This window comes from Pseudomonas sp. F007, assembly GCF_057814275.1.
This window is the reverse complement of sequence record NZ_JBVATA010000001.1, coordinates 675034-731577: the sequence shown is the minus strand read 5'-3', so window position 1 is coordinate 731577 and position 56544 is coordinate 675034. Positions and strand designations below refer to the sequence as shown.

The 56544-nt window shown below is 61.9% G+C and carries 51 protein-coding genes (2 of these 51 cut by a window edge); 18 read left to right on the top strand and 33 right to left on the bottom strand.

Going from position 1 to position 56544, the window contains the following annotated elements:
- Nucleotides 1-732, top strand: partial view of a heme o synthase gene (gene cyoE / locus ACZYR5_RS03430; RefSeq protein ID WP_027619593.1) — the 3' portion only. 156 nt of this gene lie to the left of the window's left edge; 732 of the gene's 888 nt are visible here — the last part of the coding sequence; the start codon falls outside the window, past its left edge; the stop codon is at nucleotides 730-732.
- Nucleotides 733-909: 177 nt separating this feature from the next.
- Here the strand turns inward: cyoE and ACZYR5_RS03425 are convergent, their stop codons facing one another.
- The 6 genes from ACZYR5_RS03425 to ACZYR5_RS03400 all read right to left on the bottom strand — a co-directional run bounded on the left by ACZYR5_RS03425 (nucleotide 910) and on the right by ACZYR5_RS03400 (nucleotide 7022).
- Nucleotides 910-1614: a hypothetical protein gene (locus tag ACZYR5_RS03425; protein ID WP_489087903.1), complete on the bottom strand. Its 705-nt coding sequence runs from the start codon at nucleotides 1612-1614 to the stop codon at nucleotides 910-912.
- Between the two features lie 347 nt (nucleotides 1615-1961).
- Nucleotides 1962-2789, bottom strand: coding sequence for an ABC transporter permease (locus ACZYR5_RS03420; protein ID WP_489087904.1), 828 nt, complete (start codon nucleotides 2787-2789; stop codon nucleotides 1962-1964).
- A gap of 8 nt (nucleotides 2790-2797) precedes the next feature.
- A complete protein-coding gene (locus tag ACZYR5_RS03415) occupies nucleotides 2798-3664 on the bottom strand; it encodes an ABC transporter permease (protein WP_489087905.1) in 867 nt (288 codons plus the stop codon).
- A gap of 10 nt (nucleotides 3665-3674) precedes the next feature.
- A complete protein-coding gene (locus ACZYR5_RS03410) occupies nucleotides 3675-4787 on the bottom strand; it encodes an ABC transporter substrate-binding protein (protein WP_489087906.1) in 1113 nt (370 codons plus the stop codon).
- 75 nt (nucleotides 4788-4862) lie between these two features.
- Nucleotides 4863-5954: an ABC transporter ATP-binding protein gene (locus tag ACZYR5_RS03405; RefSeq protein ID WP_489087907.1), complete on the bottom strand. Its 1092-nt coding sequence runs from the start codon at nucleotides 5952-5954 to the stop codon at nucleotides 4863-4865.
- Between the two features lie 162 nt (nucleotides 5955-6116).
- Nucleotides 6117-7022, bottom strand: coding sequence for a LysR substrate-binding domain-containing protein (locus ACZYR5_RS03400; protein ID WP_105754780.1), 906 nt, complete (start codon nucleotides 7020-7022; stop codon nucleotides 6117-6119).
- A gap of 223 nt (nucleotides 7023-7245) precedes the next feature.
- Between ACZYR5_RS03400 and ACZYR5_RS03395 the strand changes: the two genes are divergently transcribed.
- From ACZYR5_RS03395 to ACZYR5_RS03385, 3 genes are read left to right on the top strand one after another with little or no spacing between them, the layout of a single operon-like run.
- A complete protein-coding gene (locus ACZYR5_RS03395; RefSeq protein ID WP_489087908.1) occupies nucleotides 7246-8994 on the top strand; it encodes an amidohydrolase in 1749 nt (582 codons plus the stop codon).
- Nucleotides 8991-9929: a CobW family GTP-binding protein gene (locus ACZYR5_RS03390; RefSeq protein ID WP_489087909.1), complete on the top strand. Its 939-nt coding sequence runs from the start codon at nucleotides 8991-8993 to the stop codon at nucleotides 9927-9929. Before ACZYR5_RS03395 ends, ACZYR5_RS03390 begins: the two co-directional genes overlap by 4 nt.
- Nucleotides 9926-10681 carry a class II aldolase/adducin family protein gene (locus ACZYR5_RS03385; protein WP_489087910.1) on the top strand — a complete coding sequence of 252 codons (756 nt, stop codon included), beginning with the start codon at nucleotides 9926-9928 and terminating at the stop codon, nucleotides 10679-10681. Before ACZYR5_RS03390 ends, ACZYR5_RS03385 begins: the two co-directional genes overlap by 4 nt.
- A 139-nt stretch (nucleotides 10682-10820) precedes the next feature.
- Here ACZYR5_RS03385 and ACZYR5_RS03380 read toward each other — a convergent pair whose 3' ends face one another.
- Together ACZYR5_RS03380 and ACZYR5_RS03375 are read right to left on the bottom strand one after the other, a co-directional pair.
- Entirely contained in the window at nucleotides 10821-12338 is a 1518-nt protein-coding gene (locus tag ACZYR5_RS03380) for a sensor histidine kinase (RefSeq protein WP_489087911.1), read from the bottom strand.
- Nucleotides 12335-13051, bottom strand: a complete 717-nt coding sequence (locus ACZYR5_RS03375; protein ID WP_489087912.1) for a response regulator transcription factor — start codon at nucleotides 13049-13051, stop codon at nucleotides 12335-12337. Before ACZYR5_RS03375 ends, ACZYR5_RS03380 begins: the two co-directional genes overlap by 4 nt.
- A 153-nt stretch (nucleotides 13052-13204) precedes the next feature.
- On the opposite strand from ACZYR5_RS03375, the gene msrB reads away from it, so the two are divergent.
- Complete coding sequence (gene msrB, locus ACZYR5_RS03370; protein ID WP_489087913.1) at nucleotides 13205-13714, top strand: peptide-methionine (R)-S-oxide reductase MsrB; 510 nt, start codon at nucleotides 13205-13207, stop codon at nucleotides 13712-13714.
- A gap of 33 nt (nucleotides 13715-13747) precedes the next feature.
- Entirely contained in the window at nucleotides 13748-14455 is a 708-nt protein-coding gene (gene msrA, locus ACZYR5_RS03365) for a peptide-methionine (S)-S-oxide reductase MsrA (protein WP_489087914.1), read from the top strand.
- A 7-nt stretch (nucleotides 14456-14462) separates the two neighbouring features.
- Here the strand turns inward: msrA and ACZYR5_RS03360 are convergent, their stop codons facing one another.
- Entirely contained in the window at nucleotides 14463-15467 is a 1005-nt protein-coding gene (locus tag ACZYR5_RS03360) for a GGDEF domain-containing protein (RefSeq protein WP_489087915.1), read from the bottom strand.
- Nucleotides 15468-15548: 81 nt separating this feature from the next.
- Entirely contained in the window at nucleotides 15549-16460 is a 912-nt protein-coding gene (locus ACZYR5_RS03355; RefSeq protein ID WP_489087916.1) for a LysR family transcriptional regulator, read from the bottom strand.
- A gap of 247 nt (nucleotides 16461-16707) precedes the next feature.
- Between ACZYR5_RS03355 and ACZYR5_RS03350 the strand changes: the two genes are divergently transcribed.
- A complete protein-coding gene (locus ACZYR5_RS03350) occupies nucleotides 16708-17883 on the top strand; it encodes an aspartate aminotransferase family protein (RefSeq protein WP_489087917.1) in 1176 nt (391 codons plus the stop codon).
- A gap of 130 nt (nucleotides 17884-18013) precedes the next feature.
- Here ACZYR5_RS03350 and fnr read toward each other — a convergent pair whose 3' ends face one another.
- The 5 genes from fnr to ACZYR5_RS03325 all read right to left on the bottom strand — a co-directional run bounded on the left by fnr (nucleotide 18014) and on the right by ACZYR5_RS03325 (nucleotide 22325).
- Entirely contained in the window at nucleotides 18014-18736 is a 723-nt protein-coding gene (gene fnr / locus ACZYR5_RS03345) for a fumarate/nitrate reduction transcriptional regulator Fnr (protein ID WP_489087918.1), read from the bottom strand.
- 176 nt (nucleotides 18737-18912) lie between these two features.
- Nucleotides 18913-19338, bottom strand: coding sequence for a bleomycin resistance protein (locus tag ACZYR5_RS03340; protein ID WP_489087919.1), 426 nt, complete (start codon nucleotides 19336-19338; stop codon nucleotides 18913-18915).
- 23 nt (nucleotides 19339-19361) lie between these two features.
- The gene (locus tag ACZYR5_RS03335; protein ID WP_489087920.1) at nucleotides 19362-21275 is read right to left on the bottom strand and encodes an alkaline phosphatase D family protein; all 1914 of its coding nucleotides are present in this window, start codon (nucleotides 21273-21275) and stop codon (nucleotides 19362-19364) included.
- A 338-nt stretch (nucleotides 21276-21613) separates the two neighbouring features.
- Nucleotides 21614-21892 (bottom strand): hypothetical protein, encoded by a 279-nt coding sequence (locus tag ACZYR5_RS03330; protein ID WP_489087921.1) that lies wholly within the window; start codon nucleotides 21890-21892, stop codon nucleotides 21614-21616.
- Nucleotides 21882-22325 (bottom strand): MlaA family lipoprotein, encoded by a 444-nt coding sequence (locus tag ACZYR5_RS03325; RefSeq protein ID WP_489087922.1) that lies wholly within the window; start codon nucleotides 22323-22325, stop codon nucleotides 21882-21884. The genes ACZYR5_RS03330 and ACZYR5_RS03325 overlap by 11 nt, the downstream gene beginning before the upstream one ends.
- Nucleotides 22326-22492: 167 nt before the next feature.
- On the opposite strand from ACZYR5_RS03325, the gene ACZYR5_RS03320 reads away from it, so the two are divergent.
- Both ACZYR5_RS03320 and ACZYR5_RS03315 read left to right on the top strand, forming a co-directional pair.
- Nucleotides 22493-23203 (top strand): response regulator, encoded by a 711-nt coding sequence (locus ACZYR5_RS03320; RefSeq protein WP_489087923.1) that lies wholly within the window; start codon nucleotides 22493-22495, stop codon nucleotides 23201-23203.
- Nucleotides 23200-24537, top strand: coding sequence for an ATP-binding protein (locus ACZYR5_RS03315; RefSeq protein WP_489087924.1), 1338 nt, complete (start codon nucleotides 23200-23202; stop codon nucleotides 24535-24537). Before ACZYR5_RS03320 ends, ACZYR5_RS03315 begins: the two co-directional genes overlap by 4 nt.
- A gap of 48 nt (nucleotides 24538-24585) precedes the next feature.
- Here ACZYR5_RS03315 and ACZYR5_RS03310 read toward each other — a convergent pair whose 3' ends face one another.
- From ACZYR5_RS03310 to ACZYR5_RS03290, 5 genes are all read right to left on the bottom strand, one after another.
- Nucleotides 24586-27027 carry a TonB-dependent siderophore receptor gene (locus tag ACZYR5_RS03310; RefSeq protein WP_489087925.1) on the bottom strand — a complete coding sequence of 814 codons (2442 nt, stop codon included), beginning with the start codon at nucleotides 27025-27027 and terminating at the stop codon, nucleotides 24586-24588.
- A gap of 93 nt (nucleotides 27028-27120) precedes the next feature.
- Complete coding sequence (locus tag ACZYR5_RS03305; RefSeq protein ID WP_489087926.1) at nucleotides 27121-28086, bottom strand: FecR family protein; 966 nt, start codon at nucleotides 28084-28086, stop codon at nucleotides 27121-27123.
- Nucleotides 28079-28612, bottom strand: a complete 534-nt coding sequence (locus ACZYR5_RS03300) for an RNA polymerase sigma factor (protein ID WP_489087927.1) — start codon at nucleotides 28610-28612, stop codon at nucleotides 28079-28081. Before ACZYR5_RS03300 ends, ACZYR5_RS03305 begins: the two co-directional genes overlap by 8 nt.
- Before the next feature lie 82 nt (nucleotides 28613-28694).
- Entirely contained in the window at nucleotides 28695-29561 is an 867-nt protein-coding gene (locus ACZYR5_RS03295; RefSeq protein ID WP_489087928.1) for a serine hydrolase domain-containing protein, read from the bottom strand.
- A gap of 11 nt (nucleotides 29562-29572) precedes the next feature.
- Nucleotides 29573-30361 (bottom strand): AraC family transcriptional regulator, encoded by a 789-nt coding sequence (locus tag ACZYR5_RS03290; RefSeq protein WP_489087929.1) that lies wholly within the window; start codon nucleotides 30359-30361, stop codon nucleotides 29573-29575.
- 93 nt (nucleotides 30362-30454) lie between these two features.
- Between ACZYR5_RS03290 and ACZYR5_RS03285 the strand changes: the two genes are divergently transcribed.
- Nucleotides 30455-31345, top strand: a complete 891-nt coding sequence (locus tag ACZYR5_RS03285; protein ID WP_489087930.1) for an EamA family transporter — start codon at nucleotides 30455-30457, stop codon at nucleotides 31343-31345.
- Here the strand turns inward: ACZYR5_RS03285 and ACZYR5_RS03280 are convergent.
- Nucleotides 31339-31668, bottom strand: coding sequence for a hypothetical protein (locus tag ACZYR5_RS03280; RefSeq protein ID WP_489087931.1), 330 nt, complete (start codon nucleotides 31666-31668; stop codon nucleotides 31339-31341). The two genes, ACZYR5_RS03285 and ACZYR5_RS03280, sit on opposite strands and share 7 nt — an antisense overlap.
- Nucleotides 31669-31827: 159 nt before the next feature.
- Here ACZYR5_RS03280 and ACZYR5_RS03275 point away from each other — a divergent pair, with 159 nt between their 5' ends.
- The gene (locus tag ACZYR5_RS03275) at nucleotides 31828-32169 is read left to right on the top strand and encodes a potassium channel family protein (RefSeq protein WP_489087932.1); all 342 of its coding nucleotides are present in this window, start codon (nucleotides 31828-31830) and stop codon (nucleotides 32167-32169) included.
- Nucleotides 32170-32303: 134 nt separating this feature from the next.
- Here the strand turns inward: ACZYR5_RS03275 and ACZYR5_RS03270 are convergent, their stop codons facing one another.
- From ACZYR5_RS03270 to ACZYR5_RS03225, 10 genes are all read right to left on the bottom strand, one after another.
- Complete coding sequence (locus ACZYR5_RS03270) at nucleotides 32304-32525, bottom strand: formate dehydrogenase subunit delta (protein ID WP_489087933.1); 222 nt, start codon at nucleotides 32523-32525, stop codon at nucleotides 32304-32306.
- Nucleotides 32522-35404: a formate dehydrogenase subunit alpha gene (gene fdhF, locus ACZYR5_RS03265; protein WP_489087934.1), complete on the bottom strand. Its 2883-nt coding sequence runs from the start codon at nucleotides 35402-35404 to the stop codon at nucleotides 32522-32524. Before fdhF ends, ACZYR5_RS03270 begins: the two co-directional genes overlap by 4 nt.
- Nucleotides 35401-36960: a formate dehydrogenase beta subunit gene (locus ACZYR5_RS03260; protein ID WP_489087935.1), complete on the bottom strand. Its 1560-nt coding sequence runs from the start codon at nucleotides 36958-36960 to the stop codon at nucleotides 35401-35403. The genes fdhF and ACZYR5_RS03260 overlap by 4 nt, the downstream gene beginning before the upstream one ends.
- Nucleotides 36960-37436: a formate dehydrogenase subunit gamma gene (locus tag ACZYR5_RS03255; protein WP_027619627.1), complete on the bottom strand. Its 477-nt coding sequence runs from the start codon at nucleotides 37434-37436 to the stop codon at nucleotides 36960-36962. Before ACZYR5_RS03255 ends, ACZYR5_RS03260 begins: the two co-directional genes overlap by 1 nt.
- 343 nt (nucleotides 37437-37779) lie before the next feature.
- Nucleotides 37780-38724 (bottom strand): PDR/VanB family oxidoreductase, encoded by a 945-nt coding sequence (locus tag ACZYR5_RS03250; protein WP_489087936.1) that lies wholly within the window; start codon nucleotides 38722-38724, stop codon nucleotides 37780-37782.
- Nucleotides 38721-40151, bottom strand: coding sequence for an amidohydrolase family protein (locus ACZYR5_RS03245; protein WP_489087937.1), 1431 nt, complete (start codon nucleotides 40149-40151; stop codon nucleotides 38721-38723). The genes ACZYR5_RS03250 and ACZYR5_RS03245 overlap by 4 nt, the downstream gene beginning before the upstream one ends.
- Nucleotides 40152-40191: 40 nt before the next feature.
- Nucleotides 40192-40920, bottom strand: coding sequence for an ABC transporter permease (locus ACZYR5_RS03240; RefSeq protein ID WP_489088471.1), 729 nt, complete (start codon nucleotides 40918-40920; stop codon nucleotides 40192-40194).
- Nucleotides 40921-41016: 96 nt separating this feature from the next.
- Nucleotides 41017-41859, bottom strand: a complete 843-nt coding sequence (locus ACZYR5_RS03235) for an ABC transporter ATP-binding protein (RefSeq protein ID WP_489087938.1) — start codon at nucleotides 41857-41859, stop codon at nucleotides 41017-41019.
- 60 nt (nucleotides 41860-41919) lie between these two features.
- Nucleotides 41920-42945, bottom strand: a complete 1026-nt coding sequence (locus ACZYR5_RS03230; protein ID WP_489087939.1) for an aromatic ring-hydroxylating dioxygenase subunit alpha — start codon at nucleotides 42943-42945, stop codon at nucleotides 41920-41922.
- Between the two features lie 75 nt (nucleotides 42946-43020).
- Nucleotides 43021-44043, bottom strand: a complete 1023-nt coding sequence (locus ACZYR5_RS03225) for an ABC transporter substrate-binding protein (RefSeq protein ID WP_489087940.1) — start codon at nucleotides 44041-44043, stop codon at nucleotides 43021-43023.
- Between the two features lie 664 nt (nucleotides 44044-44707).
- On the opposite strand from ACZYR5_RS03225, the gene ACZYR5_RS03220 reads away from it, so the two are divergent.
- A complete protein-coding gene (locus ACZYR5_RS03220) occupies nucleotides 44708-45523 on the top strand; it encodes an outer membrane protein OmpK (RefSeq protein WP_489087941.1) in 816 nt (271 codons plus the stop codon).
- Nucleotides 45524-45611: 88 nt separating this feature from the next.
- On the opposite strand, the gene ACZYR5_RS03215 is transcribed toward ACZYR5_RS03220, so the two are convergent.
- A complete protein-coding gene (locus tag ACZYR5_RS03215; protein ID WP_489087942.1) occupies nucleotides 45612-45881 on the bottom strand; it encodes a DUF3077 domain-containing protein in 270 nt (89 codons plus the stop codon).
- A 684-nt stretch (nucleotides 45882-46565) separates the two neighbouring features.
- On the opposite strand from ACZYR5_RS03215, the gene ACZYR5_RS03210 reads away from it, so the two are divergent.
- The 4 genes from ACZYR5_RS03210 (at nucleotide 46566) to ACZYR5_RS03195 (ending at nucleotide 50602) form a co-directional block, all read left to right on the top strand.
- Entirely contained in the window at nucleotides 46566-47702 is a 1137-nt protein-coding gene (locus ACZYR5_RS03210) for an ImmA/IrrE family metallo-endopeptidase (RefSeq protein ID WP_489087943.1), read from the top strand.
- Nucleotides 47699-48196 (top strand): DUF4411 family protein, encoded by a 498-nt coding sequence (locus tag ACZYR5_RS03205; protein ID WP_489087944.1) that lies wholly within the window; start codon nucleotides 47699-47701, stop codon nucleotides 48194-48196. Before ACZYR5_RS03210 ends, ACZYR5_RS03205 begins: the two co-directional genes overlap by 4 nt.
- 797 nt (nucleotides 48197-48993) lie before the next feature.
- Complete coding sequence (locus ACZYR5_RS03200) at nucleotides 48994-49755, top strand: PAAR domain-containing protein (RefSeq protein ID WP_489087945.1); 762 nt, start codon at nucleotides 48994-48996, stop codon at nucleotides 49753-49755.
- Nucleotides 49756-50212: 457 nt separating this feature from the next.
- On the top strand, nucleotides 50213-50602 hold the full coding sequence (locus tag ACZYR5_RS03195) for a hypothetical protein (RefSeq protein WP_489087946.1): 390 nt from the start codon (nucleotides 50213-50215) through the stop codon (nucleotides 50600-50602).
- Between the two features lie 998 nt (nucleotides 50603-51600).
- On the opposite strand, the gene ACZYR5_RS03190 is transcribed toward ACZYR5_RS03195, so the two are convergent.
- Complete coding sequence (locus ACZYR5_RS03190; protein ID WP_026067433.1) at nucleotides 51601-51783, bottom strand: hypothetical protein; 183 nt, start codon at nucleotides 51781-51783, stop codon at nucleotides 51601-51603.
- A gap of 561 nt (nucleotides 51784-52344) precedes the next feature.
- Between ACZYR5_RS03190 and ACZYR5_RS03185 the strand changes: the two genes are divergently transcribed.
- Nucleotides 52345-56286, top strand: a complete 3942-nt coding sequence (locus tag ACZYR5_RS03185; RefSeq protein WP_489061241.1) for a response regulator — start codon at nucleotides 52345-52347, stop codon at nucleotides 56284-56286.
- Nucleotides 56279-56544: the beginning of an HD-GYP domain-containing protein gene (locus tag ACZYR5_RS03180; protein ID WP_017530054.1), read on the top strand. 850 nt of this gene lie beyond the right edge of the window; 266 of the gene's 1116 nt are visible here — the first part of the coding sequence; the start codon lies at nucleotides 56279-56281; its stop codon lies beyond the right edge, outside the window. Before ACZYR5_RS03185 ends, ACZYR5_RS03180 begins: the two co-directional genes overlap by 8 nt.

The window sequence follows — 56544 nt, the reverse complement described above, 5'->3', positions numbered from 1 at the left end:
GGTTGCGTGTTCAACAACTGCATCGACCGTGACATCGACCTGAAGATGGAGCGCACCAAGAACCGCGTGCTGGTCCAGGGCCTGATCTCCCTGAAACTGGCACTGGTCTACGCGACCGTCCTGGGCGTTGCCGGGGTTGCCTTGCTGTACAAGGTCGCCAACCCGCTGGCCGCACTGTTCGCAGTAATCGGTTTCATCATCTACGTCGGCTTCTACAGCCTGTACCTCAAGCGCAAGTCGGTTCACGGCACGCTGGTGGGCAGTCTGTCGGGGGCGATGCCGCCGGTGATCGGTTACGTGGCAGTGAGCAACAGCTTCGACATGGCTGCACTGACCCTGCTGGTGATGTTCAGCCTGTGGCAGATGCCGCATTCCTACGCCATCGCGATCTTCCGCTTCAACGACTACCTGGCCGCATCGATCCCGGTGCTGCCAGTCAAGCGCGGAATCCAGGTGGCCAAGAAGCACATCCTGTTCTACATCCTGGCGTTCCTGGTAGCGACCCTGATGCTGACCTTCAGTGGTTACGCAGGCATGAGCTATCTGGCCGTCGCCGCGGCCATGGGCATGTACTGGTTGTACATGGCCTGGACCGGCTACAAGGCAGTGGATGACACAGTCTGGGCACGCAAGCTGTTCGTGTTCTCGATCTTCACCATCACCGCCCTGAGCGTGATGATGTCGCTGGACTTCAAGGTCCCGACCGAGCTGTTGCTGACCTACGCGCCATAAGCTTTGCCGCAATACAAAAGCCCCGCCTTCGAGAGAAGCGCGGGGCTTTTTGTTGGGCTTTGATGCGGTGCTGCTGATGGCCTCATCGCGAGCAGGCTCGCTCCTACAGTGGTTCTTATTGATCAGGGACCCTGTAGGAGCGAGCCTGCTCGCGAAGGCGGTGTGTCAGGCATCTATTTACTGCGCAGTAATGCTGTACCCCTCAAACGCCGTCTGCTGTTGCAGGGCGGTGATGATGGCTTTGCGCGTGGCCGGTTGTTCGTTGCCCTGATTGTCGAGGAAGGTTTCGCTGGTCAGTTCCTGCTCATCGCCTTCGCCGACAAAGCTGAAGCCGAGGAATTCGAAGGCTTCGCGGTCGACGCTCGGTTTCGAGCGCGGGGTGCGCAGGGGCAGGGTGATGCTGACGCCGTCCTTGCTGATGCTGAACACCTCGGCTTCTTTCTTCACCCGGGCGCTCTTGCCTTTGCCGCCACTCGGGTTGCTGATGGCCTGGTGGGTCTGGTTCAGCACTTTCAGGGCCAGGCCGTAAACCAGCTCCTGGAAGCTCGGGTCATCCTTGAAGCTCGACAGGATGCGGCTGATTGGAAACTTGCTGCTGAGGTCTTCGAGGGCGGCGCTGTCGGCGGCCTCGGCGTCCTTGAGTTGCTTGAGCTGGCCCATCAGCTCGTAGGCCTGGTCGTCATCGAAACGGTCGTGGGCTTCGCGAATGGCCGCGCGCAGTTCGCGAATCTGCTCGCTTTCCTTGTTGCTGTGGAAGGCGTCCAGCACCATCTCGCTGATGGTTTTGGCCTGGGGCACGTGTTGTGAAAGATTGATGGAGTTTTCGTATTCCGCTTTGGACGACAGGGTGACTACGGATTCAGCGGTGTTGGAATCTGACATTGAAATTTCACTACTTCTATAACTGGATCGGGGCGAGAAAGCCCTGGGGCTTTTCGGGCCGCCTAATTTATGGGACCGGGGCGGCGTTGTCACGGATGAACGGGTGACTGGTCATGTTTTTGCTCCTGCAATGCATGTGGCTGGTCACGAGATCAGCGTCCACCGCGAACCCTTGCAGGAGCGAGCTTGCTCGCGAAGAACCTGAGAACACCGCGTGCATTCAGGATGTGGCGCGTCATCGTTGACGACCATCGCGAGCAAGCTCGCTCCTACAGGGGCGGCGGGGGATAAACGAAAAAAGCCCCGCGCATGCCAGGCAAGCGCGGGGCTTTTTCGTGGGAAGCGCGTTACGGATGCAGAAGTTTCCGCGCACGCTTGTCGGCCAGGTGTTGGACCACCAGGCGACCGATCAACACCAGCAAAGTCAGGGAAATCAACAACACCGAAATCGCCGCCACACTCGGATCGACGTTGTCGCGCAAGCCGCTCCAGATGCGCTTGGGCAGGGTGTCGACGTTGACGCTGGTGATGAACAGCGTCACCGCCACTTCCTCCCACGACAGGGCAAAGCCCAGCAGCGCGGTGGAGGCCAGGCCCAGCTTGAGGTTCGGCAGGATCACCATGAAGGTGGTCTGCATCAGGCTGGCGCCGAGGTTGCGCGAGGCCAGTTCGATGCGTCGGTCGATCTGGCTGAGGGCGACCAGCATGGTCACCACGCCGTAGGGCACGACCATGATCACGTGGGCAATCACCACCCCGGGCAGGGTGTCATAGCCCATGCCCGGCGCAAAACGCCCGAGTTTGGTTTCCATGAAATACAGCACCAGCGCCGAGATCACCGGCGGAATCGCCATCGGCAGCAGCACCAGGCCAATCAGCGCGGTGGCCAGTTTCGAGCGCATGTACCAGATGCCCAGGCTGAAGCTGGCGGCCAGCAGGGTGGCGATAACGCTGGTGGCCAGGGCGATGGTCAGGCTCTGGCTGATGGCATGGAACCAGTCCGGATTGCTCACCAGCGCCTCGTAGTGACGCATCGACCAGTTGCCTTCTGGCATCGACAGGAAGCGTTTGCTGGTGAAGGACACCGGAATGACCGTCAACAGCGGGAACAGCATGAAGGCCATGGCAATCACGGCCAGCAGCCGGGTACTCAGGCTTGTGCGATGGGTGTTCATAAGTAACCTCAGCCTACCAGGCGGTTCACGCGGGTCATTTTCAGCAGGACCCAGATCAGCGCGCTGACCAGGGCCAGCAACACCACGCTGAGTGCAGCCCCCAGGCCCCAGTTACTGGTCTGGAACATTTGCAGGAACACGTACTCGGCGATCATCACGGTCTGTCCGCCACCCAGCAGCACCGGGGTGATGAAGAAGCCCAGGCAGAACACGAAGACCATGATGAAGGCGCCCAGTACCCCCGGTAGCGTCTGTGGCAGCAACACCTGCCAGAAGGTACGCAACGCTCCGGCGCCCAGGCCACGGGAGGCCATCAGGATGCGTTGATCGAGCTGACGCATGCTCGACAGCAGCGGGAACACCGCATACGGAATCATCACGTGGAGCATGCCGATCACCACGCCGATTTCGTTGCGACTCAGCTGTAGCGGTTGATCGATCAGGCCCATGCCCATCAGCCCGTTGTTCAGCACCCCGTTGCTGCGCAGCGCGATCAACCAGCCGAAGGCTCGCACCAGCACCGAGATCCAGAACGGAATGAAGATGCAGATTTCCACCACGCGCTGCCAGAACGGCGGGCTGAACACCCAGCAGTAGGCCAGCAGGTAGCCGATCAACAGCGCCAGGCAACTGACCGTCAGGCACAGGCGCAAGGTGCGCCAGAGCATTTCGTGGATCGCCGGGTCCGTGGCGATGCGTTCATATTGCTCGATGCCCGGGGTCGGCAGCGAAAAGCTCCAGCCGACCACGCCAAGAAACGGCAGCACGTAGAAGATCAGCAGCAACACCGGCAGCGGCAACAGCAGCACGCTGCGCTCAAGCGCAGGCGAACTGAACCGGGGCTTGGGTTTGCTCAGGGTCAAGGTCATGGTCATGATCGCGGGCTCACTTGGACAGTCGCGTCAGGTACTGTTCCAGGGCGGCTGAGTAGTTGTCGGCGTACCACTGGGCATTGAGCGCGATCTGTTTTTTCAGGTTCGCTTCGGACGCGCAGTTGGCCTCCAGTTGCTCGGCCGACATCAGTTTCTCGGTGGCGCTGTTGGACGGACCGTTGCCCAGCAGTTCGAACAGCTTGAGCTGGCCTTCAGGCTGCAGCGCGTGCTGGATGAACTGCATCGCCGCTGGCGTGCCGGCCGGGTTGCCGTTCAACACTGCCCAACTGCTCGAGTTGATAAAACCGTTGTCGAAGCTCCAGCGCACTCGACCCTCGGTGTCCTCGCTGAGCAGCTTGGCGCGGGTGTGCCAGATCGCACCCACCGAAACTTCGCCGTCGACCATCAACTGCTGGCTCTCGGCGCCCGAACTCCAGAACGACAGCACGTGCGGCTTGATCTCGTCGATCTTGTTCAGGGCGCGCACCACGTCCAGCGGATACAGCTGATCAGCCGGAACACCGTCAGCCAGCAAGGCCGCTTCGAGCATGCCGTTCATCCACTTGTACAGGGTGCGTTTGCCGGGGAATTTCTTCACGTCCCAGAAATCCGCCCAGGTCTTCGGCCCGTTGTCGCCGAACTTCTCGCTGTCCCAGGCCATCACGTAGCTGAACTGGTAGCTGGCGATACCGTGGTCCGAAGCCAGTGCCGGGGCCACCTGGTCACGCTTGATCACGCTGTAGTCCAGCGGCTGCAGGATCTTCTCCTTGCCGAGGACGATCGCGCTGTAGCTCTCGACGTCGACCACGTCCCAGCTCGGCTGACCGCTGGCCAGTTGCGAGCGGATCGCGCCCTCGGTGGGGCCGGCGCCGTCGATGCGCACCTGGATTCCGGTGTTCTTGGTGAAGGTGTCGGTCCAGGCCGAACGGAAGGCGGTCAGGGCGTCGCCACCCCAGTTGACCACCACCAGCGGCTTGTCCGCCGACCAGCTGATGCCGCTGCGCAACGCCAACGGCACCGCCGCCAACAGGCCCATGGCCTGGATGAAGGTGCGTCGGTTGATCTCGCCGCCACGGGCCTTTTCGATAAGCACTTCAATACAGTCGCGTTGATGATCCTGGCGCATGGCAAGTCCTCGGAGGGCGGTGGTCCGCTGTTGTTATTGGTTGAAAGAGAGCTTCGTGACGTAATGTTCGGGACATCAGGCCTGCAGCAGGAAACTCTGCTGCACCGGCCAGCTCAGCCACACCGGGGCACCGCTGGGCATCTGTGCGCCAGGGTGATTGCCGGGGACCGAGAGATTGACCGGCAAGCTGTCGCCGCCGACCTTGAGTGCCAGGTGGGTGCTGGAACCCTGGTAGACCTTGTCGGTGAGCTGCGCCGGGATCACGTTGTAGCCCTCGCGGTTCGGCCGTTCGCTGTGCAGGTCCATATGTTCCGGACGCACCGCCAGCACGATCGGCTGCTTGCTCAAGGGCGAGGGCGCCAGCGCATGCAGCAGGCTGTCGCCGCAGCGACCGCTGGCGGTCGGACCGTTGCGCGTGGTGTCTTGCAACGGGAACAGATTCATCTTGCCGAGGAATTCGGCGACGAAGCGGCTCTCCGGGCGGTTGTAGATGTTCTCCGGGGTGTCGACCTGGGTCAGCTTGCCGTGATTGAAAATCGCAATGCGCGACGACAGGGCCAAGGCTTCGTTCTGGTCGTGGGTCACGAACACGAAGCTAGTGCCGACCTGCCGATGAATACGCTGCAGTTCGGTCTGCAGTTGTTCGCGCAGGTTTTTGTCGAGGGCCGACAGCGGCTCATCGAGCAACAACAGTTCCGGCTCGAACACCAGCGCCCGGGCAATCGCCACCCGTTGCTGCTGGCCGCCGGACATCTCGGCCGGCTTCTTGTGCATCTGCGCACCAAGGCCGACCACTTCCAGAATGTGCTTGACCCGACGCTGGCGCTCCTCGGCGCCGACCTTGCGGATGCGCAGCGGGTAGGCGACGTTTTCGGCCACGGTCATGTGCGGGAACAGCGCATAGCCCTGGAACACCATGCCGTAGTTACGTTTCTCGGCGGAGCGCTTGATGATGTCGACGCCCTGTTCCATCAACTTGCCGGAGGTCGGACTGAGAAAACCGGCGAGGATCATCAGCAAGGTGGTCTTGCCCGAACCGGACGGGCCGAGCAGGGTCAGGAACTCGCCCTGGCGGACGTCGAGATCGACATTATCCAGCGCGGCGAAACGACCGTAATACTGGCTGATACCTTGTGCGCTGAGCTGGATGGCTGAACCGCTGGACACGATGGAGTTCCTCTTTTTATTGCCGCTGCGACAGGCGAGGCGGGGATTAATCCGACAGGGGCTTGGCCTCATTATTGTTAAAAGCATCGCTACATCAATGGAATTATTTTGCGGGTATTGGTCAATAAAATTACTCAATTGCCCGCTGATTCCAGCTCCGTCCTACAGCGTGTCCTGCCAGGTCTGGTGCGAGGACTGCAATTGCGTCTTGACCCAACTGCTGAAGGCCCGCACCACCCGGCGCTCGGCCTTTTGCGGGTCGGTGGCGAGGTAGTAGCCGCGGTGCAGATCGATGGTGATGTCGAACGGGCGCACCAATAGGCCCTTGGACAATGCGTCGCCGCTGATCAGGTTGTCGCCAATGGCGATCCCTTGCCCCGCGATGCAGGCGGACTGCGCGCAGTGCGCATCGGAGAACAGAATGCCGCTCATGGCATTGACCCCCGTGGCCCCGGCGGCGGTCAGCCAGATCCGCCAGTCCGAATAATCGGTCATGTGCAGCAGCGGGTAGTCGCTCAGCTCCTGCGGGCTCTTCAAGCCGCCCAAGGCGTTGATCAGGCGCGGGCTGCACACCGGGAAGAAGCGCAATGCGACGATTTCCTCGACCTCCATTTCCGGCCAGTCGCCAATGCCGTAAGCGATGAACAGATCGACGTTGCTGTTGTGGGTGTCGTCCGGCGACTTCGGCGAAATCAGCTGCAACTGCACCTGCGGGTACTGGCGCAGGAACGCGCCGATGTGGTGACACAGCCAGTAGGTGGCGAAGCCCGGTGCGCAACTGACGCACAGGCGCCCGGAGACTTCCTGGTCGTTCACCGGCTGGCCGGCGTCCAGCAGGTTCAGGAGGATGCCGTGGACCTCGCGGGCGTAGCGTTCGCCCTGATAGGTCAGGCCAATGCCGCGACCAATGCGCTCGGTCAGGGCAAAGCCCACGCATTCCTCGAGCTTGCTGATCTGATGGCTGATGGCGCTGCGCGTCAGGTTCAGTTCGCGGGCGGCCACCGACACGCTGCCCAACCGGGCGACCGCGTCCAGAGCCCGAAGGGCTGTCATCGAAGGAAAGCGCATAGAAAGTCCTGCCAGGGTTGAGGGTGAGGGCGGCGGGCTATTTTGCTGATTGCCGACCGGGAGCCAAGTGCCATTTATGGTGACTTAATTTGAACGATCAGGCCAAAAAAAATCGATTGTTGTATTGGTTGATTCAACAATACTAGCGCCATTCGTCTGGGTCCATGCCGCCATTTTGAGCGCGGCGGACCTTTCACTGGCATTGAACACATAGGTGGCTTGCATGGCTGAGTCCGACAACTTTTCCTCTACCCATTCCGCGCGGGGCGTTTACGCCGACCTGATCCTCGGGAACGGCCGTATCTACACCCAGGATCCGTCGCGGCCATGGGCCGAAGCCGTGGCTATTCGCGACGGCAAGTTGATCGGTGTCGCCAGCCTCGACGAGTTGCAACAGTTCAAGGGCCCGAACACCCGCGTGCACGACCTCGACGGCGCGTTCTGCATGCCCGGCCTGCACGACATGCACACCCACCCCGACCTGGCCCTGGCGCCGCGCTACAGCGACGACCTGGACGTCGGCATCGAAGACCCGACCCCGGAGCAACTGCGCGAAAGCATCCTCGCCTACGCCGACAGCCACCCCGGCGACGGCTGGATCTACGGTCAGTACTGGGTGCGCTACACCTTCCGCGAAGCCGGCCTGACCCCGGGCCGCGCCTGGCTCGACAGCGTCATGCCGGACCGTCCGGTGGCGCTGCTCGACCGCATGTGGGGAACCATGATGGTCAACTCCAAGGCCCTGGAGCTGGCCGGCATCGACCGCCACACCTCGGACCCGCGCAACGGCTATTTCGAGCGTGACGAACTGACCGGCGAGCCCAACGGCCTGATGATCGACGGCGCCTACGCGATGATCCACGCCGCCATGCCGCCCACTCCGGTCAGCGTGCTGCGCCGTGCCTACCGCGACGGTGTGCATTTCCAGAGTTCCCGCGGGGTCACCGCGAGCAAATACGTGCACGTCTGCGAGCAACGTCTGCAGGCGCTCAAGGAACTGGACGACAGCGGCGAACTGACCGTGCGCATCGAAGCAGCGATCAGTTGGCAGGACGATATTTTCCCGGTGCGTCGGCGTTGGGAGCTGCTGGCCGGTGAGCGGCACTACTACCGCAGCGCGCGCTTGAGCGCCAACGCGGTGAAGTTCCATTTCGACGGCACGGTCGAGCCGAAATCCTCGTACCTGCTGACCCCATGGCCGGAAGAGGCGAACTGGCGTGGCAAGCTCAACCTGACCCCGGAACACATCACCGACATGGTGGTGGACATGGACCGCAAGGGCGTCCGCGTGATTGCCCACTGCACCGGTGACGGCGCCTCCGACGTGTTCCTCGACGCCGTGGCCGAAGCCCGTCGGCGCAACGGTTTCAGCGGTGTGCGTCACCAGTGCGCCCACAGCACCCTGCTGCATCCGGGCAACTTGCCGCGCTTCAAGGAACTCAACGTGATCGCCGAGTTCTCCCCGGCCGCCTGGTACCCGACGCCGTTCGCCAGTGGCGCACGATCTGGCTACGGCCAGGAACGCCTGAAGCGCATCTACGACTTCAAAGGCGTGCTCGAAGCCGGCGGCACCGCAGTGATGGGCACCGACTGGCCGGTGGCGTCGATCGACCCGTGGCTGGCGCTGGAAACCATGGTCACCCGGCAGAACCCGTGGAACGACGACCCGGCCTGCTTCGGCGATCCGATCAGCCTTGAACAGGCGCTCAACGTGATCACGATCAACGGTGCCGTGGCCATGGGCCTGGAGCATTCGACCGGCAGCCTGGAAGTCGGCAAGTCGGCGGACCTGATCGTCATCGACCGCGACCTGTTCGCCCAACCGGCGCGCAATTACATTCACCAGACCCAGGTGCTGCTGACCTTCGTCGAAGGACAACTGGTCTACGACCGCCATGGCGCCCTCGGCGATATCGGCCTCAAGGCCGTGTGGCAGGGCGAACCACCGGTGCTGGAGGGCAAGGCAGAATGACTTCTCCACGCATCGCCGTGACCGTCGTCTCGGGATTCCTCGGCGCCGGCAAAACCACCTTGCTCAACCGCATGGTGCGCCGTGCCGAGGGCAGCCGCCTGGCAGTCATCGTCAACGATTTTGGTGAGCTGAACATCGATGCGGCGATCGTTTCCGAGGTCACCGATGCGGTGTACAGCCTGCAGAACGGTTGCATCTGCTGCACCGTGCAGGAAGACCTGCTGGCGCAACTGACCAGCCTGGCGCAATTGCAGCCACGGCTGGAACGCATCGTTATCGAGTGCAGCGGCGTCTCCGACCCGCAACGCATCGTGCAGACCCTGGCCTACCCGCAACTGCGCAGCCAGATGCAATTGGACATGGTGATCACTGTGGTCGACGCCACCCGCCATTTGCAGCTCGAAGGCGAGTATGCGCGGCTGGCCCGGGCCCAGGTCGGGGCGGCTGACTTGCTGCTGTTGAACAAGACCGACCTGGTCGACGAAGTGCAGTTGCAGGCGCTGCGTCAGGCTTTGGGATTGCGCACACGGATTCACGAAAGCGTGCAGGCGCAGTTGCCGGATGCATTGTGGCTGGATTCTGATCTGGACCTGGAACCGCGCGCACTCAAGCCGCTGGTACGGGTGGCCAGCGACGACCACAGCGAGATGTTCAGCAGTCATCTGTGGCAGGGCAGCCTGCCGCTCAACGTCGAACGCCTGCGCGCCTGGTTGCAGGCGTTGCCCAACGACATATTCCGGGTCAAAGGCCTGGTGGTGCTGGATCAGGGTGCCAAGGCGCACTGGTTGCAACACGTCGGCAGCCGCAGTCAGTTCCTCCCGGCCATCGATGAAGCATCGGCCAGCGGCACGCGTCTGGTGTTTATCGGCCGTCGTGGCTTTGATAATTGGGAGGCCTTGATCGAAGGTCTGGAGCAGTGCCAGGTGCGCCCATGAATCCGACCGAACAGCAATTGCGCGAAGAGCTGGCCGCCTGTTACCGGCTGATCGCGCACTTTCGCATGACCGACCTGATCTTCACCCACATCTCGGTACGTCTGCCGGGGCCGGAGCATCATTTCCTGATCAACCCCTATGGGCTGATGTTCGATGAAATCACCGCCTCGAGCCTGGTGAAGATCGGTCTTGATGGTCGCGCGGTGGAGGACAGTCCGTACCCGGTCAACCCGGCCGGTTTTGTTATCCACAGCGCTTTGCATGCAGCCCGCGCAGACGCCCAATGCGTGCTGCACACCCACACCCGTGCCGGCTGTGCGGTGGCGGCGCTGGCCTGCGGCTTGCTGCCGGTGAATCAGATTTCCATGGAGTTCTACGGACGGGTCGCCTACCACGATTACGAAGGCATCGCCCTCGATCTGGCGGAGCAGAAGCGGTTGGTGGCGGACATGGGCGACAAGAGCGTGCTGATGCTGCGCAACCACGGCCTGTTGACCGTCGGCGCCAGCGTGGCCCAGGCTTTCCTGCGCATGTACTACCTGGAAAAAGCCTGCGACATCCAGCTCGCGGCCCAGGCCTGCGGCGAACTGGTACTGCCCGCGCCCGAGGTCTGCGCCCACACCGAGCGCCAGTTCAACCAGCCTGACCGGCCGTTGGGTGAGGGCGAATTGAGTGATCCGGATGCACTGGATCTGGCGTGGAAGGCGTTGTTGCGGTTGCTGGATCGGGTGGCGCCGGATTACCGCGATTGAGTGATTCACACATACCTTGTAGGAGCTGGCTCGCCAGCGAAGACGGCGGCACAGTCGACATCGATGCTGGCTGACAATCCGCCTTCGCTGGCAAGCCAGCTCCTACGGGGATTTGATTTACAGGGAGATTGCCAGCGACTCAGTGACTCCCCGGTGTATTCAGATTCATCGACCGCACCGCCAACCCACTCGCCGTCTCTTCATCCACCGGCAGGGAAAAGCTGAAGGTCGCGCCTTGTCCCGGCACATCCAGCAGACGAATCTGCCGCCCATGCAGTTGCAGGATCCGCTGCACGATGCGCAAGCCAAGGCCGCCATCGCGACGGGCGCCGCCGATGTTGAACGGGCGCAGGAACAAGCCTTCGCGCAGCTCGGCAGCGATTCCCGGGCCGCTGTCGCTGACGGTGATCTCGACGAACTTGCCCTGGGGCACCAGGCGAATATCAATCGAACCGCCCGCCGGTGTATAGCGCAAGGCGTTGTCGAACAGATTGGTCAGCACCCGCTCGATCAGCCCCAGGTCAGCACACACCGCCGCCACCGTCGGCGCGAAGCTGGCGTTGAGTTGCACCTGCCGGGCTTCGGCGGTCAGCTCGAACTTCTGAAAAATATCCTGCACCAGGTCCGTCACCGGGAAGCGCTCCAGCACCGGCTGGACGAAGCCGTGTTCCAGGCGCACCAACTCCAGCAGCGACTGCGCCAGCCCGCCGACCTTGCGGCTTTGATCGAGGGCGATGCCCAGGTAGCGCCGGCGTTCCTCCGGGCTCAGGCTGGCGTCCTTGAGCGACAGGGTTTCCAGGTAACCATGCAACGACGCCAGTGGCGTGCGCAGGTCATGGGAAATGTTCGCCACCAGTTCGCGGCGTTCCTGGTCCTGGCGGGTCAGGGAGCGCCATTGTTCGCCGAGACGGTTTTGCATCTGCCGGAAAGCCGCGTCGAGAATGGCGATTTCATCCTGGCTGGCCGACGGCTCGGGCATAGGCGCGACAGGCGCAGCGGGCACACCATCGATATCAAAATGCGCCACGCTGTCGGTCAGGCGTCGCAGCGGCCGAGTGATCAGGGTGAACGCGGTGAGACCGGCAATCAGGCACAGCAACGCCACCAGGCCGATCGACCAGAGCGCGGTGTTGAGGGCAACGCTGTTGGCATCGCGCTCGGCAAGGCGGTCCCGCTCTTCGCTGAGCAGCACCACATACAGATAACCGGCCTGCTTGCCGGCGACCTTGAGCGGGGCGGCGCTGAACACCTTGCGCCCGTCGACGCTTCGCGGGTCGTCGCCGAGGATCGGCAGGCTCTCGTCATTGAACAGACGCTGCACCGGCGCCAGGTCAATCTGCTCACGGCGCAAATGACCTTCCGGCGCGGCGTCGCCGATGATCCTCCCCTGGTTGTCGAGCAGGTACACCTCGACGCTCGGATTGACCAGCATCAACTGGCTGAACAGGCCGCGCAGGGCCTCGGGTTTCAGGCCATTGGCGTCCATCAACTGGGTATCGCGGGCGATGTGCTGGGCCAGGTCGCGGGACAGCCCTTGCACCACTTCCAGTTCGTGCATCTTGTTGGCGCGCACCTGCATCCAGACCGACGTGCCACTGCACACCAGCAGCAACAGGGCGAACACCAGGGATAGGCGTTGCGACAGGGTCAGTCTCATGCCGGCTCCTGCGCCGCGGCGAATTTATAGCCGCGACCCCAGACGGTGAGGATGCGCACCGGTTGTGCCGGGTCGCTTTCGATCTTCGCCCGCAGGCGGTTGATGTGGGTGTTGACCGTGTGCTCGTAGCCTTCGTGGCTGTAGCCCCAGACGGCGTTGAGCAAGTCCATGCGCGAAAACACCTTGCCCGGCTGGCGAGCGAAGAAATACAGCAGGTCGAACTCGCGCGGGGTCAGGTCGAGGCGCTTGTCGTGCAGCGCCACTTCACGGGTAATCGGGTCGATGAACAGGCCATCGCTGTCGAGACTGCCGGCATCCATCTTCAGGTTGCGCGCCATGGCGTCGACCCGGCGCAGCAGGGCCTTGACCCGCGCCACCAATTCCAGCATCGAGAACGGCTTGGCCAGGTAGTCGTCGGCACCCAGTTCGAGGCCGAGGATGCGGTGCATTTCGCTGGAGCGCGCGCTGGTGATGATGATCGGCGTGTAGCGCGCCATGGCCCGTGCGCGGCGGCAGATTTCCAGGCCGTCGACCCCGGGCAGCATCAGGTCGAGGACCAGCGCGTCCCAGTTGCCTTGTTCGAGCAGGCGCAGGCCCTGGTTGCCGTCGGCGCTGTGCACCACCTCGAAATGTTCGTCTCGCAGGTGCAGGCAGATCAGGTCGGCGATGTGCGTGTCGTCCTCGACCACCAGGACACGTTTGGGCTGATCCATAGGGCTTCGATCCCGTTGCGTAATGACACCCATTGTGCGGGTTTTCCCGGCGCCGAGTTATCACGAATTGTTTAACTGCCCGTGAGGATTTGGCGATCAGCACAAGCCTAGGCTGTGTTGCATACCCCTCACAGTGATTTTTCGGAGACAGCCATGTACTCACGGCGACACGTTCTTCTGGCAGGCGGCGGGCTGGGCATTGCGGCGCTGCTGGCGAGTGCCTGGCCACGGCGGGTGACGTTGATCGAATCGGCGCAGGCCGCCGAGACCTTCGAGGTCAATTTCAGCGATGAGCAGTGGCGCCAGCGCTTGAGCGCCGAGCAGTTCCACATCCTGCGTGAAGAAGGCACCGAGCGCGCCTACAGCAGCCCGCTGAACAATGAACACCGGCCTGGCACTTTCGCCTGCGCTGGCTGCGAACTGGCGCTGTTTTCTTCCAGCAGCAAGTTCGACAGCCACACCGGCTGGCCGAGTTTCTGGGCGCCATTGGCGAATGCCGTCGGTACGCGCCAGGACCGCTCCTTCGGCATGCTCCGTGAATCCGTGCATTGCCGCCGTTGCGGCGGACACCTGGGCCATGTCTTCGACGACGGCCCGCAACCCACTGGCCTGCGCTACTGCATGAACGGCCTGGCGATGACTTTCACCGCACAAGCGGCCTGAACCCTTACCTGGGCATGACTGAGGTAAATGATGATGAAAATGCAATGGACCTGGCGTCGCAGCCTGCTCGGTTTGGCGCTGGCCGGCGTGGTTGGCCAATGCCTGGCTATGTCCTTCGGCAGCGCCGAGGAGGCGGTTCTCCTGGCCCCGCCGGTGCTCGATGAAACGCCCAAGACCGGCAGTGAAACCGCAGTGTTCGCCGGCGGTTGCTTCTGGGGCGTGCAGGGCGTGTTCCAGCACGTCAAAGGGGTGAAAAACGCGGTGTCCGGCTATGCCGGTGGCAGCGCCGATACCGCGCAATACGAGCGGGTCGGCGAAGGGGATACCGGTCACGCCGAAGCAGTGCAAGTGACCTACGACCCGGCCCAGGTCAGCTATGGCAGCCTGCTGCAGATCTACTTTTCAGTGGCCCATAACCCCACCGAACTGAACCGCCAGGGACCTGACCGTGGGCCTCAGTATCGGTCGGCGCTGTTCGTCGAAAATCCCGAGCAGCAGCGCGTCGCCCAGGCCTATATCCAACAACTGGATGCCGCCCAGGCCTTCAACAAACCCATCGTGACCACGCTGGAAACCTACAACGGCTTCTACCCGGCCGAGGACTACCATCAGAACTTCCTCACCGAGCACCCGAGCCATCCTTACATCGTGATCAATGACCTGCCGAAAGTCGCGCAGCTCAAGCAGCTTTATCCCCAGCGCTACACGGATAAACCGGTACTGGTGAAGGCCGGGCAATAAGCTTGGTTCACTCGCTGATCATGTTCTTGCCCACGGTCTTGGATCGATACAGCGCCTGATCCGCCCGAGCCAGCAGGCCGGTTTTCTCTTCACTGTCAAAACGCTGCACCACGCCAAAGCTCAGGGTCACCTGGTACTCGCCCACCGGCGCCAGGCTTTCCAGTTCGAAGCGGATGGTTTCGGCGATGACCCGGGCGGTGGTCAGCGGTGTGTCGGGCAGGAGCATGATGAATTCGTCGCCACCCCAGCGCGCCAGCAGGTCGCCTTCGCGCACGCAGCGTTTCAGGGTCTCGACCACCTGCACCAGCGCGGCGTCACCGAGGGCATGGCCGTAGTGGTCGTTGATGCATTTGAAATCGTCGATGTCCATCGCGATCAGAGCCAGCGGCTGGCGAAAACGCTGGGCCCGCTCGCATTCCAGGGGGAGGGCGGTTTCCAGCCGATAGCGATTGGCGATGCCGGTGAGGCTGTCGCTTTCCGCCAGTTTGCGGTTCTCCGCCAACTGCACCTGGAGCTGCTGATTGACCCGCGACAGCTCGCGTGTGCGCTCGTCGATAATCGCCGCCAGCGACTTGTTCTGCTGTTCGAGTTGCTCGACCAGGCGTTGTTGATGTTCGGTGCTGCGATGGGCACCGATCATCCGCGCCACCGAACCGTCGGCATTGCGCGCGACCACGTAGCCGTTGTCTTCGATGCGGGTGTAGGAGCCATCCTGCATGCGGCAGCGATACTGCGCCCGATACTGCGGGGTGCGCTGCTGCAGGTGGTCATCGAATTTTTGCATGACCAGGGGATAGTCATCGGGGTGGATCAGGTTCTCCCAGGTCAGCACGTTATTGTCCAGGCCGTGGGGTGTGTAGCCGAGCATTTCGTACCAGCCGCGATTGCGGTAGACGAACCCGGTGTTGGCGTTCCAGTCCCAGATACCGTCGCTGGTCAGGTCGAGAATCGCCTGGAGCACATCTTCATTCAGGTCAACCGGAGTGACCTCCAACGTCACAGCTTCCCCCATTTCGCTCTCCCTGCAGTGCTGATGTCGAGGTGTCGCTGAGACTAGCTGATGGCGGGGGAGTGCTCCAGTACCGGAAGTCGCTCAAATCCCCGGTTTGCCCCACATCTGCAGGGCAAACTCGACAAAGCAGCGCAGTTTCGGCAGGCGATAGCGGTCGGGGGCGTACACCAGGTTCATCGCCCGGCGCGGCAGTTGGTAGTCCTGCAGCAAGGCTACCAGTCGCCCTTCGCGCAAATCCTGTTGCACCAACACGTCAGGCAACATCACCACGCCCATGCCGACCCGGGCAGCCTGTAGCAAACCAGGGACGCTGTTGATCACCATCGGCCCGCTGACCGGCACCAGTACTTCGCCCTCCGGCCCGCTCAGCGGCCATTGCTTCCCCACCGAACTCCACTCGTCACCGGCCGGATAGGCGTAGGTAAGGCAAGCGTGCTGGCTCAGTTCGGCCGGCGTAGTCGGCACGCCGTGCTGCTCCAGGTACGCGGGAGCGGCGCAGATGCTCAGGGTGTAGTCGACCAAAGGCCGGGCAATCAGGCCTGACGGCTCGGGGTTGCCGAGGCGAAACGCGACGTGGACGCTGTTGTCGATCAGGTCCATCACCTGGTTGTTGAGCAGGATATCGACGCGGATGTCCGGGTATTGCTGGGTAAACAGGTGCATGGCCGGCGCCAGGCATTCGGAGCCGAAGCTCGGCGGCGCGGTGATGCACAGGGTGCCCTTGGGCTCGCCCTGGACCGTCTCGGCGAGCCGCTCGGATTCGTTGACCAACCCCAGCACCTCCAGGCAGCGCTCGTAGTAGGCGCTGCCGAATTCGGTCAGACGCTGGCGCCGCGTGGTGCGGTTGATCAGGCTCACGCCCAGGCGCTGCTCCAGCGCCCGCAGGTGATTGCCGACCATGGTGGTCGACAGGCTGCAGTGGCGGGCGGCGGCGGTCATGCTGCCGGTCTCGACCACTTTGACGTACACCGACATTGCCAGGAACAGATCCATTATCAAGCTCAGCTTTAAGATGATTGAAGTTTTAAGGCGTTTATCCAGCTCAGGTGGTTAACGATACTGCAAAAACACTGAACTGCTCACTGTACGCAACCCCTGTAGGAGCGAGCTTGCTCGCGAAAAACGTCAACGATAACGCGCCCTGTCTGAATGATTGCGGTGCCCTTGCGTTCTTCGCGAGCAAGCTCGCTCCTACAGGGGATCGCAGTGACTACATTCCTGCTAATGGAGCCTGACCCCCATGACCGCCACCCACCTGATGAGCACCTACCAACCCCTGGCCCTGAGTTTTACCCGCGGCCTGGGCACGCGCCTGTGGGATCAGGCCGGGCGTGAATACCTGGACGCGGTGGCGGGCGTGGCGGTGACCAATGTTGGTCACTCGCACCCGCGGGTGGTCAGTGCCATCACCGAACAGGCTGGCCTATTGCTGCACACCTCCAACCTGTACAGCATCGACTGGCAGCAGCGGTTGGCGCAGAAGCTGACGCAATTGTCGGGAATGGACCGGGCGTTTTTCAGCAACTCCGGCGCCGAGGCCAACGAAACCGCGCTGAAACTGGCGCGGCTGTACGGTTGGCAAAAAGGTATCGAGCAGCCGTTGGTGGTGGTCATGGAAAATGCCTTTCACGGCCGCACCCTCGGCACCCTGTCGGCCAGCGACGGCCCGGCGGTGCGTCTGGGTTTTGCACAGTTGCCGGGGGACTATCTCAAGGTGCCGTTCGGCGACCTCGCCGCACTGGAGCAGGCTCAGGCCAAATATGGGCAGCGCATCGTCGCCGTACTGATGGAACCGGTGCAGGGTGAAAGTGGCGTGCAGCCGGCACCCGTCGGCTATCTGCGGGCGCTGCGTACGCTATGTGATCGGCATAATTGGTTGTTGATGCTCGACGAGATCCAGACCGGCATCGGCCGCACCGGGCAGTGGTTTGCCTTTCAGCACGAAGGCATCGTGCCTGACGTGATGACCCTGGCCAAGGGCCTGGGCAACGGCGTGCCGATCGGCGCCTGCCTGGCCCGGGGCAAGGCCGCCGAGCTGTTCACCCCCGGCAGCCACGGCAGCACCTTTGGCGGCAATCCGCTGGCCTGCCGGGTCGGTTGCACGGTGCTGGAAATAATCGAGGAACAAGGTCTGCTGGATAACGCCCGGCGCCAGGGCGAGCGGTTGTTGGCCCGGTTGCGCGCCGAACTCGAGGGCCTGCCGAACGTGGCGGCGATCCGTGGTGTGGGCCTGATGATCGGCATCGAGCTGAAACAGTCGATACGCAACCTGAGCCTGACCGCCGCCCGCGATCACGGGCTGCTGATCAACGTCACCCGGGGCAACGTCATCCGCCTGCTGCCGCCGTTGACCCTGGATGAGCGGGAGGTGGAGATGATTGTGCGTGGGGTGTACGGCGTTCTGAAAGCTGAATGACCACCCTCCACTGTAGGAGCGAGCTTGCTCGCGAAAAACGTCAACGATGACGCGGGATACCTGATGCCGCGCAGCGCCCTCAGGTTTTTCGCGAGCAAGCTCGCTCCTACAGTGTGGGCTTCAGCCGGGTCTAACGCTCGGAGAGCTGCGACAACGACGGCGAATCGAGAATCTGGATCGATTTACCCTGGGCCACAATCAGCCCTTGCTGTTGCAGCAAGGTAAAGCTGCGGCAGGTGGTTTCGGTGGCGATGCCCAGGTAGTTGGCGATTTCGTCGCGGGTCATGTTCAGGCGAAATTGCCGGGCCGAATAGCCATTGGCGTGGAAGCGTCCGGACAGATCCAGCAGGAAAGTCGCCAGGCGCTCATGGGCATTTTTCTGCGCGAGCATGCGCATCATTTTGTGATCGTCGCGAATTTCCCGGCTCATCAGGTTGATCAGTTGCCGCCGCAGCTGGGGGATTTTCTCCAGCAGGGCCTCGAGTTGATCGAAGGGGATTTCGCAGACAGTCGTGGTTTCCTGAGCCTGGGCGGTGCAGGCGTAGGTGTTGATATCCATCCCCGACAACCCGATCAGCTCGCCGGGCAGATGAAACCCGATGATGTGCTCTTCGCCATTGAGGTTGACGCTGGAGGTTTTCAAGGCGCCGGAACGGATCACGTAAATCGACGTAAAGGCCTCGCCCTGGCGAAACAGGCTGTCGCCTTTGCGCAGTGGGCGCTCGCGTTTGACGATGGCGTTCAGTGCGCTGACATCGTCACTGCCCAGCGCCAGTGGCAGGCATAACGAGGCCAGCTTGCAGTTTTTGCAATGGGGCGATTCAGAGTGCTTGGGGGACGCTGGGGTGTGCATGTCATGACCTTGGGCAAATCGTCTGGACCTCTATCAGGCCGCGACGATGGAAGGTCATTAGCGCCGGGCGGCAGGGCGGGCGTCAAACCGCGCGGCGAGGAAATAAACATTATTGATAAGTGCCCGAGCCAGCGTTTTTGGGGGGGCAGCGAGATAGAGCGCTGCCGGGTCCCAGGTCAAAGAATCGGCCGTTCACCCAGCGCCTGCACCAGGCGCAACAGGTAGCCGTCAGGGTCCTGGACGATCAGTTCAAGCTGACCGACTTCGGTCTTGCCGGAGCGATACCAGTTTTCGCCAAACGGACGAAACAGCGGCCATTGGGCAGCCGTCAGCCGAGCCAGGATCGGTTCGACCTGCTGCACCTCCATCTGAAAATTGATCCCGCGGCCAAAGGGCACCTGCAATGGCCCGGTGTGCCACTGGCCGTCGTCGGGAACATACTGTTCGAGCATCACCTGTACGCCGTCGAAATCGAGGTAGGCGAAGCCTTCCTCGGGACGGTCGTAAGCGACCTGGAAACCGATCAGGCGAGTCCAGAAGTCCAGGCTTGTGGCGATGTCGCTGACCGTCAGTTCGGGCACCATCTTGTTGCGCTTGAGCATACGTATCCTTCGTTTCTCAGAGGTCAATCGGTGGTGGGTGGCACCATCCGGGTTTTCGCTGCGCCGTTCGAGTTGTGCTGGTAGATCGTCTGGGGCTGGCCCTGTTGATTGAAAAACACCTGGCCAATCCCCGCCGAGTTCCACAACCGCTCGCCGGCCTCGGCGTGCTCCGGCACGTGGGGCACGACCTGCATGCGCCGGCGCTTGGTCAGCCAGTTCAGTGGCGAGCGTGGCGAGTATAGCCAGCGATTGAGACGATCGAACCACTCCAACAGGGTCGGCGGGAATTCATTCTTGATGCCGCTGCTGGTGATCTGCCAGATCCGTGGCCCGGCACTGCGGTGGCGAATCAGCACTTCGTAGACGAACGAGTAATGCACGTCACCGGAGAGGATCACGTAATTGCCTGGCGTGCGCGAGTGACGAAAGATGTTGAGGATCACCTGCGCCGCGCCGCGATGGGCCATCCAGTTTTCCGCGTCCACCAGCAGCGGGTAGCCGCACCAACTGAAGACTTTCTGCACGGTCTCGATCAGCTTGACGCCGAACACCGGCGCCGGTGAAACGATGATCGCCGAGGGGTGATCGAGCAATTCTTGCTGCAACTCACAGAGGGCTTCCCAATCCAGCAGACCCGAGGGTTGCTTGAGATTGGACTCGCTGCGCCAGCGCCGGGTGCGGGTGTCGAGCACCACCAGCGCCGGGGTGGTCGGCAGCACGTAATGCCAGTGCTGGAATTTCAGCAGCTCGTCGATCAGTGCGTCTTGCGCAGGGCTGTCGAGGTAACCCTGCTGCGGGTCGAGGGCGCGGGTTTTATCCACAAGGCCGGTGAATGCATCGGGGTTGTTGCCCCAGCCCTGGCACAGCAGGTAGGCAATCAGCGCGTTGCCGATGATGCGCTTGGAGAACGGGTGGCCATAGGCGGTCTGTTCCCATTGGGCGCTGAGGTTCCAGTCGTCGGTGATGTCGTGGTCATCGAAAATCATCAGGCACGGCAAATGGGCGAACACTCGCGCCACCTGACCGAGGCCGAGCTTGAAGGCGTCGATGCGGGTCTGTTCCAGGGCGTAGCGCTCGCGGCGCTCGGGCGTCAGTGCCGGCGGCTGCGGGTCGATCAGGGTCCAGGCGGTGGGCGACCAGACCAGCAGGTACATGGCCATGACTTCGGCGAAGGTCACCAGGTGATTGTCGGCGCTGCTGCTGGTAAAAATCGGTTTGCGCGCACCGCCGAAAAAGCGTTCGCGCAGGGTTTCGTTGCTCTCCAGCGCCGGCAGCAGATCGGCGCGATGGTAGTAACTGGCCGGGTGCTGGTAGAGCGCGGCGCTGTCCTCGACCACCGCGCCGTCGAGGTGCTCGCCGAACAGGCCCAGGCGTTCGATCAGCGCGTGGATCGCCCGTAGCATCGGGCCGGCGACATCGTCGGCGTAGACCTGGTCGCCGCTCATCATCAACAGCGCCGGGCGTTGTTCGGGGGCTGGGTTGTCGGCCAGCAGTTGGTCGACGCACAGCAAACCATCACGGGCCGGAAAATGCGGTTTGCGGCAGGAACCGTGGAGCAGTTGGTCGATGCGACTGCGCAAGACGAAATTCGCCGATTGCGCCGCGCCGTACAGCAGGTGCGGCGCCCATTCGGCGATACCGGTCTGCTGGCCATCGTCGCCGCTGACCAGCAGGTCGTAGTCGATGCTCACGTCCTGGGGCAGGGCCTGGTCAAGCTGCACGTCGATCAGGTGGACAAAAGCCTGACGGCCGACCGCGATGACCTGGGGCTCCAGCGCAATGTCGCCGACGCCGGCCAGGCGCAGGGTCAGCGCCAGTTCCCGCGAACCCACCAGCCACAGCACCAGGCGCGTCGGTTCCAGACGCCGCAACAGCGGGCCGACCAGTACGGCGGGCAGGGGCGATTGATCAGCGAGGTGCGGCGCAGGCGTGGACATCCGAGGGGTGGGCTCCAGGTAAAAACAGGCCGGCGATGATAACGCAGCCGATCTTCGCTGTGGCGGCTCGCTCCCACAGACCCGGTGACCGCCGATCTCGCGATCGATCACAAAACCTGTAGGAGCGAGCCTGCTCGCGATGAGGCCATCAGCTACACCGCATCAATTTCATCGCGAGCAGGCTCGCTCCCACAGAGGGCTGCTGCGACCGCCGATCTTGTGACCGATCACAAACCCCGTAGGAGCTGGCTTGCCAGCGAAGGGGCCATCAGCCACACCGCACCAATTTCATCGCGAGCAGGCATAGGGGATTAGGCAGATTCAGGCTATCGGCCAGATCAATTCATCACCCCCCGCCCCGGCAGGTCGCTGCCTTGCTCCACCGCCTGCGCCTCGCCGTTGGCGATGATCCAGCGCAGCAGGGCGTTGACCGAGATGCGGTGGCTGCGCTCGACCCATTCCACGCCTTCGGGGCGGTACAGTTCGATGTAGCGGCTGAGCACCAGTTCGCGCTCGTCGTCGGTCAGGCGAAGGCTGGTTTCGCTGCAGTGCAGGCCGCTGTTGGCGCGGCGGTTCAGGCGCTGTTCGAGCACCAGCGGCGGGCTGTTACGTGGCATCGGTTGCCACGAGCGGCCCGCTGATAACGCCCCAGATACCGAAGGTCTGGCCGAAGGCGGAACGACGAAGGGCGATGCCCGGTGCGTCGATGCCCTCAAAGGACGGCTTGCCGTTGACGTGGGGCAGGCTGTCGAGGAACACCGTGGGTTGGTTGAAGTGGGTGGTGAAATTATCCAGGCCCAGTTGGTAGAAATCCGGCGTGTAGCCATAACCCCGGGCAACCGGCTCGATGGCGTCTTCGTCAATCACCTGGTTGAAGGCGAAATTGCCGCGGTTGACCTGTTCCGCCGGGTCCTGCAACGGGTAGCCGGCCTGGGCGCAGGTGGTCGGGGTGTCGGCCGAAGTGCGGCTGGCGCAGCCGTACAGGTAGGTCAAGGTCAGCAGCAATGCAGCATTGCGGAACAGTGCATGGGAGCGCTTGAACAAAGGCATGGCAAACAGTCTTCGGGATAAGGGAACTGGATCCTGACATCTGCGCCTTGCGTAAAAATGTCTGGTTTTTTACCGGCTTGATGCTTTGTGACCGAGTTGAAATATATGACGAACCTCGCCGAATGGTTTTAGATATCCGCACTATCCATCGCTGAGTGTGCCCGCCGGTGAGCCATTTGTTGATCGTGGACGACGACCTTGAGGTCCTCGATCTGCTGCGTAAATTCTTTGTCCAGCAAGGCTATGTCGTCGACGTCGCCACCGACGGCGTGGCGCTGTGGGCCGCCCTTGAGCGACAAATGCCCGACCTGATCATCCTCGACCTGATGATGCCCGGCGAAAATGGCCTGACCCTGTGCCAGCGCCTGCGTCAGCAACACAGCACGCCGGTGATCATGCTCACCGCCATGGGCGAACTGAGCGACCGCGTGGTGGGCCTGGAAATGGGCGCCGACGATTACGTCAGCAAGCCGTTCGATGCCCGCGAGCTGTTGGCGCGGGTGCGCGCGGTGTTGCGTCGGGTCGGCGAAGTACGACCGTTGACCGGCCAGGTGCCCCACCCGCTGATCAAGTTCTGCGACTGGCAACTGGACCTGACGCGCCGCGAACTGCGCTCGCCGGACCAGGTGATGATCCCACTGTCGGCCGGCGAATTCGACCTGCTGCTGGTGTTCGTCGAGCACCCGCAACGCATCCTCACCCGCGAGCTGCTGCTGGACCTGGCGCGCGGACGTACCCACGAAGCCTTCGACCGCAGCATCGACGTGCAGGTCAGCCGTTTGCGGCGCAAGCTGGAAATCGACAGCAAGCGCCCGGAAATGATTCGCACCGTGCGTAACGGCGGCTATCTGTTCACCCCCAGCGTGACTCGCCAGTGAAAGGTTGGCGGGCGGCCTGGTGCCTGCGCAAACGCGACACCGTGTCGCGCTGGATCGCCCTGACCACCATCCTCGCGATGCTGACCTCCCTGGGCTTCTACGCGCTGTTCACTCAGGTCGCCGGCGTCTGGGCCTATCCGCCGTTGACCGAGACCGGGCTGCTGGAAAAACTCTCGTCCCTCAGTCGGGTGATCGCCGCCTCCGAACCGGCGCAACGGCAACGTCTGGCCGACGCCGCCAGCGACAGCAGCCTGACGATCCGCTGGAGCACCAGCCACGAAGCGCTGGAGCTGCCCGCCACACCTGAAGCCGCCAGCCGCGCCGACAAACCAAACGCCCGCAAACTGTTCAACAGTGAGCGCCTGGAAGCCTACCAACCCTCGGACTGGCCGCAGCACAACGGCCAATACGCGATGGCCATGCAACTGGCGGACGGCTCCTGGCTGATGTTCAGCATGCCGTCGCGCAGCTGGGGCCTGGAGCACTGGGCGCGCAATCTGATTGTGGTGGTGCTGATTTTGCTCTCCACCGGGCTGGTCGCGCTGATCGCCACCCGTCGCCTGGCGCGTCCGCTGCAAACCTTTGCCGAGGGCGCCCGGCGCTTTGGCGTGGACTTTCGCGCACCGCCGATCGAACCGGTCGGCCCCCACGAAATCCGCCAGGCAATCCTCGCCTTCAATGCCATGCAGGCGCAGTTGCAGCACTTCATCAAAGACCGCACGCAAATGCTCGCGGCCATCTCCCACGACCTGCGCGCGCCGCTGACGCGTATGCGCTTGCGCGGTGAATTCATTGACGACCCGCAGTTGCAGAAAAAGCTCTTCAGCGACGTCGACGAAATGCACGCCATGATCAATTCCAGCCTGGAGTTCTTCCGCGACAACGCGCGCCTTGAACAAGCCACTCCGTTTGACCTCGCCGAACTTCTGCAAACCCTGATCGACGACTACCGCGACCAGTCCATCGAAATCCCGTTCAGCGGTCCGCAGCGCCTGGCGTATGTCGGGCGTCCGCTGGGGCTGAAACGGGTGATCACCAACCTGCTGGAAAACGCCCTCAAGTACGCCAGCGAACCGGCCATCGAACTGCGCAGCGATGCCGAACACGTGACCATTCGCGTGCTCGATCGCGGGCCGGGCATTCCCAGCGACAGTTATGAACAGGTGTTCGTGCCGTTCCATCGCCTGGAAGGCTCGCGCAATAAAAGCACCGGCGGCGTCGGCCTGGGATTGTCGGCAGCGCGGGCCATCGTGCTGGAACACGGTGGCGAGCTGACCGTGAGAAACCGCAGCATTGGCGGGCTGGAAGCGCGGGTGGTGTTGCCGGTGTTGTAGTGGCCGCCTGCGCAGGGGTATGCACGCCCTGCGCAGACAGCTACCGACTCAGAAGTCCCAGCGCGTGTTGAGCATGAAGTTGCGCGGTTCGCCGTAGGCCGCCGAGTTGTAGAAGCCGATGTTGGTGTAGTACGACTTGTCGAAGATATTGTTGACGTTGAGGGTCGTCGAAAGGTTTTTAGTGATCTGATAGCGGGTCATCAGGTCCACCAGCCAGTAGGCATCCTGGGCGATATCCTCGTAGTGACCCAGCGGCGCGTTGTAGATCGATTGCCAACCGACGCTCTGCCAGCGCAGACCGCCACCGACGGTCAGCTTGTCGAGGTCACCGCGCAATTTGTAGCGGGTGTACAGGCTGACCTGGTCTTCGGGTTCGAAGGTCGAGATCTTCTGGTCGTTTTCGTCACGCACGATCTTGTGGGTGTAGCCGGCCTGCACCTGCCAACCGGGGGCCAGTTCGCCGGAGATTTCCAGCTCATACCCCTTGGTGGTGGCCTTGGTGCCCTTGAACGCGTAGTTCGGTGGCGTTGGTTGCTGGTTGTTGTAGTCGTCGTCCGGCATGTAACGGTTGTTTTCATGCACCTCGAAGTAGGCCAGGCTGCTGTTCAGGCGGCCATCGAAGAATTCCCCCTTCAGCCCCAGCTCATAGTTCTGGCCTTCGTCCGGCTCGAGGATGGTGTTGTTGCGGTCTTTGTTCCAGCTGTCCTGGGGCATGAAGATGTCGGTGTAGCTGGCGTACACCGAGTACTGCTCGTCGAGGTCGTAGACCGCGCCGACGTAGGGTACGAAGCGCCCGGTCTCGCGGTAGGACGGGGTCAGGCCGGTCAGGTGATAGTTGACCACGCGGCCGCCGAGAAACACTTTCAGGTCGTCGGCGACATTCAGGCGAGTGGTCATGTAGGTGCCGGTCTGCCGCACGGTGTCATCGGTGCGTTGCGACACCGGGCCCCAGTTCGGTTCCGGGAAGTTGCCGTTCCAGTTATTGAAATCGACCACGTTTGGCGCGTTCTGGGTCACGTCCCAGTAGCCCTTGCCGGTCCAGTGCGAGTTGCCCGCCGAGCCGCCGATCACCAGTTCATGCTCACGACCCATGAAGGTAAACGGCCCACTGAGGTAGAAGTCCGCCGAGTCGCTGGTGGTTTCGCCGGTGTACTTCTGCGTGTTGATTGTCGCCGTGCCGTCGGGCTGCGGCTGGTCGAACTGGATCGAGCCGAGCGGGGCGTGGTAGCCGTTGATCTTGTGGTCCAGTTGCAACTTGGTCACCCAGCCGTTGCCCAGTTCATGCTCGAGGGTGGCGAACACGGTGCGGGTGTACTGCTCCCAGCCGCTCCAGTCGGTGCCGTTGTTGAACGAGCGCGAGACGCTGTTATGCCCGCCTTCGGAGTTGATCAGCGGGAAGCTGCCGGACCAGCTGGAGCCTTTGGGATTGTTGTCCTGGTAGTCGCCGCCGAGGGTCAGCAGGGTCTCCGGGGTCAGGTCGAATTCGACGATGCCGTAGTACACCGAGCTGTCGCGCGAGTAGTGGTCCATGAACGAATTCTTGTCCTGGTAAGCCGCCACGGCGCGACCACGGACGTTGCCGGTTTCGGTCAGCGGGCCGCTGACGTCCAGTTCGCTGCGGTAGTTGTCCCAGGAACCGACGCCGAGGCTGGCGTGGCCCTGGAAATCGGCGGTAGGTTTCTTGCGCACCAGGTTGATGGTGGCGCCCAGCGAGCCGGCGCCGGTCAGCAGGCCGGTGGCGCCCTTGAGCACTTCAACGCGGTCGTAGATGGCCATGTCGCTGAGGGTGTTGCCCGCCGAGTAGGCGACGTTGCGCACGGTGGAGGGCACGCCGTCGTACTGGAAATTGTTGATGGAAAAACCGCGGGCGTAGTAGTTGGTGCGGTCACTGTCGAAGGCCGAGACGGTGATGCCCGGGGTGTGGCGCATCACGTCGTCGACGTTGTTCAGGCCGAAATCGTCCATGTGTTGGCGGGTGATCACGGTGATCGACTGCGGGGTTTCCCGGGGCGTCAGCACCAGGCGCGTGGCGGTGGCGATGGTGCCGGGGGTGTAGGAGCCGCTGCCTTCGGTGACCGTACCCAACTGGTTGCTGATGATGCTGGTGGCGCCCAGTTCGAGCGCGTCACCGGTGCTGGCGCGCGGCACCAGGATGATCGCGTTGGGACCGTTTTGCTGGAAGTCCAGCGCGCTGCCGGCCAGCAGTTGGCTCAACGCCTGCTGGATACTCATCTGGCCGTTGACGCCGGGAGACTCGATGCCCTGGGCCATGTCCGAGGTGTAGGCAATCTGCAGGCCGCTCTGCACGCTCAATTGATCCAGCGCGTTAGCCAGTGGCTGGCGAGCAATGGCAAAGCGATGGGTGCTTTGCATTTCGTGGCCGGTCGTCTCGGCGACGGGCTCGACGGCGGCGGCGTGGCTGCAGGCCAGGCAGATGGCGAGTGCCAGCAGGCTGCGGGCAGGGGTCGGATTGAGCGTAGGAAAGTGCATGCGAGTCCCGTACTGAATAGGAATTATTTGCAAAAGCAATTCCTTGACGGGTTGGCCGCGCAAAAACCGTAAAACTTTTTTCGCTTTGGCGCTTCAGCGGATCAGAAGGGCGCCGCCGGGCAGTTGGGTCAGTTGGCTGGCGGTCACCTTAGCCAGCGCCCGGACCACGGCCTGCGGGTCATCCAGCTGGTAGCTGCCACTGACGTTCTGCTGCGCGGCGCGCTCGTTGAGCAGCACGATGGGGGCCGGGTAGTAGCGTTGCAACTCATCCAGCACCTGCGCCAGCGGTCGGTCCTGGAAGGACAGGCGGCCATTCAGCCAGGCCAGTTGCCGTTCGCTGCCTTCCGTGTGCAGGGCTTGCAAGTGACCCTGCTTGAGTTGCTGCCAGTTGCCGGCTTGCAACAGGCTGTCCGCACCGTCGCGGTTGGCCAGGCGCACCCGACCTTCGCGGACCGCCACCGTTACTTCGTTGGCGTTTTTGCTGACGCTGAAGCGGGTGCCGACTACCGTGACCTGCGCCTCGCCGGTGTCGATCACCATGGGCCGCGCGCTGTCATGTGCGGCCTCGACGTAGAGTTCGCCGCGCAACAGGCGAATGCGCCGCTGGGTGGCGTCGAACTCGTTGCGGATGGCGCTGTGGCTGCCGAGCACGATCTGTGAACCGTCTGGAAGTTGCAGGTGCTGGACCTCAGCGGTTGCGGTCAGGTGGTCGGCTTGCAGGCGCATGGGTATATCGCCGATCCAGCCGACGCCAAGCATCAGCAGCAGGGCGGCAGCCGTGGCCAGCCAGCGGCGCTGGGCCGGGCGTTTTTTCAGCGGGGCGGGCGGCAATTCGAGGTCGACTGCCAGTGCTTGCAGGGCCTGTTCAAATGCCTGGGATTGCCAGAGGTTTTCCAGCTCGGCGTAGGCGTCGGCATGTTGCGGATCGGACGCGCGCCACTGCGCGAAACGCTGGCGCAGCAGCGGGTTGTCGGCGATGGCCTGACGCTGGGCGAACCAGTCGCTCGCCTGTTCCCGGGCGGTGGCGCCAGGCGGGAGTCGGGTGGGCTGATCAGTCATGGCGGTCCTGCAAGTCGGTGGCTTTGAGGCAGGCATTGAGGGCATTTCGCAGATCTTTTTCCACCGTACTCAAGGACACCTGCAGGCGCTGGGCAATCTCGCCCTGGGACAAGCCCTGCAGTTTATGCAAAACCAGGATTTGTTGCTGGCGCCTGGGCAGGCTGCCGAGGACTTTCTGGAACTGCTGCAACTGTTGCTGGCCCTGCACCTGGATGTCCGGACCGGGGACGCTGGTGGGCACTTCCACCACCACGCTGTCGTCGACCCACTGGCATTCGAAGCGGCGTTTGCTGCGCTGGCTGCGCAGGTGATCGAAGGCCAGGTATTGGGCGGTCTGGTAGAGGAAGGGGTGCAAGTGCTCGATGGGCCGGGTCTTCAGGGCGTTGGCGACCTTGACGTAGGTTTCCTGGGCCAGGTCCTCGGCCAGGTTGGCGCAGCCGACCACCCGCGAGAGCATGCGGATCAACGCCCCGCGCTGGCCGATGAACAGCGCACTGAGTTTGTGCTGGTTGTCTCCCGAGTCCATGCCCACCGTCCCTGCCACGCCGATAGCGGCTCCACGCGAATCGGCGTACTTTAATGAGAATCAGTGTCATTACCAAGCACTTTCAATCCAGGGCAGATAACAGCGCCTCGACAACCGCTGTCTCGACCTGTCCTTCGCTGCCGCCTTCGACGAACACCGCAGCGGTCGCCGAGTCGTCGCCCCGGCTCGCCCGATACACCGCGACCACGCTGCCCGGACCGCCACCGGTATGACCACACAGCTGCAGCCCCTCCGCCGTCGGACCTTGCATTACGCCCAGGCCGTAGCCGGGTGACAGCCAGGGGCGACCGGGGATCGGTCCGCCGAGGTGATGGACCGTCTGCATGGCGTTGAGCAGGTTGGCTGGCAGCAGGTCCCCGGCCAACAGTCGATCGAGGAACATCGCGGCCTGTGGCAGCGGCCCGATCAGCAGGCCGTGATAGACCCAGGCCGGATCGTAGCGCGCAGCCGCGCCCGGCAGATCGCCGCGCTGGCGAGCCAAACGTACCTCGGAAATACCCAATGGCAGCAGGGCACGCTGCAGCAAGGCCTGCTCCAGCGACAAACCGCTGATGCGCTCGATCAATCGTGCGACGTACAGATAACCCACATTCGAATAGCGCCAACCGCTGCCCGGTGCGTAGCGCAAGCGGTTTGCGTCGAGCCGCTGCAGCAGGTCATCCACCGACCACGCCGACTCGTGGCGGGCCACCGCCGCGTGGTACTCCGGCAGCTCGCCATAGTCCGCCAAGCCGGCTTGATGCTGGAGCAATTGACGCAAAGTGAAGGGGCCTTCCGGCAGCGGCTGGTCGAGATCGACCAGGCCATCGCGCACCAGGGTCAGGGCGGTGGCGGCGAGCACGGTTTTGCCGAAGCTCCACCAGGGCACGCTGACCGTCGAGAGTTCGGTGCTTGGCAACTGACCGTTAGTGACCGTGCAAGATATCATCAAGGTTCCATTCATTCCTTCACTCCCTGTTGTGCAAAATAGCGACTCGGTACTTCCCCCAACAAACGGCGGAAACTGCTACTGAATGCGCTCGGGCTGCTGTAGCCCAGGTCCATCGCCACCCGCGTCACTGCCTCGCCATTGCCCAGCCTCACCACGGCACTCAACAGGCACGCCTGCTGGCGCCACTCGACAAAGCTGATCCCGGTTTCCTGGCGAAACAGGCGGGTAAAGGTCCGCCGACTCATGCTCACCTGCCGACACATCGCATCGATCCCCACCTCCAGCGACGGCTGCTCCAACAGCTTGCGACAGGCCAGCGCCAGCCTTGGCTCACGGGGCAGCGGGGCATTGAGCGAGAGGGGCGGCATGGCGGCGATTTCGTGCAGCAGCAGGTTCATCAAGTGACCTTCGCGCTGATCTTTGGCGTACAGCGGCGCGACGTCGATGGCGCCCATCAGCAATTGCTGGAGCAAAGGTGAAACGCCGAACACCTGGCAGTGCGCCGGCAGGCCGAGGCGGGTGGCGGCGAGGGGGCGGATGTAGGTGTTGAGCATGGTCACCGGCCCATTCATGGACATGGCGTGGGGCACGCCGGCCGGAACCCAAATGGCCCGCTGCGGCGGTACGACCCAGTCGCCCTGGTCGCTGAACACGGTGATCACCCCGCAGGCAGCGTAGGCGAATTGTCCGCGCTGATGGCTGTGCCGCGCAAAGTGCAGGCCGTCGTGATAGTCGCTGACGGTGACCACGGCATCGCGGGGGATAGTTTCGCAGGGATCGATCTGGGTTGTGTGCATGGCCCAAATCTACTGATCAAAGACCCGATAGCGCAAGCGGGCCGAAGCCCGTATTGCCCATAGTGCGCACCCTGACTTGAGGAGCCTCGCGCAATGCACAGCAAACACTTGATCCTCGCCGTATTGGTTACGGCGGTCTGGGGCCTGAATTTCCCGGTCACCCAATTGGGCCTGGCGAGTATCGATCCGCTGTTGTTAACGGCGCTGCGCTTTGCCTTGGCCGCATTGCCCTGGGTGTTTTTCATCCGCCGGCCACCGATTGCCTTGGGCTGGCTGGCAGCTTACGGACTGATTTTCGGGGTGGCGATGTGGGCGCTGATCAACCTCGGTATCGAGATGGGCGTGCCTGCCGGAACTGCTGCGTTGTTGATTCAGTTCAGTGCCTTTTTCACCCTCGGCTGGGGCGTGCTGCTGTTTCGCGAACGCCTGCGTTTCGGCCAGGTAGTGGGTATTGGCCTGGCGGCTGTGGGGCTGGTCAATATCATTGCCAGCAGTCCCGGTCAGGCCACCACGCTGGGCTATGGCCTGTTACTGGTGAGCGCGTTCAGTTGGAGCGTCGGCAACGTGATCATCAAGCAATCGAACGTGCGCGAGATGTTCGCCTTTGTCGTGTGGGCCAGCCTGTTCCCGCCGATCCCCTTGCTGTTGCTGACCTGGCTCGCCCATGGCTCGGCGCCGTTTACCGGGCTGGTCACGGACTTCCACTGGCTGGCGTTGTTCTCGTTGCTGTTCCAGGTCTACGCGGCGACGCACTTTTGCTATTGGGGCTGGAACCTGTTGCTCCGCGAGTACCCGGTCTCGCGGGTGGCGCCGCTGTCGTTGCTGATTCCGCTGTTCGGCATCGGCGGCTCGATGCTGATCCTCGGCCATCGGGTGGATGGCCGCGAAGGGCTGTCGATCGTGCTGATTCTGGCGGCGTTGCTGGTGGGACTGATCAAGCGCCGGGCGATGCCGGCATCAGTCAGGTCCTCAACGGGTCACTGAATGTCTTTCAGATAATCCCGCAGCGCCAGCAACGGCGCCTGCAACTGCTCGAGGGTCGGCGCCTGGGCCACGTCAGCGGCCAGGCGTTGCAGCTCCCGTCCCAGTGGTTTCTCGACACCGCCCACTGCGTCCAGCGCCAACGCCACGCAAGCTGCGATCTTGAGCTGGATCGCCGCCAGATCCTCGCGGCGCAGCAGCAATTCGAAGACTTCCCGGGTGTAGTCGTCCATCACCGGATCATCGCGCAACACCGGGCTGCCGCCGTCCGTCTCGTGAACGAGCTTGAGCGCGAAAAGGGCGACCGATTCCAGCGGCAATTGCATGGTGTGAATCCTGTGGGGGGCGAGGAGGTCGGCGATGATCGCGGTTTCGCGGCGGAAAAAAAAGACCTGGGTGCCTGCCCGGGGCTCGGTGGTCGTTCAAGTTTTCCAGGCTGTGCCAAGCTGATCCAGTGCCCCGGCCACTCCCAGGAAAGTCCCGCCATGAACAACGCCCCCGTGTCGAACATCCGTCGCGAGTTCTACAAAGCTGTCGGTTATTACCTGAAACTGGCCTGGCCGATATTCTCGACCATGCTCGTCGTGATAGTTACCGTCGGCCTGATCATTGCCTATGTGGAAGGCTGGCAACCGTTCGATGGCATCTACTTCGGCTTCGTGACCGGCCTGACCATCGGTTACGGCGAGCTGGTGCCGAAACAGCCGCTGTCGCGGGTGTTGGCGATATTGCTGGGGTTCAATGGGGTGCTGCTGACGGCGATTTTTGCGGCGATCAGCGTGCGGGCGATTGAAGTGGCGGTGCGCAAGACGGGGGGCGATAACTGATAATCCACACCCATTCCCCCTGTAGGAGCGAGCCTGCTCGCGATGGCGGTCCAGCAGTCGACAATAAGCTGAATGTAAGGCCGCTATCGCGAGCAGGCTCGCTCCTACAGGGGTGGTGTTTTGGTTTTAGGTTTTCAGGCCTCCCACCCCGCCCCAATCACCGCCGCCTGCACCAGCGGATGCAGCTCCGCGCCCTTATGCTCGGTCTGCCACTCCAGCAACTCCTTGCGCATGCTCGGTGCCCAGAACAGCTGCAGATGATTACGCACACTGAGCACCGCCTGTTCCTGGTCCGGTTGGCTGGCGAAGTACTGGGCGATCTGGTTGGCCATCTTGATCAAATTGGCAGTGCTCATCGGCGCACCTCCGCTTTATCGCCCCGTGCCTGGCGGCGGTCCTTGAGCAGGCGATCCTGTTCGTCGCTGAAGGCCTGGTAGCGTTTTTGCCATTCGGAAGGGTGGTAGACGCGGCTGACTTCGACGGCCGTGACCTTGTATTCCGGACAGTTGGTGGCCCAGTCGGAGTTGTCGGTGGTGATCACGTTGGCCCCCGATTCCGGGAAGTGGAAGGTGGTGTACACCACTCCGGGCGCCACCCGCTCGGTGACCCGCGCTCGCAGCACGGTCTGTCCGGCGCGGCTGCCGATGCCGACCCAATCGCCTTCGTTGATGCCCCGGCTTTCGGCGTCGGTTGGGTGGATTTCCAGGCGGTCCTCGTCGTGCCAGGCGACGTTGTCGGTGCGCCGGGTCTGGGCGCCGACGTTGTATTGGCTGAGGATGCGTCCGGTGGTCAGCAGCAGTGGATAGCGGCTGTTGACCTTTTCCTCGGTCGGCACGTAGCCGGTGAGCATGAAACGCCCCTTACCGCGCACGAATTCTTCGATGTGCATGGTTGGCGTGCCGTCCGGGGCCTCGGCGTTGCACGGCCATTGCAGGCTGCCGTGGCGCTCCAGTTCGGCGTAACTGACGTGAGTGAAGGTCGGCGTCAGGCGAGCGATTTCATCCATGATTTCTGATGGGTGTTTGTAGTCCATCCGATAGCCGAGGGCGTTGGCCAGGGCCACGGTGCCTTCCCAGTCGGCCTTGCCGCCTAGCGGTTCCATCACTTTGCGCACCCGCGAGATACGCCGTTCGGCGTTGGTAAAGGTGCCGTCTTTTTCCAGGAACGAGCTGCCCGGCAAAAACACGTGGGCGAACTTCGCGGTTTCGTTGAGGAAAATATCCTGCACCACCACGCATTCCATGGCCGACAGGGCGGCGGTGACATGCTGGGTATTCGGGTCGCTTTGGGCGATGTCCTCGCCCTGGCAGTACAGGCCCTTGAAGCTGCCGGCCAGCGCCGACTCGAACATGTTGGGGATGCGCAGGCCCGGCTCGGGTTGCAGGGTGACGTTCCACGCCTGTTCGAACTCGGTGCGCACCGCGACGTTGGAGATGTGCCGGTAGCCCGGCAATTCGTGGGGGAACGAGCCCATGTCGCACGAACCCTGCACGTTGTTCTGCCCACGCAACGGGTTCACGCCCACACCTTCGCGACCGATGTTGCCGGTGGCCATGGCCAGGTTGGCGATGCCCATCACCGAGGTGCTGCCCTGGCTGTGTTCGGTGACGCCCAGGCCGTAGTAGATCGCCGCATTGCCGCCGGTGGCGTACAGCCGGGCAGCGGCGCGGATATCGGCAGCGGGCACGCCGCAAATCGGGCCGATCGCTTCCGGGGAGTTTTCCGCACGGCTGACAAACTCGCTCCAGCGCGCGAAGTCATCGCCTTCGCAACGGGCGTCGATAAAGGCCTGGTCCTGCAGGCCTTCGGTGATGATGGTGTGGGCCAGGGCGTTGAGCATGGCGACGTTGGTCCCGGGACGCAGGGCCAGGTGCAGCTCGGCGCGGGCGTGCACACCGTCCACCAGATCGATGCGCCGTGGGTCGATGACGATCAGCCGCGCGCCTTCACGCAGGCGGCGTTTGAGTTGCGAGGCGAACACCGGGTGCGCGTCGCTGGGGTTGGCGCCCATCACCAGCACCACGTCGGCCTGCATCACCGAGTCGAAGCTCTGGGTCCCGGCGGATTCGCCGAGGGTCTGTTTCAGGCCATAGCCGGTGGGCGAGTGGCAGACCCGCGCACAGGTGTCGACGTTGTTATTGCCGAAGGCGGCGCGCACCAGTTTTTGCACCAGGTAGGTTTCTTCGTTGGTGCAGCGGCTGGAGGTGATGCCGCCGATGGAGTCGCGACCATATTTCTGCTGCAAACGGCGCATTTCGCTGGCGGCGTAGGTTACCGCTTCGTCCCAGCTGACTTCCTGCCACGGGTCGCTGATGTGCTTGCGGATCATCGGCTTGGTGATGCGATCCGGGTGCGTCGCGTAGCCCCAGGCAAAACGCCCTTTGACGCAGGAGTGACCGTGGTTGGCCTGGCCGTTCTTGTCCGGGACCATGCGCACCAGTTGATCGCCCTTCATCTCGGCGCGGAACGAGCAGCCGACGCCGCAGTAGGCACAGGTGGTGATCACCGCACGCTCGGGCTGACCGAGTTCGACCACGCTTTTTTCCATCAGCGTCGCGGTCGGGCAGGCCTGCACACAGGCGCCGCAGGACACGCACTCGGAGTCGAGGAAATCCTCGCCACCGGCCGCCGAAATCCGCGATTCAAACCCGCGTCCGGTGACGGTCAGGGCGAAGGTGCCCTGGGTTTCTTCGCAGGCGCGCACGCAGCGGTTGCAGACGATGCACTTGCTCGGGTCGTAATCGAAATAGGGGTTGGAGGTGTCTTTCACGTCCTGCAGATGGTTGTCGCCTTCGTAGCCGTAACGCACCTCGCGCAGACCGACCTGGCCGGCCACGGTTTGCAGCTCACAGTTGCCGTTGGCCGAGCAGGTCAGGCAGTCCAGCGGGTGATCGGAGATGTACAACTCCATCACGTTGCGGCGCAGGGTCGCCAGCTTCGGCGTCTGCGTGTGCACGGTCATGCCTTCGCTGACCGGCGTCGTGCAGGACGCCGGATAACCGCGCATGCCGTCGATTTCCACCAGGCACATGCGGCACGAGCCGAAGGCTTCCAGGCTGTCGGTGGCGCAGAGCTTGGGAATGGTGGTGCCCATTAGCGCCGCAGCGCGCATCACCGAGGTGCCTTCGGGCACGCTGATGCTGCGACCGTCGATGTTCAGGGTGACCTGCACCTGGCTGTCGCGAGCGGGCGTGCCCAGGTCCATGTCGGTTTTCGGATCGAATACAGTGATCATTGCTCGGCCTCCGAGGCGTGCACACCGAAGTCGGCGGGGAAGTGCTTGAGGGCGCTGGCCACCGGGAAGGAAACCATGCCGCCCAGCGCACAAAGCGAACCGTATTGCAGGGTGTCGCAGAGGTCCTTGAGGATGACCACCTGCTGCTCGCGAGCGCCTTGCTCAGGCGCGGCCAGCAGCCGGTCGATGACCTCGACGCCACGGGTCGAGCCGATCCGGCACGGCGTGCATTTGCCGCAGGATTCCTCGGCGCAGAACTGCAGGGCAAAGCGCGCCATCTGTGCCATGTCGAGGCTGTCGTCGGCCACCACCACACCGCCGTGGCCGAGCATCGCGCCAATGGCGGCGAAGGCCTCGTAATCCAGCGGCGTGTCGAACTGCGACGGCGGCACCCAGGCGCCCAACGGACCGCCCACTTGCGCGGCCTTCAGCGGCCGACCACTGGCGGTGCCGCCGCCGTAGTCTTCCACCAGTTCGCGCAGGGTCAGGCCAAACGCACGCTCCACCAGACCGCCCTGGCGCACATTGCCCGCCAGTTGAAACGGCATGGTGCCCAGGGAACGGCCCATGCCGTAGTCGCGATAAAACTGCGCGCCCTTGGCCAGAATCAGCGGCACCGAGGCCAGGGTCAGCACGTTGTGCACCAGGGTCGGCAAACCGAACAGGCCTTTGAGCGCCGGAATCGGCGGCTTGGCGCGCACGTAGCCGCGCTTGCCCTCCAGCGAATCCAGCAGCGCGGTTTCTTCGCCGCAAATATAAGCCCCGGCCCCAACCCGCACTTCCAGATCGAACGCCTGGCCGCTGCCGCCGACATTGGCGCCCAGGTACCCGGCCGCACGCGCCAGGGTTAGCGCCTGGCGCAAGGTGGCCACCGCATCCGGGTATTCCGAACGCACATAGATGTAGCCGAAGCTGGCGCCGGTGCAGAGACCGGCAATGGCCATGCCTTCGATAAGCAGAAAGGGGTCGCCCTCCATCAACATGCGGTCGGCGAAGGTACCGGAGTCGCCCTCGTCGGCGTTGCAGACGATGTATTTCTGTTCGGCCTGGGCCGCGCGCACCGTGCGCCACTTGATCCCGGCGGGGAAGGCTGCACCGCCACGGCCACGCAGGCCGGAGTCGAACACCTCGGTTGCAGTCTGTTCACCGCCAATGCTGACCGCCCGGGTCAAACCTTCGAAACCGCCGTGGGCCCGGTAATCGTCCAGCGACAACGGGCGGGTGATACCGGCGCGGGCGAACAGCAGGCGTTGTTGAGTCTTCAGATAGGGCAGTTCTTCCACCGCGCCCAAGGCCAATGGATGCTGGGAAGAGGGATCTTGCAGCGCATCGAGTACCGACGGCACATCGGCCTCGGTCAGCGGGCCAAAGCCGATTCGACCTTGAGCGCTGTCCACTTCCAACAAGGGTTCCAGCCAATACAGGCCACGGGAACTGGTGCGCTGCAGTTCCAGCGGCAAATTGCGTTCCCTGGCCTGAGTGATCAGCGCCACAGCCACCTCATCGGCACCCACGGCACGGGCCAGGGAATCAGTCGGCAGATACAAAGTCGGCATCACGCGTCCTCCCGGCAAGCATCAAGCAGGGCATCCAGGCGCTCGGCACTCAGCCGCGCATGCACCCGACCATCCAGCTCCAACGCCGGTGAACAGGCGCAGGCCCCCAGGCAATACACCGGGCGCAGACTGATGCTGCCATCGGCGCTGCTGCCGTGGTCATCCAGTTGCAGACGCTCGCGCAACTGCGCCGCCAACTGCTCGGCGCCACGGCTTTTGCACGACTCGGCGCGGCACAAACGCAAGATATGCCGGGCGGGCGGTGCGGTACGGAAGTCATGATAAAAACTGATCACCCCGCGCACCTCGGCCTGACTCTGGTTCAGCGCATGGGCAATCTCGGGGACGGCGGCATCGGGGATATAGCCAATGCGTTCTTGAATGTCATGAAGCAGTGGCAACAACGCCCCCGGAGTGCCCGCATGGCGCTCCAGCAGACTGTTGACCACGGGCAGGTGCAAACTCTCATCAGGCATTGCGCAATCCTCACGGTCACGGACACACCAGAAGGTCGTCGGTCGTCCGAAAGTGTCGGCTGCGGCACTCACGCCACGTCACGGCATCGTGGCAATTTCAGGCCGTTGGCCAGGGCACCCTGAGCGGGCGTCTTGTTGTGCCCGGCACGGTCTTCGCCGCACCTCTGTTGGGCATAAAAGGCAGCTTGCCACGGGGCTTTTAATTCATCGGCATGAAAGCGACGTGTTTGGTTCTGCCTGCGACCACCTGTTAAGTCTAGAAGAGTGCGACACAAGTGTGGGCTGGGGCATTTATGGGCGGCCCGACCAGGCCCGCTCCCACAGGGGCCGCCTGCCATACCGCTCAGGCATCCAGCACCAGGCGTGTGCTGCGACTGCCGGAAACGCAGGGCGCGATCCATTCACCGCTTTGCCGCTGGGCGTCACTCAGGCATTCGTCGCGGTGCTCCGGCTCGCCTTCGAGGACCCGGCAGACACAGGCGCCGCACATGCCCATGCCACAGGAAAATTCCAGACTGACCCCGGCCCGCGACGCCGCCTGGATCAGGCTTTCTCCGGCTTGCACCTGGACTTCACAGCCACTGCGACGCAGCTCCAGGGAAAAGCTGTGCGCCTCAGAGTTCATGGGCTGTGGGGCCTGGAAGTGCTCGCGATACAGGGCGGTGGTCGGCCAGTTCGCCTTGAGCGCGGCCTGTTCGACGCTGTCCATGAAACCGCTCGGGCCGCAGCAGTACAAGCCGGCGGCGCTCTGCCAGGCGGGAAGCTGACGGGCCAGCAGCTCGGTGATCTGCCCGGCGCGCAAGCCGCCGTACCACTGCACGTCAGCCCCCAGGCGCTGGATGAAAGGCGCCTGGCGTGTCTCCCGGGTGAAGTAGAGCAAGCGCACGGGACGGCCTTCGGCCAGGCATTGGCGATACATCGGCAGCAACGGCGTAATGCCGATACCCGCCGCCACCAGCGTCACCGGCCCGCTGCCCGGTTGCAGGGCGAACAGATTGCGTGGCGCACTGACGTCGATCTGCGTGCCCAGGCGCAGTTGTTCGTGCAGCCAGCGCGAGCCACCGCGGGAGCTCGGTTCGCGCTTGACGCCCAGGTACAGGTGACCGTCTTCCGGCAGGCTCAGCACCGAGTACTGGCGCACCGCGCCGTTGCCCAGGCGCACGTCGACATGGGCGCCTGGGGCCCAGGTAAAAGGCAGGGGCGCGGCGTCGACGGGCGCCAGTTCAATGCCCAGCACATCATGGGCTTCCAGGCGCAGGCTGCGCACGTGCAGGGCCGACCAGCTCATGCGCGGACTCCTGCGGCTTGTTGCAAGCGGCGCACCGCGTCCCGGGCCTGGGCGCCGAGTTCGGCCAGGTCGAGGTCGGGCAACTGGTCGTTGTCGACGGTCAGCCGCCCGCCCACCAGCAAGGCGCGCAAGGTCGGGCGACCGCCTCCCGCCACCGGGCCGATCGCCGGGTCGTGCAGGCCGAAGTAGCGCGGCTGGTCCAGGCGGTAGATCGCCAGGTCGGCGGCCATGCCTACCTGCAGGCTGCCGATGGCGTCCAGGCCCAGCACCCTGGCCCCCCCGGCTGTGCCCCAGCGCACCACGTCTTCTACGCTGGCCGCGTGGGCACCGCCTTCTTCGTCGCCGCCGACATAACGCGGCCGGCTCCGTTCGCCAGCCTTGGCCCGCTGCATCAGCCAGGCGGCGTGGGTTTCGCTGATCATGTCGCAGGCCTCGTTGGAGGCGGCGCCGTCCACGCCGATCGACACCTGCATGCCGGCGGCTTCCATCGCGACCACATCGGCAATGCCACTGCCCAGGCGGCCATTGCTTTGCGGGCAATGGGCGATGCCCGTGCCGCTGGCCCCGAGCATCTGGATTTCTTCGGCGTCGAGTTTCACCAGATGGGCGAACCACACGTCCGGCCCCAGCCATTCCTGCTCGGCGCAGAACGCCACCGGCGACATGCCATGGCGTTGCTGCACTTCGTTCTGGTATTCGACGGTTTCGCTCAAGTGGCTGTGCAGGCGAATGCCCAATCGCCGGGCGACCCGGGCGGTTTCCCGCAGGTGCTCCGCCGGCATCGAGTAGGGCGGGCTGGTGGGCGCCATCACCACCCGGCGCCAGGCGTCGGCGGCCGGGTCGTGGTAACGCCGGACCAGGCGTTCAACGTCGTCCAGGTAGTGCTCCAGGGTCTCCGGCCCGGCCACCGCCTTGCCTTCGGCTTGTCGCGCCTGGGTGGCACCGCCTCGGCACAGGACAAAACGCAGCCCCAGGCGTTCGGCTTCGTCGAACAGCACCTCGGCACTGTCGAAGGCCATGCCCGGTAGATACAGGTAATGGTGATCGGCGACGGTGGCGCAGCCGGAGCGCGCCAATTCAACCAGGCCAATGCGCGCGGCGAGGCGGAAACTCTGCTCGTCAAACAGGCTGCGATAGCGATAGGGCACCGCGCCCAGCCAGGCCCCCAGGCTCTGGTCGATACCGGCGGGAATGCCCTTGAGCAGCGACTGGAACAGGTGATGGTGGGTATTGACCCACGCCGGGTACACCACACAATCGGTGGCATCCAGCACCCGCTCGCCGGGCAGGGGTTGCAGGGTGCCGAGGGCGGCGATGCGCCCGTCGATGATGCGAATATCGGGCCCGGCATGGCGCGCCGCCGCGTCGGACAACCCGCTGAGAATGGCGCTGGCATTGCGCACCAGCCAGCTGTTTTGAAAGGTCATGTGAGGCTCCATACGCCGCGCCTGCGGCGGACTCAAAGGGTTAGCCGAGTTCGCTTTCGTGCCAGTTGCGCAGGCTCAACCGGGCCAGCAGGGCCATCAGGCTGAACAGCGCGACGCCGGTCAGGGCGATCAGCAGCAGGGCGGCGAACAGCCTTGGAATATTCAATTGGAAGCCGGCCTGGAGAATCTGGTACGCCAGCCCGGCGCCGGTGCCCCCGGTGCCCGCGACGAACTCCGCCACCACCGCGCCGATCAAGGCCAGCCCGCTGGCAATCCGCAGCCCGGCAAAAAAACACGGCAGGGCGCTGGGAATGCGCAGGCGCAGCAGCACCTGCCAGCGGCTGGCGCGGTTCAGGCGGAACAGGTTGAGCAGGCCGGGGTTGACGCTGCGCAGGCCGAGCACGGTGTTGGCGATGATCGGGAAAATCGCCACCAGGGTTGCGCAGATCACCAGCGCCAGCGTGGTGTTGCTGCACCAGATGATGATCAGCGGCGCCACCGCCACCACTGGCGTGACCTGCAACAGGATCGCGTAGGGGAACAGGCTGGCTTCCAGCACCCGGCTCTGCACGAAGACAAAGGCCGCCAAGGTGCCGATCAGGACTGCCAGGGCAAACGAGAAGAAGGTGATCTTCAAGGTCATCCACAACGCACCGAGCAGCATCGGGCCATCGCTGATCAGGGTGCGGCCGATGTCGGCCGGGGAGGGCACCAGGTACACCGGCACCTGCCAGGCCACGCAGGCCAGCTGCCACAGGCTCAGCAACACGGCGCCGAGCAGCAGCGGCGAGACGATGCGCACCACCGTGGGGTGACGCAACCAGGGAGTAAAGGATGGGCTCATGATCGGGCTCTCAAAGGGAAATCAGCAAGGGTCGCCATTGGCCTGGGCCAGCAGTCGGGACAGGCGTGCGCACTGCTCGATAAAGGCCGGGGAGGTGCGGTAGGCGTCGTCCCGCTCCACGGGGCCGTCGATCTCGATGTCGGCGATCACCCGGCCCGGGCGTGCGCCCATCACCACCACCCGCGACGACAGGTACACCGCCTCGAAGATGCTGTGGGTGACGAACACCACGGTCAGGTCGCGGCTGGCCCACAGTTGGCGCAGGTCGCTGTCGAGCTTGTTGCGGGTGAACTCGTCGAGGGCGCCGAAGGGTTCATCCATCAGCAGCAGATTCGGCTCGGTGGCCAGGGCTCGGGCGATGGAGGCGCGCATTTGCATGCCGCCGGACAGCTCCCGCGGGTACACCTGGCTGAAGCGGTCGAGGCCGACCAGGGCCAGGGCCGCGTCGACCTTGGGCTGGCTCTGTGCCTTGGGCACGCCGGCGAGGTCCAGGGGCAGACGCACGTTATCGCTGACCCGGGCCCAGGGCATCAGCGTCGCCTCCTGAAACACCATGGCCAGGCTTTGCCCTTGCGTCGGGCTGGCCGGGCTGTCCTTGCCCCACCAGCGCACATGGCCGGCGGAGGGTTGTTCGAGGCCGGCGAACATTTTCAGCAAGGTGCTCTTGCCGCAGCCCGAAGGGCCGAGCAACGACACGAACTCGCCGCGCTGAATTGCCAGCTTCACTCGGCTCAAGGCCTGGGTGCCGTTGCTGTAGGTTTTTTCCACCTGATTGGCGAACAGCGGCGTTTGCACACCCACGCTGTCGGTGTCGGGCAATGCCTGAGGCCGGGCGGTGGCCGCCGTTATGGTTTGCATCAACATAGCGCTCTCCCCTGGGGTCATGAGCGACCGGATAAGCCCCGGCGCACCGGGGCGCTGAATTCAGTGGCTGAGGAACACTTCGCTTTCGCCATGGGCTTCGAGCAGGCCCAGCAGTTGCCGGCGAATCACCAGGCCAGGCTTGTCCGACGGCATGTGCAGTTCCACTCGGCGACGGGTGTCGACACAGGCGTCGTAATCGGTGGCTTCGAGGATGTCGCGATCTTCGGCGGTGATTGCCGCATCCCAGTCAATCAGTTCCTGAGTCGAGCACTGCTCCTCGCTGTCGTTGCGATACAGCCACTGGACCAGCATCAGGCGCCCGTCTTCCATGGGCGTCGCGCAGTTGTAGATGATGTGGTGGATGCCGCTGTCCGGGTACATGCAGCCGAAGCGCCGGGAGAACGGCAGGTAATAACGGTTGATCAGGTGGCGCTGGGTGATCGGCTCGCGGGTGCCGGTGATGCGATAGCTTTCCTCGGGGTTGCGGATCGGCACTCGGGTTTCGGCCTCGAAGCCGTAATCGGTTTCGCGGAACTCGTAGCCGGCCGGCGCCGGCTGGTCGAACAGGCCGAAGTTGGCTTTGTGGACGAAGGAAAAGTGCGAATTGTCGAAGGAGTTTTCCATGACCCGCAGCGGGCTGGTTTTCCACTCCTCATAAAACTGGAAAATGCGCCGGTAGCCCGGGGCGCCGTCTTCGGGAAACTCGGGGATCGGTTGCAGCGGATCCTCGAGGGCGACCCAGGCGTAGCCGTATTTTTCCTGGCAGTGAAAGGCCTCGACCGAGGCGCCCGGTGGGATCATGCCCGCGGGGTTCTGCGGGATCTTCACGCAGGTGCCGGTGCAGTCGTATTCCCAGCCGTGATAGCCGCAGGCAATGTTGCCGTCCTCGCTGATAAAGCCCTTGGACAGTTTGGCGGTGCGGTGGCAGCAACGGTCGCGCATCGCCACCGGGGTGCCGTCGGGGCGCTTCCACAACACCAGGGCTTCACCCAGCAGCGTGAAGGGTTGCGGGCCGCCATCCAGGGCGCTCATGGGCAACAGGGCGTACCAGAAACGGCGCAATACAGGTTGTTTGGTGACCAACATAACAAGTGTCCTCACGGTATTCGTTCAGCCGGCTCTTGGGCCCGGGCTTTGGGTTCAGCGTTGCTGCAATCGGGCTTAGCGGCTGGCGGCCTGCTCAGAGGTCGGCAGCACCTTCAAGTTCTCGACGAAGCGTGTGGTATAGGCCTTCTGCCAGGGCGCATCGGCACCGAGCAGGCCGGCCTCGACCATGAAATTGCGGGTGGCCTGCCAGCGCGCATCGCTCATCACACCGATGCCCTGGGTGGCGGCATCACCACCGGTGACCAGGCGGTATTGCTTGAGGGTCGACAAGCCCCAGGCCAGCAGCTCATCGCTCATGTTCGGGTTGTCGGCCTTGATCAGCGGGTTGGCGCTCGGGTTGTCCAGGTAGCGTTTCCAGCCCTCCATCGAGGCGCGGACAAAACGCTGGACCCGGTCCGGGTGCTGATCGATTACGTCCTGGCGGGTGACCAGGGTCGAGCCGTAAGGCGGGTAGCCGGCATCGGCAAACAGGAAAAAATTGGGCTTCTCGCCGGTCTTCATCGCCTGGAACAACTCGGAGCTGGCGTAGGCCTGCTGCGTGGTGTTGGCGTCGGCGAGAAAGGGTTGCAGGTTGAAGGTGTAGGGCCGCGCCTGGCTGTCCGAGAGCTGGTACTTGCCCTTGAGCCATGGCCACCAGGTTTGCTGGCCCGAGGTAGACACCAGCACCTGCTTGTTCTGCAGGGCGTCGAGGCCGCTGACGTCGGCATGGGTCATCAAGCCTTGCGGGTCACCCTGGAAGGGCGCGGCCACGGCCACCACCGGCAGGCCTTGCTCCACGCTCTTGAGGATCTGCAAGTCGTAATTGACGATGAAGTCGGCCTGCTTGTTGACCAGCAACTGCATGCCATTGACCTGCGGCCCGCCCATGCGAATGGTCACGTCCAGGCCTTCTTTCTCGTACAAACCATCGGCCAGGGCCTGGTAGAAACCACCCTGTTCGGCCTGGGCATACCAGGAAGTGAGCAGCACCACCTTGTCATTGGCCAGGGCCAGCGGAGATGCCACCAGGGCAGCGGGCACCAGGGCCATGGCCAGCAGCGAGCGAAGCGGTTGACCCAAGGCAAAGCGAATTTTCATGATGTGTTCTCCACAACGATTCGAAAACCGCCGCGCGCCAATCGGCACGCCAGCGAGGGACCGATTGGAGAGAACGTGGGAAGAGAGGGCGCAAGGCGTAGTACTCGCGGCTGACACGTCTCTCTTGCCCGGGGCGCTGGCGCCGCGTTCAAGCATCCAATCGGACGTACGCCCCCAAGGGAGGGCGCAAGAGCAATGCCCGGTGCCATGGCTGGCACTGACCGCTTCTACTCGACAGGAGTCATAGCCAGAAGTGTGCCAAGTCGTTTCTGTCGCGCCGTCAGGGGATTCGGCGTGTCAGACGCTTAGTGAGCGGTGGGTAGGACGATTCGCGACGGTGCGAGTTTTTGCCGGCGGGCTTCAAGTTGGTGCGTAGCCCATTCGTGGATCGGGTGTGCAGTTTTGGGTGAGGATTGTGTTGAATGAGGTTTGCAGATTGTATTCGATCACTTGGCACAACCCGTGCTAAGTCCTAGGTCGAGTAGAAGCGGTCAGCACTGAGTGGCTCCAACAGGACCCAGGGTGCCGGGCATTGCTCTGGCGGCATCACGCCGCGTACCCGGCAAGGGGCGCCCCTCGGTATCGAGGGCCAGAACAGTGGCTAACCCGCAGCTCGGGCATGCCTTGCCGGTGATTAACGCCAATCACCTACCAGGGACAGCCCATGAAAACATCTCCATTACCTTCAGCTTCTCTTTTACGCCGCAGCCTGCTGCCGCTGTTCGCCCTGGCCAGCGCCAGCGCCGAAGCCGGCCCGCTGCTGTGGAACGACAACAGCCTGAGCTACCTCTACGGCCAGCACTTCAAAGTCGACGGCACCGGCGACGACACCCAGCAAACCGTGACCTTCGAACACGCCAGCGGCTGGACCTGGGGCGACATCTTCATGTTCGTCGACAACAAATGGTCCAACGGCCTCTCGGGTAACGACGGTCATTCCTACTACGGCGAATTTTCCCCACGGCTGTCCCTGGGCAAAATCAGCGACCGCTCATTCAGCTTCGGCATCGTCAAGGACGTGCTCATCGCCGCCACCTACGAGCGCGGCGAAAGCCGCAACCGCAAATACCTCCTCGGCCCCGCGGTCGACCTCGCCCTGCCGGGTTTCGATCGCTTCTCCCTGAACACCTACTACCGCAAACCCGACGGCATCACCGGCAAGGCCTCCGGCCAATGGCAGATCAACCCCACTTGGTCCATGACCCTTCCTGTCGGCCGCTCCGACATCCTCTTCGACGGCTACCTGGAGTGGTACGTCAACGACGTCGGCAACAAAGGCACCGCCAACTACGTGGCCAAAAGCCTGCACTTCAACCCGCAGCTCAAATACGACGTCGGCAAAGCGCTGGGGCAACAGCCGAAGCGTTTTTATGCGGGGCTTGAGTGGGACTACTGGTCGAACAAATACGGAATTGAAGACACCTCCGGATTCCCAACGGACCAGAACGCGCTGAGTCTTTTGCTGAAGGTGCATTTCTGACGGGAAAAGCGTGACGGGTAGGACGTTTGACCGGGGCGCGTGGTGCCCCGGTCCTCACTGGCCATAATGTCCGGGCTTGTAGGATCCCCTACCCCCGATCCCGCCCCAACACCTTCACCGCATCATCCACCAACGCCTTCCCCATCCCCATCAAATAATGCGCGGCCCAGGCATGCCGATCCGTATCCCGGGCATACGCCTCATCCTCCGAAAGCAACTTCGCCAGATGCAGAAAATCCGAGCCCATGGACAGCGCATCACCCAATGGCACATCGCGAGCGACGTGAAACAGTGCTTGGTCTGCGCAGTGGAGCGCCGGGGTCAGGCCGATGGTTTTGAGTTCGGATTGTTCAGTCATTGGCCACCTCCGAGGAAGGGGAGGCGATGGGGGAGGGGGTTATGCGATTGGGTCTGCGAAGAGAGGAAGCCAAATTTCAAACGGATTTGTCTTGGTCATGGTCAACATCCTTGATTTGAGGAGCTGCCACGAGCCTTCTCACGGGCTTGGGTGACAGCCGTGCGCGGGGTGAGAAACCGGCAATCAAGGCAACCGGTAGACCCGAAGGTCTCCCACGCACAGCCGCCATAAAGCCATACCGCAGACGAAAAAAAACGCCGCGACAGGTTTTGGGGCGCTTTGCGCCTTGATTATTTCGGGCTCTCACACCCGGTCGCTGAATTTGCAGCGACCGGGTGTGAGAGCCCAGACTCTTTTCCTGCAACCCTCGAGCGTGCAGGGTGATTATGTGGACAGCCCTGGGATATCTGCGTTCTGAGGGGACGGCGGAGCTCTGGAAAAAAGGCATGCCATCTGTCCGCGGGTTACATATTTGCGCTTCGGGTCGTTGCGGATTTACCTCATAATCGCGCGCTCCTACCGTTGGCAGCTCTGCTTATCGACTAAGCTGTAGTCGCTGCCACCAGACCTCAAACAGCCAAGGAGAAAGGCAATGCCAGACAGCTGGAATCAGCGCCAATCGAGTGCATCCATCACGCATCCCCTCGAACGTCTGCTGACCACATCGGGTTTGCCTACGCCCCTATGAGCCAAGCTGCCTACGTAAATCCAAGCCTGCTCATCTGGTCTCGGGAGCGCGCGGGTCTCTCCACTGAGCAGGTTGCTAAAAAGCTGCCAGTGAAGCCTGATCGAGTGCAGGAGTGGGAGACTGGCCAGACCAAACCAACATTTCTACAGGCTCAAAAGTGGGCGAGCGTCGCTCACATCCCGTTTGGTTTCTTGTTTCTCCAGCACCCGCCAGTCGAACAATTGCCTTTACCTGATCTGCGGACGGTGGGAGGGATTGCTCCTCAACGTCCCACTTTAGAGCTGTTGGACACCGTAAGAGATGCAATACGTAAGCAGGACTGGTATCTCGAGTACCTTCAACGTCAGGAGCATCAACCGCTGGCATTTGTGGGTCGCTTCAGTAGTCGATCTCAAGTCCGAGAGGTGGTCGACGATATCCGCCGGGTCTTAGGCGTGAACCCCGACATTGCTCGATTAGATTACGAAAAATATAGCCGCGTCCTGATCGAGGCTGCGGAAACGGCTGGCATTCTGGTTATGCGCAGTGGGATCGCTTTGGGGAATACTCACCGCAAACTTGAAGTGAGCGAGTTTCGGGGTTTTGCTATCAGCAATTCCTACGCCCCTGTCGTATTTATCAATAGTTCCGACGCCCCCACTGCCAGGTTGTTCACGTTGCTTCACGAACTGGCCCATATCTGGATCGGAAGCAGTGGAGTGTCTGACGGGAACTCCGCAAATGGTCGGGATGAGGAGCGTTTCTGCAATGCAGTTGCAGGTGAATTTTTGGCTCCCGAAGTCCAATTCCGCGCGCTGTGGAACGCAGATATTGATTGGCAAGACAATTTAGCTCCCCTGGCCACTCGGTTTCATATCAGTAAATTAGCGATCGGCCGCCGCGCATTAGATCTTGGCTATATAGGTCGGGCGCAATACAGCGCTTACTATCGAATGATCCTCAAGGCTTTCCAGGATGAAAAAGGTGGAGCGGGTGACTATTACCGTAACGCTACAGCGAAAAACAGCCCTCGCCTGAGCAAGGCAGTGTTGACTGAAGCAATGTGTGGTCGGATGCTGCTGCGCGAGGCGGGACACTTGCTCGGCGTGCAACCTGCCAAATTAAGGACTCTCGCTAGCAAGATTACGGAATGAATCATTTACTCGACGCTAACACACTGATCGAAGCGAAGAACCGTTACTACGGGATGGCTATATGTCCTGGATTTTGGCAGTGGCTACTGCTTAAAAACAAAGCATTAGATTTGGCCAGTATTGCACCTGTTATGGACGAACTAACTAAGGGGCATGATGATCTGGCGGGGTGGGCGAAGGATAACCCTGATTTCTTTCACTCCACCGCCGATCAGGATACGCAACTGGCATTCGCCGAGATTGCGGGTTTTGTATCTAATCAAGCGCACAAAATGAAGTTAGGCGCTATGGAGGAGTTTTTAGCGGGTGCAGACCCTTGGTTAATTGCGAAAGCGATGACGACAGGGGCTACGGTCGTTACTCACGAGGTGTTGAATTTCGACGCCAAACGAAAATTCATCATTCCGAATATCTGTAAGGACATGAGCGTGTCTTTTTTAAATACTTTTGAGTTGTTGCATAAGCTTGAGGCAAAGTTCGTATTGCCTGCTTAAAACGGTGAGTTTGTTTGCTGGATGTGTGTGGCGGTTTACCGATTTAGGACGCGACATATCTAAAAATCGTCTCAGGTGTGCGGGCTCCCAAACGGGGGGGAGTGACGTGTTACCCGCCGTCCCCAGACGAAATAAAAAGGCCTTGCCTTCGCAAGGCCTTTTTCAATGATGCCTGAGGGAGACTCGAATACTTGGCTTTTAGTTGATTGTTTGTAGGGGGGTATGGTTTTTTGAGATCGCTCTACTCACCTGTTATTGCGTGGATTGATCAAGAAATCCAGCATCAATCTGAGTCTGCACCCATTTCTCCATTACTTCACAAAGATCACGAAAATCAGCGAACTCTGTTGCGAGCCAAGTGGATGGAACGAATACATGATCACGGTACGTGGCAGAGGGCGTGCCGTCATACGCTGTGCAGAGAAGCACCTCTTGTCCCCGGCCTGTTATAGCTGCAGGCACAAACACGACCCCAGTGTCAGAGACACCCACGGTCATCATCCATTTGGGCACTTTTTTACGGCTTGTATTTTCTTTTATCGCAGCTGTCGATCGAGTGCCCTGAAATCTAAGTTGTGAGTTAACTGGCTTGCAGCCTTCTCATTGGCTATTGCCCCTGTTCATATTTGTCGCCCTTTTCTGTGTTGTTAGTAGGAAATTTCCTTTTCGCTCTGTGCGGTATTGAATTACCACCTCGCCCACGTACGTTGTGTTCGCCCACTCATTTCGGGTCGATGTAATTCAAATAACAACAGCACACGCCTTCGTGGCGTCCTGGTGGACAAGGAGTTCAAGCAATGGCAGACGGACATTTCATTCGACTGGGTGACGAAACGACTTGCGGTGGCAAAGTTCTTGAGGCCGACACGCGGGTTACGATGTTTGGCATCGCCCATGCCCGGGTAGGCGACCGTGTATCTTGCGGAAAAAGCGACGAAACTTACGAGATTGTAGGAGGTGTTCCCTATATCGACAGCCACGGCAGGTTGGTGGCGGGCTCGCTGGACAGCTACAGCAACTGTCCTTGCAAGGCTGGTTTGACCCCTTCGTTTTTCACGGCCTGTTACGAGTCGACACGAACTGCTGCTCCTTACAGCAGGGGGGCCACCTCTCAGCCCACCGCATCGTTCGCCAATCACTCGGCAGCCGCGCGATCGGCCACTCCCAAGGTTGCGCCGAATAGGCCCACGCCGACGCGCATGAGCGGTGCAGCGCCCCAGGAACCAGGCTTCTACATCGTCCCCAAAAGCACCACCCGCGAACAGCTCGAGGCCTCTCTGTTCACCCTTCGAGACCCAGCTGTGATGGGCAAGTTCAAGCTGCTCAATCCTAATCTGAGCGACATCAAAGCCGGATCGATGATTGTGTTGAGCGACCCCGACAACTTCCATTGCAGCCGAGAAGAAGTCCAACTCATGGACGTGGCGGCCAAGGTTAACCAAGTGCTTGCAGCGTTGAGCCCGGACGAGGCGGATTTCATGGTGCCACACCGTGACGTCATTCAGACATTTTTGACCTATGGCTCTGGGGAATTGGGTTTCCTCAGCACATCAATCTGAAAAAAATGCTGGGCATTTCCAGCCAGAGCTTGGTCCACCACTGGAGCAATGCCAGCCCTGCCGGGAAAATACCGGGTTATGCGACCCACCTTGAAGGCGTGGCGAGGGCTTCAAAGTACGTTAAATACGGCGGTTGGTTCGGTACCGCCGTGGGGGACGGGGCATCGTATTCAAAGGTTCAGGATGTGTGTGCCGCGGGAAGCAATGTTGCCTGTGATCGGGTTAAATTTACAGAGACGGGAAGTTTTACTGGCGGATTTGTAGGCGGCGGAATCACGGGGAGTGCTCTATCAGCCACAGCTGTCGGTAGCATTTGTGTTGGGTTGGGGGTGCCAACGGGCGGGCTCGGACTACTAGCCTGCAGTATTGTTGTGGTCGGACTGGGCTCTGTGTCCGCCGGTGCTATTGGCGGATTTATGGGTGAAAAAATTGGAGAGCGGATATTCGAGGCGATCCAATGAATATTAGTCTCGCAGATGCACTGTTTCTGGCATCTGGCCTGATGGTTTTCGGCGGAGCGTTGGTTGTTTTTGGCACTGCGCTTTACTTGGGTTACACCAAGGGAGATACATTGTTAGAGTGTTTCCCAAACAGCTCATCAATTATAACAATCCCGGCACATATAGACCGTGGGCTACTAGGCAAGATGCGACTGGTTTACTCGGTTTCCAGCGTGGTTACGTTTCCCCGAGTTTTTCTGAAGCAAGGTGTCGTCGCAGCGGAGGACCTCGAACGCTTTCCTTCTGATCTCAGACGAAAGCTTGTAGCGCTGCAATGGACGCTGCTAACGGTGTTGTCGGGCATGATGATTCTCGGTTTGGGAGTGATGGCGGGGGTGATCCCCTAACCCAACCGGCAGAGGTGGGCACCCTGATTCTGGTCAGGGTGTCCGCAGTCGATTCCACTTTCGCTTGTCCGAGTCGCGGAATTGACGGTTTATCAGAACAAGGTAAAACAACAAACATGTGCCACTAAAGGGTGTGGGCCGATGGCGCGAGGACAAGTAGAGCCGACATCTAAAAAGTGCAAAAATTGCCGTGTCATAAGAGAGGTTGTTGAGGCGAAATTTAATAAAGGGATTTGCTACGCATGTAGGAGATCATTGCACGCGGGAGGGCGTGATGGGCAGAAACAGCACCCCGTCAGATTTAAGATCTTCCTCGGCGTTTCTTCCTTGTGTTGTTTTATGTTGGCCGCTTACGCAGTCTATTATAAGTCCATCGTGCTGCCTTATGGAGGGCGCCGATCCCGATCCATGTTGTTGGAGTTTAAAGGGCTGGGAATTACAGTGCCCGTGGCGGCGCTACTTATGTTTGCGGTCGGTTTGTTGGCTACTTTGGTTGTTGTTCATCGTGGCTCTGATGAAAAGTCACATGAGCGTTTTATTAGAAATTGCTTGGTGTCAGGTGTTTTCTTGTATTGGATTTCGATCTTTTTCGGGAGTTATCGGTAGCTATCTTCGAGGTGGGAAGGGCGGCAGTCTGATACCTGGCCCCGGGCGTACGAAAGCTCGAAGAGCTTCGCCGGCAAGCCGGCTCCTACAACAGACCAAAAAAAAAGGCCTTGCTTTCGCAAGACCTTTTTCAATTTTGGTGCCCGAGGGAGACTCGAATAATAGCATAACTGTATAATTAATATAGTTTTTTGCATGTGTACACTTCCACGTTGTACCGTGAAGTGTACACCCTACCAGCCTCCAATAAGGGCTGGTGTCGATGGAAGCCTGATTGGATTTCTCCATCCAATTTCCGACGAGCTGTGAATAATATCTACAAAAAATTGGTTATGGATAGACTCCCTAGTCTGCCAAAAAATGTCGAACTGATACATGGCGAACTTTCGCGATTAGTCGGGCGTCATGAGCACAGCAAGCGTTATCTTGATGAACTCCTCGTTTCGATCGATCGTGTCTAGGGCGCCCCGAACATTGTCGGCGACGTCCGCCGATCCGCGCATCTCTACCCAGTTCGAAAGCTCCATGATGGCGGCCTCCAGGGCGAGCTGGTTTTCGTTGATCTTAAATAGCAGGGAAGGGAGTAAGTCTGAGTTTGGCGTTGTGCAATCCTCCGTGAAATTTTCAGCGTAGCAGGAGGATTACTGACCTCGGTAGGGAGTTGCGCATGGTCGGAAGGACACCGGGAGGAGGGTGCATCCACAGTCGACTGCTGCCAGTCATGAAGGGCCGCAGTCGACCGATTCTGTTGAAAAAGTCGACCATGGTTTCCACGGCAGAAAAGTACGCGTCCGAGATTGAAATTTTTACTTTTGGCAGAGGTTTCCAGACGCAGATTTCACGCAGCAGCTTGCAAAAATGGTGTTCTCACTAGGCAATGGCCAGGCAGTTTTGGATAACCGACTTTTTCAACAGAATCGACCCGGAGCAGACATTGGCGAAACTTATGTGTACGAGTACTGAGTAAGCGTCCGGAAACTCACTTTCCGAACGGTAAGCACCAGTGGAAATTCGCTAGCTGGCCCAGTTTTTGTTGCTGGCGCTTGCTGTAGCGTATGCCTACACTCCAAAAGCCTATCGTACCAGTGTAGGAAGACGGACAAGCTCTGCAAGGGCGTTCACAAGGATATGTCGAGTTGGATCGTGAGCAATTACCTACCAGCAGGTGCATTTTGAAAACAAAGCCGCGCTGGGGAGCGTTGCTTGCGCTGGGAGGCTTGTTGGTGCTGAGCATGCCATGCGTGGAAGCACGTACGCTGTCCCAGATTCGGGAAAGTGGCGTCCTGCGCATATGCGTGGCTGGCTCAAGCGCTTCCTTCTACCGGACCAATGCGGAGGCGTTCGCGCAATCACTTGGTTTACGCCCACAGGTAACGGAACTGCCGAGTTTCGATGCGCAGTTTCACGACGATCGGGGCGAGACCGTACGCGAGGCAAGCTACGACCCGAAGCTACTCGCCGACGGCAGCTGTGATCTTTATCCAAATGACTTGCAGATCGTCCCTTGGCGCGAAACGAAGATGTTGCTCGTGCCCTACTACCGGGTCCGCAACCTGGTCATCGCCCATCGCTCCAACCAGTCCCTGGGCAACGAGGTGTCTGATTTGCTCGGTCTGACGGCGGCAGTGCAGAAGGGCACTGGCTACGAGCAGTGGATCGATGAAGCCAACCGCGGTCCTCTCTCCAGTCAGCCGGTCAGAATAGTCTATGCGCCAACCGAACAGGCGGTGAAACTGGTCGCCGATGCGAAGGTGGATTTCACGGTGTTGGGTAGCGAAAGCGCGCTGCGCTGGGCCCGTGAAGATCCCGAACGTCTCTCCATTGCGTTTCCGGTCAGCGAAGCGACCAGCGTTGGGTGGGGTGTTGCGCGCAACGCCCCGGATCTCGCGCGAGCGCTGGAGCGGTTCTTCCAGTCCAGCAATCGCATTGATTCGCCGCTCGATGCGAGCTGGCGGCGGTACTATCGCGTATCGCTCATGGAATACCGGCTGTTCGAGGAGTCCTTCAACGAGGACAGTCTCGATATCAAAACCGTAATGAACTGGGCGATCCCGAGTTTGGTCGCGGTCCTGCTGTTGCTCGGCGCCATGCTGGCCTGGAACCGACGCCTCAACCGCGAAGTGGACGAGCGCAAGCGCGTTGCCGCAGAGCTAGCCGAGCGCGAGGCTTTCACCCGCGCGCTCATGGATACAAGCCCCGCCAGCCTGGTGCTGGCAGATCGGAACGGGGTCGTCAGGGAAGTAAGCCAACGCTTTTCACAGGCGACCGGTTATGTCAGCGAGGACCTGCTCGGGCGCAACGCCACGAGCCTGTATGTCGACCCTAAGGAGCGCGAACGCTTCCTCGAACTGCTGACACGAAACGGCAAGGTCGAACACTTCGAGACTCGCCTGTTGCACAAAAATGGATCAATTCTCTGGGTTCTGGTCGGCGCATCATTCGTGACAATCCACGGTGAGACCCTGGTCGCTAGCTGGGTGCGCGATGTCACGGATCATCATGCGGCAGCAGTGGCGCTTAGCGAAGAACGCGCGCGGCTGCAGGCAATCCTCGATACGAGTCCAATCAACATAGCCTTTTCTACCCAGGGCGTGATCCGCTTCGCCAACCCCCGCTTTTGTGAAACGTTCGGCGTAGGCGTCGGTGACGCTGCTTCGCAGATTTACGCGAATGGGCATGATCGCGAAGCCATCGTCGAACGCCTCACGGACGACGGCATCGCAAAGGACCAGGAAGTACCGATGCGTGACCGGCAGGGGCGCGAACGCACCATACTTGTCACCTACCTGCCAATCCAGATCCAGGGGGAGCAAGGGCTGCTCCACTGGCTGCAGGACATCACCGAGCGCAAGGCAGTAGAGCAGGTGCAACAGCGGGCGAAGGAGATTGCTGAAGAGGCGACGCGGGCAAAAAGCGACTTCCTTGCAAACATGAGTCACGAAATCCGCACGCCCATGAATGCGATCATCGGCATGTCCTACCTTGCGCTGAAGACTTCGCTGGACCAGCGGCAGCGCGATTATGTCTCGAAGATCCACAACGCGGGCACTTCGCTGCTTGGCATCATCAACGACATCCTCGACTTCTCCAAGATCGAGGCCGGAAAGCTCAGCGTCGAGGCCGTGCCGTTTGAGATCGATGCGGTGCTCGACAACGTGTCCTCGCTGATTGCGCAAAAGGCCTACGACAGGGGTATTGAGCTGCTGTTCGACCGGGCGTCGGACGTTCCCGGGACGCTGCTTGGAGATCCGCTGCGCCTGGGCCAGGTCATCCTGAACCTGGTAGGCAATGCAGTGAAATTCACCGAGCATGGGCAGGTGACGGTCGTGGTTCGCAACCTGGGCCGCACCGGCGACAAAGTTCAACTGCAGGTTCGTGTACGCGATACCGGTATCGGCATGACTCCCGAGCAAGCCGGGCGACTCTTTGAGGCCTTTGCCCAAGCCGATAGCTCCACCACGCGACAATTCGGCGGTACCGGCCTGGGCCTTGCCATCTCGAAGCGCATCGTCGAGCTGATGAGCGGAACGATCGCGGTGGACTCCGAACCGGGCAACGGCAGCACGTTCTCTTTCAGCGTCTGGCTTGGTCTTGACCAGCACATGCGTACGCAGCGCCAGATTGTCCCTGCGGAGCTCGCCGGAGCGCGGGTCCTGGTCGTCGATGACAATGCCGACGCGCGCCAGATCCTTTCCGATATGCTTCGCGTAGCGGGACTTTCGCCGGTCGCGGTGGCGTCAGGCGAGGCTGCTCTGGAGAGCCTTCGCGGTGCGGCGGCCGACGACCCGTTCCGGGTGCTATTGGTGGATTGGCAGATGCCAGAGATGGATGGCATCGAGACGACGCGCCGGGCGCTTGGCCTGCAGCCTACATTGTACGCCGTCATGGTCAGTGCATTTGGGCATGACGAAATGCACGCCGCTGCGCAAGCGGCCGGCATTCGCGCGTTCCTGGTCAAGCCGGTCAACCAGTCCTCGCTGGTAGAGGTACTGGTCAACTTATTCGCGCCGCAAACGGGCGTGGTGGCGGTAACCGTACCCATTGCGCAGGCGCAGGTGCTCGCCGGAGTGCGCCTGCTCGTCGCGGAGGACAACGAAATCAACCAACAGATTGCCAGGGAGCTTCTCGAGGCTGCCGGTGCCCTGGTGGAAATTGCCGGCAACGGCTGCGAGGCGCTGTCGATGTTGGCTGCAGCGCAATACGACGCGGTGCTGATGGACGTACAGATGCCGCAGATGGATGGTCTCGAGACGACCCGGCGTATTCGCGTCGAGCCTCACTGCGCACAGATCCCGGTGATTGCTATGACCGCACATGCCAGGGTCGAGGACCGGGAGCGCTGCATCGAGGCGGGCATGGTCGACCATGTGACCAAGCCCGTGGATCCGCAAGCACTCATCGCCACGGTTCTGCGCTGGGTCGTACCTCGGTCGGCGGCAGTGGAGCCGTCCAGCGTCGCATCGGGCGAGGAGCGCCTACCGGACATTCCAGGGCTAGATAGCGCCGACGGACTGAGGCGAGTGGCGGGCAATCGCCAGCTATACATCAAGCTGCTGGGTCAATTTGCCGACCGCAGGGCTTTGGAAGGGCAAGCGCTGGGGAGCGCGCTGCGCGCGGGTGATCGGGCTACGGCCGAGCGAATGGCCCATACCGTGAAAGGCGTTGCAGGCAACCTCGGCTTCAGCGGCCTGCAAGTCATGGCCGGTAAGCTGGAAACCGCGATCAGGGCGCACGCTGAGTCGGACGCATTGGTGAATGAATTGATCGAAGCGCTCTCGCTGGCCGTGCATGCGATCCGCCAAGCGCTGGGTAGCGGCCAGGCAGCACCGGCGGTGGTATCGAGCGTCGACTGGGCACAGCATGCCATAGCGCTCATGCACCTGCTGGAGGCCAATGACGGAGCAGCGCCGGATTATATGGAGCAGTATGCGGATTCGTTGCGCGGAGCACTCGGCCAGGACAGTTTCGAGCAGTTGATGAATGAGGTGAACAACTTTGACTTCGAGGCCGCACGGCTAACACTCAAGCGTGCATCGACGGCCCGCGATACCCCGTGCTGGAGGGAGCATCATGAGTGAAACGCTAAACTACTCACTTAGCCCGATCATCCTCATTGTCGATGATACGCCGGAGAACATTACGCTGATCAATGGCCTGCTGAAGGACATCTACCGCACGCGCGTGGCCATCAGCGGTGAGCGCGCGCTGAAGGCAGCGGTGCAGGAGCCTCGCCCGGATCTGATTCTGCTCGACATCATGATGCCTGATCTGTCGGGGTATGAGGTGGCAGAGCAGCTCAAGCGCGATCCGCGCACCGCTGATATCCCGATCATCTT

Coding starts and splice junctions, on each gene's coding strand:
- ACZYR5_RS03425 (WP_489087903.1), bottom strand. CDS start 1,614: ATGTCAGATTCCAACACCGCTGAATCCGTAGTCACCCTGTCGTCCAAA.
- ACZYR5_RS03420 (WP_489087904.1), bottom strand. CDS start 2,789: ATGAACACCCATCGCACAAGCCTGAGTACCCGGCTGCTGGCCGTGATT.
- ACZYR5_RS03415 (WP_489087905.1), bottom strand. CDS start 3,664: ATGACCATGACCTTGACCCTGAGCAAACCCAAGCCCCGGTTCAGTTCG.
- ACZYR5_RS03410 (WP_489087906.1), bottom strand. CDS start 4,787: ATGCGCCAGGATCATCAACGCGACTGTATTGAAGTGCTTATCGAAAAG.
- ACZYR5_RS03400 (WP_105754780.1), bottom strand. CDS start 7,022: ATGCGCTTTCCTTCGATGACAGCCCTTCGGGCTCTGGACGCGGTCGCC.
- ACZYR5_RS03395 (WP_489087908.1), top strand. CDS start 7,246: ATGGCTGAGTCCGACAACTTTTCCTCTACCCATTCCGCGCGGGGCGTT.
- ACZYR5_RS03390 (WP_489087909.1), top strand. CDS start 8,991: ATGACTTCTCCACGCATCGCCGTGACCGTCGTCTCGGGATTCCTCGGC.
- ACZYR5_RS03385 (WP_489087910.1), top strand. CDS start 9,926: ATGAATCCGACCGAACAGCAATTGCGCGAAGAGCTGGCCGCCTGTTAC.
- ACZYR5_RS03380 (WP_489087911.1), bottom strand. CDS start 12,338: ATGAGACTGACCCTGTCGCAACGCCTATCCCTGGTGTTCGCCCTGTTG.
- ACZYR5_RS03375 (WP_489087912.1), bottom strand. CDS start 13,051: ATGGATCAGCCCAAACGTGTCCTGGTGGTCGAGGACGACACGCACATC.
- msrB (WP_489087913.1), top strand. CDS start 13,205: ATGTACTCACGGCGACACGTTCTTCTGGCAGGCGGCGGGCTGGGCATT.
- msrA (WP_489087914.1), top strand. CDS start 13,748: ATGAAAATGCAATGGACCTGGCGTCGCAGCCTGCTCGGTTTGGCGCTG.
- ACZYR5_RS03360 (WP_489087915.1), bottom strand. CDS start 15,467: ATGGGGGAAGCTGTGACGTTGGAGGTCACTCCGGTTGACCTGAATGAA.
- ACZYR5_RS03355 (WP_489087916.1), bottom strand. CDS start 16,460: ATGGATCTGTTCCTGGCAATGTCGGTGTACGTCAAAGTGGTCGAGACC.
- ACZYR5_RS03350 (WP_489087917.1), top strand. CDS start 16,708: ATGACCGCCACCCACCTGATGAGCACCTACCAACCCCTGGCCCTGAGT.
- fnr (WP_489087918.1), bottom strand. CDS start 18,736: ATGCACACCCCAGCGTCCCCCAAGCACTCTGAATCGCCCCATTGCAAA.
- ACZYR5_RS03340 (WP_489087919.1), bottom strand. CDS start 19,338: ATGCTCAAGCGCAACAAGATGGTGCCCGAACTGACGGTCAGCGACATC.
- ACZYR5_RS03335 (WP_489087920.1), bottom strand. CDS start 21,275: ATGTCCACGCCTGCGCCGCACCTCGCTGATCAATCGCCCCTGCCCGCC.
- ACZYR5_RS03330 (WP_489087921.1), bottom strand. CDS start 21,892: ATGCCACGTAACAGCCCGCCGCTGGTGCTCGAACAGCGCCTGAACCGC.
- ACZYR5_RS03325 (WP_489087922.1), bottom strand. CDS start 22,325: ATGCCTTTGTTCAAGCGCTCCCATGCACTGTTCCGCAATGCTGCATTG.
- ACZYR5_RS03310 (WP_489087925.1), bottom strand. CDS start 27,027: ATGCACTTTCCTACGCTCAATCCGACCCCTGCCCGCAGCCTGCTGGCA.
- ACZYR5_RS03305 (WP_489087926.1), bottom strand. CDS start 28,086: ATGACTGATCAGCCCACCCGACTCCCGCCTGGCGCCACCGCCCGGGAA.
- ACZYR5_RS03300 (WP_489087927.1), bottom strand. CDS start 28,612: ATGGACTCGGGAGACAACCAGCACAAACTCAGTGCGCTGTTCATCGGC.
- ACZYR5_RS03295 (WP_489087928.1), bottom strand. CDS start 29,561: ATGATATCTTGCACGGTCACTAACGGTCAGTTGCCAAGCACCGAACTC.
- ACZYR5_RS03290 (WP_489087929.1), bottom strand. CDS start 30,361: ATGCACACAACCCAGATCGATCCCTGCGAAACTATCCCCCGCGATGCC.
- ACZYR5_RS03285 (WP_489087930.1), top strand. CDS start 30,455: ATGCACAGCAAACACTTGATCCTCGCCGTATTGGTTACGGCGGTCTGG.
- ACZYR5_RS03280 (WP_489087931.1), bottom strand. CDS start 31,668: ATGCAATTGCCGCTGGAATCGGTCGCCCTTTTCGCGCTCAAGCTCGTT.
- ACZYR5_RS03275 (WP_489087932.1), top strand. CDS start 31,828: ATGAACAACGCCCCCGTGTCGAACATCCGTCGCGAGTTCTACAAAGCT.
- ACZYR5_RS03270 (WP_489087933.1), bottom strand. CDS start 32,525: ATGAGCACTGCCAATTTGATCAAGATGGCCAACCAGATCGCCCAGTAC.
- fdhF (WP_489087934.1), bottom strand. CDS start 35,404: ATGATCACTGTATTCGATCCGAAAACCGACATGGACCTGGGCACGCCC.
- ACZYR5_RS03260 (WP_489087935.1), bottom strand. CDS start 36,960: ATGCCGACTTTGTATCTGCCGACTGATTCCCTGGCCCGTGCCGTGGGT.
- ACZYR5_RS03255 (WP_027619627.1), bottom strand. CDS start 37,436: ATGCCTGATGAGAGTTTGCACCTGCCCGTGGTCAACAGTCTGCTGGAG.
- ACZYR5_RS03250 (WP_489087936.1), bottom strand. CDS start 38,724: ATGAGCTGGTCGGCCCTGCACGTGCGCAGCCTGCGCCTGGAAGCCCAT.
- ACZYR5_RS03245 (WP_489087937.1), bottom strand. CDS start 40,151: ATGACCTTTCAAAACAGCTGGCTGGTGCGCAATGCCAGCGCCATTCTC.
- ACZYR5_RS03235 (WP_489087938.1), bottom strand. CDS start 41,859: ATGTTGATGCAAACCATAACGGCGGCCACCGCCCGGCCTCAGGCATTG.
- ACZYR5_RS03230 (WP_489087939.1), bottom strand. CDS start 42,945: ATGTTGGTCACCAAACAACCTGTATTGCGCCGTTTCTGGTACGCCCTG.
- ACZYR5_RS03225 (WP_489087940.1), bottom strand. CDS start 44,043: ATGAAAATTCGCTTTGCCTTGGGTCAACCGCTTCGCTCGCTGCTGGCC.
- ACZYR5_RS03220 (WP_489087941.1), top strand. CDS start 44,708: ATGAAAACATCTCCATTACCTTCAGCTTCTCTTTTACGCCGCAGCCTG.
- ACZYR5_RS03215 (WP_489087942.1), bottom strand. CDS start 45,881: ATGACTGAACAATCCGAACTCAAAACCATCGGCCTGACCCCGGCGCTC.
- ACZYR5_RS03210 (WP_489087943.1), top strand. CDS start 46,566: ATGAGCCAAGCTGCCTACGTAAATCCAAGCCTGCTCATCTGGTCTCGG.
- ACZYR5_RS03205 (WP_489087944.1), top strand. CDS start 47,699: ATGAATCATTTACTCGACGCTAACACACTGATCGAAGCGAAGAACCGT.
- ACZYR5_RS03200 (WP_489087945.1), top strand. CDS start 48,994: ATGGCAGACGGACATTTCATTCGACTGGGTGACGAAACGACTTGCGGT.
- ACZYR5_RS03195 (WP_489087946.1), top strand. CDS start 50,213: ATGAATATTAGTCTCGCAGATGCACTGTTTCTGGCATCTGGCCTGATG.